We start from the raw sequence: 57671 nt of genomic DNA, 5'->3' as shown, positions 1-57671 counted from the left end.
CTTTCTGGAATGCGGCCCATAAGCGACGCCCTATCGAGTTCGCTCAGGATGCCGCAGCGTGCGCGGCCTTGGGGGTGTGACACCAACCTGGTTGGCACGCAGAGTCGGCACGTTGCCTACCTGCAAGGGATGGGCTTTTGGTGGACAATGGAAAGGACGGCGTAGTGCCGGACGGCTCCCGCCCGACACATGTCTCTCGCCGGATTCGCAGACGATTTCCAGGAAAGCCCGTATGACGCTCTCGATAGGAATAACGGCAATCCTCGTAGGTATCATCGCCTACGGCATGGGCAAGCTCAGCGTTTACGTCCAACAGGACAACGAGCGCGATCCGGCGCTGCCCGACGACCCTGCGCTGGGCTGGGGGCAGCGTCAGTTCGAGCTATGGAGCCAGGCTCAGGAAAATGCTGTGGCGTGGGAACGGGAATTGGCAAAACTGATCTCGACGCTGTCATTGGCCGGTATCGCCGGGGTGGTTGCATTGGGCGAACTGAAAATCATCGGCACTACGGGTATCCGTGTGTTGATTTCGGGCTTTCTGCTGCCGGTGTTTTGCTGCGTTGCCAATTTGCAAATGCGCCAATCCTGGTTCCACAAACGCGCACGCCGGATCCAGGAGGCCCTCGATCAGGGGCAACCGGCACATCGTTTGCTGCGTGATAGAGTGGGGCATCGTATCGCTTCTGCGATGTCGACGATTGGAGCGCTCCTGTTCGCTATTGCGTTGGTGTCGATTGCACTGATCGTGGCCGCTGGCAGCACTGATTGTGCGGGTCCAATCGCCAAGTACAGCCTGGAGCCGCTGTATTGCAGCGTTCCCATTCAGGAATTGGTGCACAAGGACTGATGGCACTTTGCTGGTGGCGTTGGCGCGTGCCTTGACTGTGTTGGGGACGCGGATGGAATTTATGTTGGCTCGCCGAGCAGGTCAAGACCGACTCGGACGAGACCGCATCGCGTCAGCCGCCGCTACTCAAGCTTGATTCCCGCATCCTTCACCACCTTCAGCCATTTCTCAATCTCCGCTTGCAGCGAGCGATTGAATTCCTCTGGTGTACTACCCACGGTTTCGATGCCGTCCTGAGCCAGCCGTTCCTTTAATGCCGGATCGGCCAGGACCTTGACGATAGCGGCTTGCAGCGTCTGTATGACTGGCTCGGGCGTGCCGCGTGGCGCCAGTACGCCATGCCAGGCAGAGGCCTCGTAGCCGGGAACGCCTGCCTCGGCCACCGTAGGCACATCAGGCAGCAGTGGCGAGCGGCGCGCGCCCGTGACTGCCACGGCTTTTACGTTACCCGCCTGCGCCTGTTTCGACGCCGAAGCGGCGTCGCCGAAAGTCATGTCCACGACACCGCCTACGACATCGAGCAGGGCAGGGCCTGCGCCTTTGTAAGGCACGGGAATCAGCGAAATGTCAGCTTGACGCATAAAGAGCTCGACTGCCAGATGTGCAGAGCTGCCTTGGCCTGCTGTAGACAGGGTCAGCGTACGAGGCTCACGTTTGGCGAGTTCGATCAGTTCTGCCAAGTTGTTGACGGGCAATTGTTTCTTCACCGCCACGACATAGGGATAGCTGGTCAATTGCGTGATGGTCGCAAAATCCCGGCGTGCGTCATAGGGCAGTTTGCTGTAGACCGAGGGGTTGATCGCATTGGGGCCGCTTTGCCCCAGCAGCAGGGTGTAGCCGTCGGGGGCGGCTTTGGCGACGGCATCGGTGCCGATGATGCCGCCGGCGCCGCCGCGGTTGTCGATGATGAAGGGCTGGCCCAGCTGCTCGCTGACGCCTTTGAATACCAGGCGCGCCACGATGTCTGCACCACCGCCGGCGGCGAAGGGTACGATGACCCTGACTGGGCGGTCAGGGTAGGCAGCCTCGGCGTGGGTAGCGCCGAGTGCAGCGAAACATATAGCCAGCGTTGGCACGAATGCCTTGAGAATGCTGCGCATGAGGAGTCTCCTGTGTTGTTCTTGTAATGTGATGGCTTATGGCCTGCTGGTAGCAGGAACGCCGCCAGCATAGGTGCGATAGCTGACACCGCTGTTCCAGCCGGCATCCACTGGCAAGAGCACGCCGGTGATCAGGCTGGCCTGTTCCGAGCACAGAAACGCGACGGCGTTGGCGACGTCGTCTGGCACGGGTAATGCCGCTAATGCATGCACGGACATCATCTGTGCCAGGTCGCGCTGGCCGCCGTCTATTCTGGCCTGCAGGGCAGGTGTCATGACATAGGTGGGGGCAACGCTATTGACGCGTACGCCGTGCGGCCCGAGCTCTTGTGCCAGGATTTGCGTCAGGCGGGCGATCGCTGCCTTGCCTGGGTTGTAGGCGGGCAGGGGCAATGGATGCAGGCTGTTGATGGAGCCGATGGTCACGATGTTGCCATGTCCCTGCGCACGCATGCGTACGCCGAAACTGCGGCATGCGTGTACGGTGCCGTGGTAGTTCACGCGCCACATGCGGTCGTGCGCCGACAGATCCATGTCCAGCACGGATTCAGTGTTGGGGATCAACGCGGCGGAGGTAACCAGTACTGTCGGTTCACCCAGGTCCGCGCTGATGGTATCGGCGCAGGACTGCACCACACCGGCGTCGGCGACGTCGCAGGGATAAAAGCGGGAGCGGGCGCCCTGGCCGCGCAGTTCGGCGGCGAGTGTTTCGCCAGTCTCGTGCGTGACGTCCAGGATGGCTACCGCGAGCCCCTGGGCGGCAAAGCGTCGTGCGCATGCGGCGCCGATACCGCTGGCGCCTCCCGTGATGACGGCAACGCCGGTCGCTGTGCTCATGCCTGGCCCGTCGCCGCTTTGCCGCGGACTTGTACGCCTGCGCTGTCTTCGACGTAGCGAATGATTTCGGTCAGGTCTGCGTCGCTGCCCAGTTTGTCGCGTGCGTCGTTGAGCAGTTTGCGCGCCGCGTCGCCGACTCGCAGGGGTACGCCGAGTTGCTCGCTTTCTTCGAGGCAGAGGCGTACGTCTTTGGTGGACAGGCCTATTGCAAAACCGAAGTCAAAGCTGCGCGTCAGCACAAATCGTGGGATTTTGTCCTCAGAAGCGTTGGTGCGGCCCGAACCAGAGTTGATGATTTGCACCATGACGTCTGGATCCAGACCGGCCTTGACGCCCATCACCATCAGTTCGGAGGTGATGCTCAGCGCGGTCACGGAGATGAGGTTGTTGATGACCTTCATGGTCTGGGCCATGCCAGGTTTTTCACCAACGTAAACGGGCTTGCCCAGCACGTTGAAGACGTCCTGCAACTGCTCGAAACGCTCGTGCGGACCGGAGATCATGAGCGCCAGGGTGCCGCGTGTGGCGCCTGTGACGCCGCCGCTGACAGGGCAGTCGATGCTCTGGATATTGGCTGCGGCCAGGCCATCGGCCAGGGTACGTGCAGCCGCCGATCCGCTGGTGGATAGATCGATCACGGTACGTACGGCTTTGCCGCGCGCCAGGCCCTGTTCGCCCAATGCCACGACAATGACGATATCGGGGGTGGGCAGCGATACCAATACGGTGGTGGCGCTATCGGCCACGGCTTTGGGAGACTCCGCGATGATCGCGCCTTTGTCTTTCAGGGCCTGCAAGGCTTCGGGCTGGGTGTCGTAGATGGTCAGGGTGTAGCCGGCATTCAGCAGCCGTTCTGCCATCGGGGTGCCCATGCGGCCGATGCCGACAAAGCCTAGATGTTTTTCCGTCGTCATGATGTCTGTCACTCGTACAAAAGGGGGGAAAGGGTTCAGGCGGCTGTCCAGCCGCCATCGATGGGTAACGTCGCGCCGGTGATATCGCTGCCGGTATCAGCGCAGAGAAAACAAATCAGGGCAGCCACGTTTTCCAGGGCCACAAAACGGCCGGTGGGCTGGCGTGCGGCGAGATAGTCGCGCTCGGCGTCCTCGACGCTTTGGCCGGACTGTTTGGCGATGGCGGCGATCTTGCTGACGATGGCTGGAGTGGGGGCGGTGCCGGGCGCGACGGCGTTGCAGGTGATGCCGCTGCCGGCCGTCTCGATGGCCAGGGCGCGGGTCATGCCCAGCAGTGCCGTCTTGGTGGTGATGTAGCCGACACGATTGGGCGCCGCGCCGCTGCCATAGACCGAGGATAGATTGATGATGCGGCCCCACTGCTGGGCGAGCATGCCGGGCAGGGTGAGGCGTGCCAGGTGAAAGGGGGCAGAGAGATTGACGGCCAACCCTTCGTCCCAGTGGTCACGAGGCAGTTGATGGGCCGGCTCGAAATGCCGGATCACGGCGTTGTTGACCAGGATGTCGATGCGGGGAAATCGTGCCAATGCCTGGGCTGCCATGGCCTCGATCTGGTCTACGTCGCGCAGGTCGGCTTGCAAGAGCTCGACGTGGGCGCCATGGCGGTCTGCGATGGTGTCGCGGGCCTGGCGCGCTTGGTCGTTGGCTGCGAGGCTATGCATCACGACGGATGCGCCGGCGGCTGCCAATTGATCGGCAATGGCGTATCCCAGGCCGGCCTCTGCGCCTGTCACGAGTGCGTGGCGGCCCTTCAGCGGCAGGCTCATGCGGCGTCCCCGGCAGCCTTGGCCGGCATGACGTCGAGCTGTGCGATCTGGCCTGCCAGCTCAGGCGAGGGCGCGGGGTAGCGCTGCATGACCTGCGGATCGTGTCCGGGAATGATGTGGTCTTCGGAATCCGCGAGGCTGCGCACGATGCGATAGCCCTCGAGCATGTCGCCTACGTTAAAGACGATGGGAAAGGGGGCGTTGTTGCCGATGTTTCCGTATAGGTGGGTGGCATCCGAGGCCAGCACGACCCATCCGCGCTTGGTCCACACGCGCACGATCTGCAGGCCGGCAGTGTGTCCGCCTACCAGGTGCACGGATAAACCAGGGGCGAGTTCGCTGCTGCCTTGGTGAAAGGTCACACGGCCTGCATAGAGCCGCCGCACGTACTCGACGATGTCCTCGACGTAGTAGGGGTGGCGCAGTGCGCCATGGCACATGCAGCGCCCGGTGGCATAGGTGGGCTCTGCGTCTTGGACGTGAAAGGTCGCGTTGGGGAAGTCGGTCAGTGTCCCCGCGTGGTCGTAGTGCAGATGGGTGAGGATGATGTTGCGGACTTGATCGGCATTTATGCCGAGCAGCTTTAGCCCTTGGGCCGGACGCATGAAGAGTTCGCGTCCACGTTGCTGTGCGGCTGTTTCGCCAAAGCCGGTGTCGACCAGGTAGATCTCGTCGTCACGGCGCAGCACCCAGACGTAATAGTCCAGATCGGACTCTGCATCGTGAAAATCCACGGGGCCTAGATAGTTGTCGGCTGAAGTCCGGCCGGAATGGTGCGCGTAGCGAATCGCGTACACGCTGAAAGGGGCGTAATCCATGGTCTGTCTCCTCCTGATCGAGGTGTTGGTCTTGTTCAAATACAATAGGATTGTATTATAGTAATACATCGTGCGGTGGCAAGAGGATGGTCCGGCGCCGCATTTAATCCCTGGAGAAAAAATATCATGGCATTGAGGCCCGAATTCCAATCCGAGCAGTTCCAAAAGGGGCTGGAGGTGCGTCGAGCTGTTGTGGGTGACGCCTATGTCGAAAAGTCGCTGAATGGGGCTGACGACATGAGCGCCCCGCTGCAGAAGCTGGTGACGGAGTACTGCTGGGGGGATGTGTGGACCCGGCCCGGGCTGGAGCGCAAGACCCGTAGTTTTCTCAATCTGGCGATGCTGATCGCATTGAATCGGCCGAACGAGTTGCGGCTGCATATGCGTGGCGCGGTCAATAACGGCGTGACGAAGGAAGAGATCGTCGAGGTGATTCTGCAGGCCGCTATTTATTGCGGTGTGCCGGCTTCGTTGGACGCGATGAAGGCGGCGCGTGAGGTGATCGCCGAGATGGAAAAGGAAGGCGCATTACGGTGAAGCATAGTCGCTGATGCAGATTGCCAGATGCGTGCCGATGGCGACGGACTATCGGCATGCCATAACGAGGAGACGTGGATATGAAGAATGAATCGATTGCGTTTATCGGTCTAGGGGCGATGGGCCTGCCGATGGCGCGTAATCTCGTCAAGAACGGGTTTGCGGTGACGGGATATGACTTGAATCCGCAGGCGCTGGATGCGCTGGTGCAGGCGGGCGGCAAGCGCGCGGCGAGTGCGAGGGAGGCTGCGGCCGGTGCAGGGTTGGTGATCACGATGTTGCCGACGGCGGCTCACATTCGTGCCGCGCTGGAGGGCCCCGATGGCGCGTTGCAATCGCTCTCGGAGGCGTCGTTGCTGATCAATATGTCGACCATCTTGCCGCATGAGACGGATGGCATTGCTGCGCTGTTGGCGGCGCGTGGCCTGAGGATGCTGGATTCCCCGGTGGGACGCTCTGCGATGGAAGCAGAGCGAGGGACTCTGCTGATTCTGGCCAGTGGCGCAGCCAACGACAAAGCCCGGGCAGAGGAGGCATTACTCTGCATGGGCAATCAGATCATTGATTGCGGCGAGGTAGGGGGCGGCTCCCGAGTGAAGGTGATCAACAATTTCATGGGGATCTCACTCAATGCCTTGACGGCGGAGGCGTTGACGCTGGCCGAAGCCTGCGGGCTGAGCGTGGAGCTGGCGTTGCAAGTGATGCGCGGGACCATCGCGGGCCAGGGCCACATGAATATCACGTATCCGAACAAGGTGTTGCGTGGCGATTTGTCGGCGGGTTTTCAGGTCGATCTCGCGCATAAAGACCTGGGCCTGGCCCTGGAGCTGGCGTCGCGCAGCCGTGCGTGTGTGCCGATGGGTAGTGCCGCGTATCAGTCGTATACCGCGGCGCGGGCGCAGGGCAGGGGCGCGCAGGATTACAGCGCTATTTATCCCTTGATGCGCAGCCTGGCTGGACTGCCTGAGGCCTTGCCGTATACCGTGGATACCCCGGTGAATGCCGATCCCTTTGGAAAGTCGGCGGCGTGCTGAGTGGCGCCGACGGTTTTTAGGGCGATCATCGTCCGTGGGCTCTGATCGTTATCGGCTCTGTTAATCCGCTTGGTTAGTCCGCGCTCTCGGACTGTAGCGATTCCTGCAGGATTTTGATCGCGACGTCGGCGGCATTGCGTACGTGACGTCGCGCCGCNGNGNGTGCGGCCTTGCCGTCACGCGCCTCTAGTGCCTGCAGCAGCTCGGTGAGCTCGGCGATGCTGTGCTTGGATCGTCCAGGAGCCTGGATCGAGGTCGAGCGCAGCAGCATGACGCGGGAGTTCAGCAGGTGCAGGCTGTTGGTCAATGCCTCGTTGCCCGCCCCATCCAGCAATTGCTGATAAAAGGCGTTTTTCGCGGCCAGCTGCTGCAGAGCGGTGCCACGGGGCAGGGTGCGTTTCATCGCCTCCAGCGCCTTGCGCAGTGCGGTGAGCTGCGCCTGCGTGGCGTGCTCGGCGAAAAGCTCACAGGCCAGGCCTTCGAGTTCTTCGCGTACTTGGTAGATGCCGCGCGCTTGTTCAGGCGAGAGCCGGGCGACGACGGGGCCGCGGTGGGGAATGACGAGGATCAGGCCTTCGGATTCCAGCTGGCGCAAGGCCTCGCGGACCAAGGTCCGGCTCACGCCGGTCATCTCGCACAGGTCGCGCTCGGGCAGTCGTTCACCGGGCCGGAACCGCCCGACCAGGATGGCGTTGCGAATGTTCTCTGTCACGCTGTGCCTCAGTACTGAAGCGACGCGTTGGACCTTGAAATCGTCTTGTGGCTCTACGTGGGCAGTCATGGGCGTAATGCAAAAGGTATCCAGGGTATGTCGAGCGCCCCGGATACCGTTGGGTGCGCCCGTCGATTATTGCGTTTTGCCTAATACCTTTCGTACACGATCAAGGTAGGCAGGGCCATCGAATCCAACTTGCTGGGCACGTTTGTTCCAAGCATCGTACGCGGATCCTATGTATTGCGGCTGCATTAGTTTAGCCCTTTCTTCATCCGGTGCGACCCAGAAGGTCACGCCGTTCTTTTCCATCGCCTGGCGTGCATTGGTGACAAACTGGTCGTATTGGGTAAAGGCGTCGTGTTGTACGCCGTCCATGGCGCTTTGGACCTGCTTCTGGACGTCGGGTGGCAGTTTTTCCCAGCTGTCGGGGTTGACGAGTATGGCCCAGCCGTTGATTGGGCCCAGGCTCCAGTTCTGGACGTTCTTGGCGATGCGCCAGAATTCCAGCGATCCGCCTACGCACATCGAGATGAACAGGCCGTCGATGACGCCACGCTCCAGCGCGGGGAAGATCTCGGTGGTGGGCATGGCGACCGGCTTACCGCCCAGTGCGTTGACGACTTCGGCGGTCTGGGGGTTGTGCACGCGCAGGCGTTTGCCCTTGAAGTCCTCGATTTTGTGGATGGGATCCTTGGAAAACAGCTGTTGTGTGCACCAGGTGCCCTCGGCGAGCACGATGGCATTCCATTTGTCTTTCCAGATCTTGCGGGTGTCTTCGCACCAGAAGGCGTCGCAGACCTGTTTGTACTCTTTGATGTCGTTGATGAGGCCCGGCAGGTTAAAGATGCCCATGCGCGGCTCGTCGGCCGCCAGGTAGGTGTGCAGGGCTGCGCTCATGTCCACGCGGCCTTCGCGCACGGCAGTCGCCATTTGGGCGGGCGGCACCAGTGAGTCGCTGACGGTGACTTTGACTTTGCCGTCGGTGGCTTTGGCGACGCGATCTGGCACTGACGCCGTGAGAATGGAATAGCCGTCGCCGGGCGAGGTGATGACGGCCATGGTCAGGTCATAGGTCTGTGCCTGCGCTGCGCCGGCCCATAGGGTGACACCGATGGCGGCCGAGAGCGCCAATGACCGTAGCCGCGAGGGCGGGCGAGTGGGGTAATGCATGTTGTGCTCCTCCTGGATGGTGCGCGGTGCGCTGTGTGAAATTATGATCATTCGATCATACAATATGCCTATAATATCGTCATAGCATTTCTCTGGCGTTAGCTCTCGATCAGGGAAAACACCATCGCGCGCACAGCGCCGAGGAGACAAGAATGAGCAGCATTGATATGCCGATGCAGGCGCCGGCAGAGGCCGCCATATCGCCAGGCGCATCGCCTTATCCATTGGGCGGCAGCGCAGACTTCAGCCTGATTCGGGGGATGGTTGGTATCACCCGGTGTTCCGGAGCGCTCGCGACGGCGGCGTTGCTGTTGATGGCGTTGTCGATGTGCTACGAGATTTTTTCGCGCTACGTCTTTAACTCGCCGACGTCGTGGGCTACGGAAATCTCGGGTTATCTGTTGGTGGCGACGGTGTTTTTCGGATTGGCCGCGGCGCAGTCGGCGAATGCGCATGTCCAGGTGGAACTGTGGATCGACCGGGTGTCGTCATCGACGCGGGTGCAACTGGAACTGTTGGGCCAATGGTTGGCGTTGCTGTTCAGTGTGGTGCTGGGATGGCAGATGGCCAGCTTTAATTTTCGCGAGTATGTGAACGACACGCGGGATTGGGGTTTGCTGTCGACGCCGCAATGGATACCGCAGTTGTCTGTGTCGCTGGGCATGCTGACTTTCTGCCTGTCGATTCTGGTCGATATCTATCGGTTGCGTCCGCCCGCAGAGCATTGGCGTCGTTGGTTGGCGCCCGTTGTGTTGGCCGTCATGGCGCTCGCGCTCGTGGCTTTGGGACCCAACTCTGTTTCTATTGCCGGCAGCCGGATCGACTGGGGAATGGCGGTGATCGCCGTGGCGTTCATCATCGCGATTGGGGCGTGGAGCGGCAAGGCTACGCTGGTGCAGTCGCTGATTCTCGTCGGCGGATGCGCTGCCTTGTATGCCTTGGCACGCGGACAGTCGTTGGGTTGGGTGGCCGCGCTGTTGGTCGCCAGCATGATGCTGTTGTTATTTCTTGGTGTGCGTATCGGTGTGGCGTTGGGGATGGTGGGGTTGCTGGGCGTGTACTTTCTATTGTCGCGTCCACAGCTTTCATTGCTGGCCGAGCGAGCCTGGAGCAGTACGAATACGTTTACGTTGACGGCTGTTCCCATGTTTATTTTCATGGGCGGGCTGTTGCTGCGTAGTGGGATTACGTCCGGCATGTTTGACGCATTGGTGCGCTGGTTCGGCCGTGCGCCGGGTGGCCTGGCGCATGCCTCCGCGGGGGCTTCGGCGATCTTTGCGGCGGTGTCGGGATCCAGTCTGGCTACGGCTGCGACGTTGGGGAAAGTCGCTTGCCCGGACATGATCGAGCGTGGCTACAGCCCGCGATTGACGTATGGCGTCGCGGCGGCGGGCGCTACGCTGGGCATTCTGATTCCACCTAGCATTCCGATGATCATCTATGGGACGACGGTGGGGGCTTCGGTGACTCATCTGTTTCTCGCGGGGATGATTCCGGGCCTGTTGCTGATGGGCGTCTTTATGCTGGGAGCCCTGGTATGGGCGCTGACGGTGCCGGGGTCGGCTCCGCCTGCACGTGCCTACACCATGCGCGAAAAGCTCTCGGCCTCGCGCGGCATGGTGCCGTTTGTCGTGATCATCGGTGCGGTGCTGGGCTCTATGTATGCGGGGATCGCCACGCCGACCGAGGCTGCCGCTATTGGCGCCGTCAGCGCGTTCGTGCTGTGCTTGTTGCGCGGCAAACTCACTTGGCGCGCGCTGATGGAGATCGCCTATGACTCGGCCAAGGTCACCGCCTTGTTGTTGCTGATCGTGGTGGGGGCGGGCATCTTCAGTTGGGTGTTCGACTATCTGAGGTTGCCGCGCGAAGTCGTCAACCTCATTCAGGGAGCGGATTTCTCGCCCGTCGTCGTGATGGGAGCGATGGTGTTGATTTATCTGGTCCTGGGCATGTTCGTAGAGTCGATCGCGATGATGCTGATGACGCTGCCGGTGACCTATCCGATCGCCATGGCTCTCGGGCTGGATCCCATCTGGTTCGGGGTTTTTCTGGTGTTGATGATCGAGGTGGGCCTGATTACACCGCCTGTCGGCATGGTGCTGTTCGTGTTGCGCAGCATGAATGATAAGGCCCGGTTTGGTGACATCCTGCGCGGCGCGCTGCCGTTTGTGGTGATTATCCTGCTCTTTTTGTGCCTGATTTACGCTTTCCCGCAGATCGTAATGTGGCTTCCTCAACAAGTGAAATGACATGAATCAAACTGCTGTTTCCGACGCAATTTCTCCGTCTATTCAACTGTCGCGTTTCGTCGCCGAGTCGCGGTGGGAGGATGTGCCGGCAGAGGTACGGCATGCCGCACGCCGGGCTATTTTGAATTTTTTCGCCGTGGCGATCTCTGCGGCACGTACGCCGTCGCTGGATATTGCGGTGCGCACGTATGCGCGGTTTTCGGCGGGACCGCAGGCGAGCCTGGCGGGCCGGCCGGATCGTGTGGATGTGTTGAGCGCTGCCGCATTGAACGCGATGGCGGCGAATGTGTTCGACTTTGACGATACGCATCATCCGACCATTATCCATCCCTCGTCGCCGATTGCGCCGGTCTTGTTCGCCCTGGCCGAGACCCGGCCCATGAGCGGGCAGGAATTGCTGCATGCCTTTGTGCTGGGTGTTGAGGTGGCCTGCCGTATCGGCAACGCGATCTCGCCGGAACACTATGCACGCGGCTGGCATATCACTTCGACGTGCGGGGTGTTTGGTGCAGGGCTGGCGGCGGCGAAGACGCTGGGCTTGGATGCGCGGCAGAACGTTCATGCGTTGGGTATCGCTGCCGTGCAGGCGGGTGGCCTGGTGGAGGCGCTGGGCACCGGCGCCAAGAGCGTCAGCGTGGGCAATGCCGCGCGAAATGGACTGCTGTCGGCCTTTCTGGCTGCAGATGGTTTTGATGGACCGGCGCTGCCGTTGGAAGGAGAGCGCGGGTTCTTGAGAGTCGTCGGCGACAGTCCGCGGCTGACTGCGATGACAGAACGGCTCGGGGATAGTTGGGAACTGTTGAATAACGCCTACAAGCCGTATCCCTGCGGCGTGGTGTTGAATCCGGTCATCGATGCCTGCCTGGAGCTGTCGTCGGATCCTCGTATTCAGGACGGGGGATGGGGCAGTATTTCCCGTATCGAGCTGACGGGGCATCCCTTGTTGCGCCAACGGACAGATCGTCCCGATATCAACAGCGGGCGTCAGTCTCAGGTGTGCGCGCAACACGCTGTGGCAGTGGCATTGGTACGCGGCCGCGCCGGACTTGCTGAGTTTTCTGATGAGGCAGTGGCGGATCCTGTTCTACGCACGCTCGGTGCACGGCTGGTGTTCACCGACGATGCGGCCATGTCAGTTGACGCGGTCAAGGTGCACGTCGAGTTCAACGACGGCGCAACGTTGCAGCGTGAAGTCACCGCGCCGCGCGGCTCGTTGGCCCGTCCGCTGGAGGACGACGCTATCGAACAGAAACTGCGTGACCTCGTGCGTTATGCCGGCGTGGACGTCGATGCCGGTCGTTTGATTGATTCGGTCTGGTCATTGGAGACAGCTGGCGATGCCGCGCTGCCTATGCGCCTGGCTGCTACTCGTAAATAGGAGACATTGCGTGAAAAAGAAAATCATCGGGGCCATGATGGCTGCATTGTTGATGGGCAGCGCCGCTCAAGCGGAATTTCCCGACAAGGCGATACGCATCGTTGTTCCGTTCGCGGCTGGTGGCGGTGTGGATACGCTGGCCCGGCCGTTCGCAAAGGAACTGGGTGAGATTCTCGGTCAGAGTATCGTGGTCGAAAACAAGGCCAGCAATACCGGCCAGATCGGTGCCATCGATGTTGCTCGATCGGCTGCTGATGGCTATACGTTGCTGTTGAGTTCGGCGGCTTTCGGTACGACACCCGCGTTTTATCCGCAGGTCCCGTATGATCCGATCAAGGATTTCAGTCCAGTGATGATCATGGCGGCTGCACCGCAGGTGCTGGTGGCCAGCAACAAGTTCAAGGCAGAGTCCCTGCAGGATGTGTTGGCTCAGGCCAAGCAGTCTGACAAGATCAATTTTGCCTTGTCCGCGAGCACAGGGATTCAGGCGTTGGCCACGGCAATGCTGGCCAAGCAGGGTGGTGTGGATTTCACGAAAATCCCGTACAAAGGGGCTGGCGCTGCCTTCGTCGACCTGATCAGCGGCGAGGTGGATCTGATGATCGATAATCCCGCGTCGTCATTGGTGCATGTGCGTTCGGGAAAGCTGCGGTTGTTGGCCACCACGGGCGCACAACGGATGAGCATTTTGCCGGATGTACCGACTGTGGCGGAAACCCTGCCGGGCTTTGAGGCCCGCAATTGGTTCGTGCTCGCGGCCCCGGCGGGAACGCCACCAGCTGTCATCGACAAGCTGAACGCAGCCTCGCGCACGGCGTTGAATACGCCGGCGATGAAAGAGCTATTGGCGCGTGACGGGGTAGACCTGGTCGCGAACAGCCCAACGCAGGCATCAGAGTTCCTGCAGGCGGAAGCCAAAAAGTGGGGCGACCTAGTCAAGGAGTCGAATCTGCAGGTGCAATAGGCGTGACGGTCTATTCACGATGCGGCAATTGGGTCTCGCCGTCCGGCCGGGCCCACGGCTGACTGGCGTAGCATTGCGCGAGATAGTCGATGAAAGCTTGCACGCGGGCAGGGCGCTTGCGTCCGGGCGGGGTCAGGATATGCAATGCAATGGGTTCGACCTCCCATTCGTCCATCACGGTTTCCAGCCGGCCTGCCTCGATATCCTGCCAGACCAGAAATTCCGGCTGTAGTGCCAGGCCGAGGCCGGCTGTCAGCGCGTGCGTCAGGGCTTCGGCGTTGTTGACGCGCAAGGGTATGTGCATGGTTTGGCTGAATTCGCCGTCGCGCTCATGCCGAAATCGCCAGCTTGGTCCTCTGGGGGAATAGGCATACTGCAAGGCACGGTGCTCGACGAGTTCGCTCGGGTGCTGTGGCCGGCCATGACGCTCGAAATAGCCGGGCGAGCCCACCAGCAGGATGCGTACGTTGCATAGACGTTTGGCCAATAGGCTGGAATCAGACGGATTGGAAATGCGCACGGCGACATCGAATCGGTTCGCAACGAGGTCCTTTTGTTCGTCGCTGAATTCGATGTCCAGACTCACATCGGGGTGGGCTTGCATGAATGGAGGCAGGATCGGCGCCAGATGCGAGAGCCCGAAGGACATCGGGGCGGTAACGCGCACGAGACCGCGCAGGGCGGTGGCCTGTTCGGCGAGGTCTGCCTCGACGGCTTCGCCTTCCTCGAGAATGCGGGTGGCGCGCTCCAGCGCGGCCAGCCCGCTTTCGGTCAAGGTCACGCGGCGAGAGGTGCGGTGAAACAGCATGGTTTTCATGCGTGCTTCTAGGCGCGTGATGGCTTTGGACACCGTGGCCTGCGACAAGGCGAATTCGCTGGCGGCGCGGGCAAAGGATCCTGTTTCGGCGACCTTGGCAAAGATGGCCCAGGCTTCGAGGTCTGGCAGTCTATTCATGTGACAGGCGAATGAGTATGTTGTGCTTGATTCTACTGACCACATGGAGGTGGGGGCAATGCGTCGCAGCCCGTTTGCCCGGCTGACAGGTATCTACTGATTGCTCAGCAAAGAGGCTGTTCCAGACGCGTGTGAGGAACGTGGCCTCGGTGTAGTGACTCGTCCATATCAATTTTGGAAAGGATGCTTTTCCAGTTTGCCCCTTCTGATGACATCGTTGGAGTCCTACACTGCTGCGCTGCGGCACTTTATTCGATCATCAATGAAGGGAGCAATGCGATGTCCAAGTATCTCGAAGTCCTGACCCCCCAGAATAGCCAGATCATTTTCATCGACCAGCAGCCGCAGATGGCCTTCGGTGTCCAGTCGATCGATCGCCAGGTGCTAAAGAACAATGTAGTCGGCTTGGCTAAAGCTGCGAAAGTATTCGATATCCCCGCTACCATCACCACGGTCGAAACGGAAAGCTTCTCCGGCTTTACGTATCCGGAGCTGTTGGCCGTTTTCCCGGATCACTCGATTCTCGAGCGCACGTCGATGAACTCGTGGGATGATCAGAATGTGCGTGATGCGCTGGCCGCGCATGCTGCGCAAGGCCGCAAGAAAATCGTGGTTTCTGGCTTGTGGACCGAGGTCTGCAATACGACTTTCGCATTGTCATGCCTGCATGACACGGATTATGAGATTTACATGGTGACCGATGCGTCGGGAGGCACCTCGGCCGATGCGCATAAGTACGCGATAGACCGCATGGTACAGGCCGGTATTGTGCCGGTGACGTGGCAACAGGTGTTGCTGGAATGGCAGCGTGACTGGGCCCGCCGTGATACGTACGACGCGGTGATGGAAATTGTCAAAGAGCATTCCGGCGCTTATGGTATGGGTGTGGACTACGCCTACACGATGGTGCACAAGGCTTCCGAACGTGTGAAGCACGGCGAGCGCATTGGTCCGAATCCGGCCAAATAACTCGACGCCGGCCGAGAGTAGCCCCAGGCCTGTGCGTCTGGGGCGCCGCTTATGCCTGCCGTCGCTCATCGGCGGCCTCAAGAAAAGCTCCACAACGAGGAGAAAAGCGTGACAATGACAACTCGTCGAAAGATTCTCGGCGCGGCCACCACGCTGGCTGCCACGGCAGCGTTCAATGGCGCATTGGGCCGCAATGCAGCGGCCGAGGCACTCCGGAAAGGAACGTCAACCGTGTCCGATGCTAGTCCCGACATCATTTTCCATAACGGCCAGATCACGACGCTGGATCGTGCCAAGCCGGTGGTCAACGCCGTCGCGATCAAGTCCGGCCGTTTTGTCGCCGTGGGCACCAACGAAGAGGTCACACGGCTGGCGGGATCGAATACCCGCCTGGTGGACTTGAAGCGCCGGCATGTACTGCCCGGGCTGTTCGACAACCACACGCATGTGGTGCGTGGCGGTTTGAACTACAACATGGAGCTGCGCTGGGATGGCGTACGTTCGCTGGCCGACGCGCTGGAAATGCTAAAACGCCAGGTCGCCATCACGCCCGCACCGCAATGGGTGCGTGTGGTGGGCGGGTTTACCGAGCAGCAATTCGTCGAGAAACGCCTGCCGACGATCGAGGAGATCAACGCGATCGCGCCCGATACGCCGGTCTTTCTGTTGCATTTGTATGACCGTGCGCTGCTCAACGCAGCGGCGTTGCGTGCGGTGGGCTACACCAAAGATACGCCGGATCCGTTGGGCGGGCAGATCGTGCGCGATGCCAATGGGAACCCCACGGGTTTGCTGCTGGCAAAACCCAACGCCACGATTCTCTATTCCACCCTGGCCAAAGGCCCGAAACTGCCGCTGGACTATCAGATCAATTCGACGCGCCATTTCATGCGCGAACTGAATCGCCTGGGCGTCACGGGGGTGATCGATGCGGGGGGCGGTTTCCAGAACTATCCCGAGGACTACGAGGTCATCCAGAAACTGGCCGATGCCAACCAGATCACGGTGCGGCTGGCCTATAACCTGTTTACGCAAAAGCCCAAGCAGGAAAAGGAAGATTTTCTGAACTGGACCAAGTCCGTCAAGTACAAGCAAGGCGATGACTATTTCCGTCACAATGGGGCGGGGGAAATGCTGGTGTATTCGGCCGCGGATTTCGAGGATTTCCGTGTCGAGCGCCCGGATATGCCGCCGCAGATGGAAAGCGAACTCGAAGAAGTCGTACGCGTATTGGTGCAGAACAAGTGGCCATGGCGTTTGCACGCGACGTATGATGAAACGATTTCACGTGCGCTGGACGTGTTTGAAAAGGTCAACCGGGATACGCCGCTGGAGGGAATCAACTGGTTCTTTGACCATGCGGAGACGATTTCCGACAAGTCCATCGATCGTATTGCGGCGCTGGGCGGTGGTATTGCCGTGCAGCATCGTATGGCCTACCAGGGTGAGTATTTCATCGAACGCTATGGCGCAAAGGCCGCCGAAGCCTCGCCGCCGGTCAAGCGTATTCTGGAAAAGGGCGTCAAGGTGTCGGCTGGCACTGACGCTACGCGGGTCGCTTCCTACAACCCCTGGGTGTCGCTGTCGTGGATGATCACGGGCAAGACCTTGGGCGGTACGCAGATGTATCCGCAACGCAATTTGCTCGATCGTGAGACGGCATTGCGCATGTGGACAGAGAATGTTGCGTGGTTTTCCAACGAGGAAGGCAAGCGTGGCCGGATTTCTGTCGGTCAGCTGGCGGACTTTATGGTGCCGAGCAAGGATTTTTTCAGCGTGTCGGAAGACGAGATCTCGTTTTTGACGTCGCACCTGACGGTCGTGGGCGGACGGGTGGTTTATGGCGAGGGCGAGTTTGCCCAGCACGACGATAATCCGCTGCCGCCGGCGATGCCCGACTGGTCGCCCATGCGCTTGTTTGGCGGCTATGCGGCCTGGGGAGATCCGGAGGGTGCAGGCAAAAATTCGCTGTCGTCCTCGTCGTATCGGCGTTATCAGGCGGTGGCTGGTTGCGGTTGCGCCAGTGCGTGCGGGATGCATGGGCATGACCATGCAAATGCCTGGGCATCGAACGCGCCTGTGTCGGATTTGAAAGGCTTTTTCGGCGCGCTGGGTTGTTCGTGCTGGGCCGTCTGATCGTCGATATGAGAGCACCCATGCCTACGCCTGATGTTGTGACGGGTCACGGTGTGACTGCCGCGGTGCGGCCGGTGTTTGCGAGCCGCGCCGCGCGTTTTCTTGCTTATCTGGCCTTGTGTTCGGCCTATCTGCAAGGCGGGCTCGTGAAGCTCACCGATTTTTCCGGTGCTATCGCCGAGATGAACCATTTTGGCCTATCGCCGGCTCCGCTGTTCGCGGGGGCGGTGATTGTGCTTGAATTGGGGGCTTCCATGATGATTCTCACGGGCCGGTTACGGTGGCTGGGAGCGCTCGCCCTGGCAGGGTTTACCTTGCTGGCGACCGGTATGGCCCTGCGGTTTTGGGAGTTGCCGGCCGGACCAGCGCGTTTCATGGCCGCTAATTCGTTTTTTGAACATCTGGGTTTGGTCGGCGGCTTTTTGCTGGTGGCCTGGCTGGATTTGAGGGAGCGGCGGGCATGACGCATACAGACGAACCCCCATCAGGCAGTTTTGCGCCGCTACGGCAGACGCTGTTTGCGGTGTTGTGGGTGGCAACGGTCATTGGCAACACCGGCAGTTTCGTGCGCGATGTCGCCAGCGCGTGGCTGATGACTGACCTGTCTTCATCGCCCACTGCGGTGGCGATGGTGCAGGCTGCGGCGACGTTGCCTGTGTTCTTGCTGGCGATTCCTGCGGGTGTGTTGGCCGACGTGCTGGATCGACGCAAGTTTCTGGTTGGTATTCAGTTCCTGTTGGCAGGCGTCAGTGTCACGCTGATGCTACTGTCGGCTGCGGGTCTGCAATCGGTGGCATCGCTGGTGGCCTTGACGTTTTTGGGCGGTATCGGCGCGGCGCTGATGGGGCCGACCTGGCAGGCCATTGTTCCTGAGCTGGTTCAAAAGAAAGATCTCAAAAGCGCGGTGGCGCTCAATTCGCTGGGCATCAATATCGCGCGTGCCGTGGGCCCCGCGTTGGGCGGTTTGATTCTGGCCAGTTTCGGCGCAGCCTTCACGTATGGCGTGGATGTCATCAGCTATGTGTTTGTGGTTGCCGCGCTGTTGTGGTGGCCGCGGCCGCAGGCGGCGGACGATGAGCTGTCCGAGCGCTTCGTCGGCGCTTTTCGTGCCGGACTGCGCTACGTTCGCGCCAGCCGCGAGTTGCATGTGGTGTTGCTTCGGGCGTTTTTGTTTTTCGCGCTCGCCAGCTCGATCTGGGCTTTACTGCCTTTGGTCGCACGCCAGTTGTTGGGCGGCGGCGCGGGTTTTTATGGCATTTTGCTCGGGGCGGTCGGCTTGGGCGCGATTGGCGGTGCAGTCGTCATGCCGAGCTTGCGTGCGCGCCTGGATGCGGATGGATTGCTGCTGGTGGCGGCGTTGGTCACAGCGGCGGTGATGACGTTCCTGTCTTTCGCGCCGCCACAATGGGCTGCGGTGACTGCGTTGCTGGTGCTGGGAATGGCTTGGATCACCGCGTTGACGACGCTCAATGGGGTGGCTCAGGCAATCTTGCCTAATTGGGTGCGTGGACGGTCGTTGGCGGTGTATCTGACCGTGTTCAACGGTGCGATGACGGTGGGTAGCCTGAGCTGGGGCGCGGTCGCGCAATGGACCTCGGTACCGGTAGCGCTGTTGGCCGGCGCGGCAGGACTCGTGTTGGTTGGCCTAATCGCGCACCGTATCAAGCTGCCTGCCGGTGAGGCTGACTTGGTGCCGTCGAATCATTGGCCCGAGCCGCTGACCGCGGCACCCATTGAACATGATCGCGGGCCGGTGCTGATCCAGATCGAGTACCGCATTGCTGCGGCCGATCGTGCTGACTTTCTCAAGGCGCTGGCGCGGCTCTCGGCAGAACGCCGGCGCGATGGCGCCTATGCATGGGGCGTGGCAGAAGACTCCGCCAATCCCGAACTGATGCTCGAATGGTTCCACGTCGAGTCGTGGGCCGAGCATCTGCGCCAGCACAAGCGGGTGTCCAAGGCGGACGCCGACGTTCAAGGGGAGGTCCTGCGTTTCCATCAAGGAGACCAGCCGCCTGTCGTGCGCCATTTCCTGGCGTTTAATCGTCCGCATCAAGGGCGGGCGTAGGCCGGGGCGGCGAGCGTCAAAACTCGGATATACGTCATTGACGTATATAATCGAGCATTCCATGTATCGAAAGCGCAGTGTTGCGTCGATTGGCAAAGGAACTGCGACGATGAAGAAGGACAACGCTGTATTTGACGAGTTGCAAACCAGTCTGAAGCAGGCGGCTGCCATTCGTAAAGGCGCGATGAAGCCGTCGCGCGTGTTCAAGGTCGATGTGATCGATGTCAAGGCGACACGTGAGAAAACCCATTTGTCTCAGGCCGAGTTCGCCAAGGCGATTCAGGTCAGCGTTCGTACACTGCAAAATTGGGAACAAGGCCATCGCAATCCGACGGGCCCCGCTGTTGCGCTTTTGAAGATCGTAGCGAGTGTTCCTGATGTGGCCGTGCAGGCACTGCTGCGGGCGTGACAGAAGATTTGGCCATGCAGCGAGCCATTGATGACGCTCGTAGTCAGGGAAACGCCGCGATCCGATAGCCGTATCCTGTGCGGACTGGGGATGTCCTGAGCGTTTCCATGATGGTGTTGCCCGTCTACCGATTCTTACGTTTCGCGTAGGAATCCATCTCGGAAATTGGTGTTTCGTCGCGCTCCGCGCGATGAGACACTCTTACGCACAACGAGAACGACGGAGACAACGATGAGGAATGCTGCTTTATGCGTGCTACCTCGTGCCGCTCGCGCCTTTGTGCGCTCTGTGGGTATCCTGGCCGTGGCTCTGGGCGTGACAACGCCTGCCCAGGCCCAGGACTACCCGGCGGGACGACCAATCAAGCTGGTGGTGCCTTGGCCTGTGGGCGGTGTGACAGATGCGGCCAGCCGTATTCTGGCCACACGGCTCGGAGAGCAACTAGGGACCACGATCATTGTCGAGAATCGCAGCGGTGCGAATGGCCGCGTCGGGACGGACTATGCGGCGTCTGCGCCTGCAGATGGCTACACGCTGTTCGTTGCCAGTGCCGAGACGCATGCTATCAATCCGCACGTCTATTCGACCTTGTCTTACGATCCGATCAAGGCGTTTACGGGGGTGGCGCCGTTTGCTCTCAATCCGTTTGCGTTGGTCTCGCGCGCTGATTTAAAGGCCGGGACGCTGCAGGAGGTGATCGCGTTGGCCAAGGCTCGTCCCGGTGAGTTGACCTTTGCGTCATGGGGCGTGGGCAGTACTTCGCAGATCGGTATGGAGATGCTTAAAGGCCAGTACCAGTTGCAGATGCTGCATGTTCCGTTTCAAGGCGAGGCGCCTGCGGTGAACGCGTTGATGGCCGGGCAGGTGGACTTGATGGTGTTGCCCGCGGCGCGCGCCAAGGCGCTGAGTGCGGATGGCAAGATCAAGGTCTATTCGATGATGACCCACGATCGTTTTTTCGTGTTGCCCGATACGCCTGGGATGGATGAGTTGGGGATCAAGGGCATTAATGTGGTGAATTGGTTTGCTGTGGTGGCGCCTGCCAATACACCGGAGCCGATTGTGCAGCGCGTGGCGGGGGCCATCAATTCCATCATTCAATCGCCTGACGCCATCGCGAATTTCCGGGCGCTGGGGGTGGACGTGCACCCTGTGATGAGCCCCGGCGATCTGCAGCATTTCATTGAATCAGAGACGCAGCGTTGGGGGGACGTGATTTCCAACGCCAATATCAAGCTGGACGGCTGAGCGCGTCTGTATTCCTGTGCGTGGTTGCGAGCCAGGCGTGTTCGATATTTCAGGCGCGCTGGGCGTAGCCGTGGGAAGCGTCTGCGCTTCTGGTTCACCTTCAACATCAAACAAGAGAGGATTCGTTTTGAACGCTATTTATCTGGTCCTGGACATGCAGAACGACCTGGTCAACCCGGAGGCGGGAGCCATGCCCAGTCCGTTGGTGCAAGAGGCTCGCGACAGGGATATCGTCGCCCGGACAGCTCGTGCGATAGAGGCCGCTCGTCGAGCCGGCGTGGCTATTGGATTTGTACGTGTGGGTTTCTCCAGTGACTATCATGAGTGTCCAAAGGGCTCGCCGATTTTTGGCGGCGCGCCTGACGCGGGATTGTTCCGTTTGGGTACCCGAGGGACGGAGATCCATCCTGATCTGGGGGCACGTGATACGGACGTGCACGTCGTTAAACACCGTGTCAGTCCGTTTTATGCGACGACGCTGATGGCGCAACTGAGAGCGATGCGGATCGAGCGTATCTATTGCTCGGGCGTGTCCACGCAAGCCGTGGTGCAGGCTACTGTGCGCGACGCACATGACCGCGATTTTGATGTGGTCCTGCTCGAGGATTGCTGCGCCGCGCATTCTGCCGAGGAACACGCTCACTCTGTCCAATCGCTGGGCCGGTTTTGTCGAGTTGTGAACTCCAGCGATGATGTCTTTGGAGCCGGAGCATGATCTTGTCGGCGGAAGTGGCATTGATCACTGGGGCGGCACAAGGATTGGGACGGGCGATTGCGCTGGCCTATGCACACGCGGGTTGTCAGGTGGTGGTCGCGGATATCAATGAGACTGGGGCACGAGAAGTGGCCGTGGAAATCCAGGCCAACGGCGGGCAGGCCGAGGCGGTATGCCTCGATGTGGCGGATGTGCATAGTGGCCAGGCGGCTGTGCAAGCGGCGCTGCGGCGGTTCGGCAGACTCAGTGTGCTGGTCAACTGTGCGGTCTTTGCCAAATATGGTCCGTTGGCTGAGGTGGAGAGTGCGGTTATCGATCGCATGCTCGCGGTGGGCCTGAAAGGGCCGCTGTTGCTGAGTCAGAGCGTGGCCGAGCCAATGCGGCAGGCTGGGCGCGGCGTCATTATCAACATCTCGTCTGTTGTCGCGCTGACCGGAGTGGCATATAGCAGCGCCTATGCCTCGCTAAAAGGCGGGTTGGACGCGATGTCCCGCGCGCTGGCGGTGGAGTTGGGCCCGATGGGTATCAGGGTGAATTCCCTGGCGCCGTCGGCCATCCCTTCAGCGATGTCGAATGCCAATCTCGATGCCGCTGGATGGGAGGAGCGGCGGCGCCGTACTGCGCTGGGACGTATCGGCACCCAGGACGATGTGGCCGCCGCCGCAGTGTTTTTGGCGTCTCCTGCCGCGGCGTTCATGACTGGCGTGGTGTTGCCGATTGATGGCGGTTTCAGCATCGCCGGCATGGTGCCGGGTGTGGATCTGGCGACGGTGGGCCGCACGCGGCGTTGATATGTCGGGGTTAGGTGCAGACCTGTGATTCAGTACCGGGAGAAAGACGAATGATTGAAACTCATGATTTTGATGTGGTCGTTCTGGGGCATGGTATCGCCGGGCTGTCGGCAGCCGTCGCCGCCATGGAGGCGGGCGCGAGGGTAGCTGTACTCGAACGTGCCAGCGAAAGCGAAAGCGGCGGCTGCACGCGGTACACGGAAGCCTTTCTGCGGCTCAAAAGCGAAACCGAGCTGTCGGACGATTTTGATGAGGCGATGGCAGAGGTGGCCAGCGCCAATCCTGATCCTGGGTTGGTCGCCGAGATGGATAGCGCCTCGGAGTCGTGGGGCAATGTCGTGCGTTCGATGCCTGTGACGGATACGGATTACTTGGCGGCGTTGTCGCGCGAGGCTGTTCCGACGATTCAGTGGATCAAGGGGCATGGGGTGCGGTTCATTCCCACGATGCTGCCGCAGATCACGTTGGCGCCTATGACCATGATCACGCCCAGCGGGGGTGGTGCGGCGATGCTCGAGGCGTTGGGCAATGCGGCGCGCAAGGGTGGCGTCCAATTCTTTTACGAAACAACGGGACGCCGTCTGATCGAATCCGAGGGTGTTATCTCCGGTTTGCATGCGGTTGCTCGGGGGAACCGCCCCGTTGATTTTTTGGCAAAGGCAGTGGTGTTGGCCAGCGGTGGATTTGAAGGATCGCCGGAAATGCTGGCTCGTTATGTAGGCCCTGGATCTGCGGGTATTCGTCCCGTTGCGCGCGGCGCGCATTACAACCGCGGCGAAGGCATACGCATGGCGTTTGACGTGGGCGCTGCACCCGCTGGCGATTTTGGCGCCTATCACTCTACGCCTGTGGATGAGAGATCTGCACGGGCAGAGGCCAAGGTGCTGATTTTTCCTTTCGGCATCGTGGTCAATCGACTGGGTATGCGTTTCTGCGACGAAGGCAGCGGCGCCGATTACAACAATTATGACCGGATCTGCTGGGCGATACAGAAACAACCCAATAACGTCGGGTATGCCGTTCTGGATGCCAAGATCAATGATGTACCGAACTACGTCAGAGCCGTGTTGAGTGATTTGCCGCCCATAAAGGCCGACAGCCTGCCGGATTTGGCCCGCAAGCTCGATGTGCCGCTGGGTGCATTGGAGGAAACTGTAGCGGCATTTAATGCGGGATGCCGGGCAGGGCGATTCGTGCCTTCTGAGGCCGATGGTTTATCGACGGTCGGTGTTGTGCCTGCCAAGAGTAACTGGGCCCGTCCCATCGATACACCGCCGTTCATTGCGTATCCCCTTATTCCCTCCGGCATTATTACGTTCGGAGGGGTGAAAACCAACGCCAGTGCACAGGTGCTCAACAGTGACGGCGATGTGATTCCGAATCTGTACGCCGCGGGCGCGATGACTGGCATCTACTATCGGCGTTATCCGGCTGCGACCTCGGTATTGCGTGGCGCTACCTTCGGCCGGATCGCGGGGGTACACGCTGCGGGATTGCGCGGATCGGAGGGGTAGGGGGAAGCAAGGAGAAAGATGTCTTTCAACGGATAGTGGCGTTATCATGCCCGGCATGGACCTCTTTGGCGCGATTCGCACCTTTGTCACGATAGTGGAAGCCGGCGGGCTCGCCCCGGCGGCGGAGCGATTGCAGATCTCTGCTGCTGCGGTCAGCCGCCATTTGGCATTGCTCGAGAATCATCTCGAGGCGCGCTTGCTGGACCGCACGACGCGCCGCCATCGGTTGACCGAGATTGGCGAAACCTGTTTTGAACGGTTCTCGCGTATCCTCGCCGAGCTCGAGCACACCGAGCAACTGGCAACCGCCGGCACGATCGAGGCAAAGGGTGTGTTGCGCGTGGCGTCGACCATGCATTTCTGGACGTGGCGGGTTGCTCAGGTGTTGCCGGATTTCATGCGCCAACATCCCAAACTGGATGTGCAAGTCAACTTGAGCGAACGATTGGTGGATCTGGTCGAGGAGAACTACGACGTCGCACTGCAGTTTCATCCGCCGGTCAGTCAGTCGGTAGTGGGGCGCAAAATCACGACGTTGCATCGCGTGGTGTGCGCGTCGCCAGAGTATTTGCGTCTGCAAGGCGTGCCGCAAACGATAGACGAACTAGCCACCCGTGAATGTCTGTTGTATGCCAGCCGGGACGAACTGGTCGAATGGCGTTTCCGTACCGCTGAAGGCGAGCGTACAGTACGGGTGTCAGGGCGTTTACGATCCACGGACGCAAACACGCTGCGCTTGGCTGGGATGGCTGGCATCGGCATTATCCGATCGCCGTTGTTTGTCGTGGAGAAAGACCTCGCCGCCGGTCGTTTGCAGAGGATTCTGCTGCATGCGGAGTCGGTCGATCCTGACCTGTTGGCCGTCTATCCGAGCCGTCGTCACTTGCCGGCAAAGGTACGAGTGTTTGTTGATTTTCTCTGTGATCGGTTTGGACGGCCTGCGCATGCTGATCACGTAAAAGCCGCGATCCGATAGCCGATATCCTGCGCAGCCTGGCGTATGGTGCGGGCGATTTCGATTGAATCCGGTGTGTCGCTGTGCACCAGGATGGAGTCCACCGGCATGTCGAGATCCGTTCCGTCGATGGCGCGGACTTTGCCTTCTTGCAGTACGCGTTGCACGCGTTCGCGTATGAGGGCGGGATCGTGAATGACGGAGCCTGGTGTTTTGCGGCTGACCAATACGCCGTCAGGCGTGTAGGCACGGTCGGCCAGGAATGACGCGACAATATCCACGCCCAGTTTCTGCGCCACGCGGTATGCGGCGGTATGGGGCAGGGCCACGAATTTGAGCGTCGAGTCAAAGGCCTTTACCGCGCTTAATGTGGCGAGGGAAACGTCCTCGTCGATAAAAGACAGATTGCCCAGTGCACCGTGAAAATTCGCATGGGTGAGCCGGGATCCTGCGTGCTCCGCGATGGCGCTCAGCGCGCCGAGCTGATATATCGTCATCAGCTCCAGTTCCTTGGCGGTATAGGCAATATGGCGGCGTCCAAATCCCTGGATATCTGGATAGCCGACGTGGGCGCCGATACTGACGCCGTTCTTGTTTGCCAGCACTGCCGTCTGATGCATCGTCATGTAGTCGCCGGCATGAAAGCCGCAGGCGACGTTAGCCGATGTGATGAGGCCCAGAATCGCAGCGTCGTCGGCCTTGGCATAGTCGCCATAGCCTTCGCCCAGGTCGGAATTGATGTCGATGGTTTTCATAGTGGATGTTCAGTGAAAGCGTCGGCGCGTCAGCTCGCAACGCAACGCGATGTCGTCCAGGAATTTCTGATGGCGTGTGGTGATCGCTGCAGCATAGGCGATATCGCAAACGGCAAACCGCACGGGCGTGCCGGGTCGCAGTTGGGCGAACATGTGCAAGTCCGCCTCGATCACCGTGGCGATGACGGGATAGCCGCCGCTGGTGTTGCCATCGCAGAGCTGGACGATGGGCAGGCCCGAGGGGGGCAATTGCACGACACCAGGCATGATGCCGTGCGAGCGCATTTCGTGCCGTCTCTCCATTGGCAGCGTGGGGCCTTCCAGCCGGCAGCCGACGCGGTTGCTTTGGGGAGAGACTTGCCAGGTGGCGTTCACTAATTGCTGCTGTGCGGCTGCGGTCAGGTCTGGCCATTGCGCTGCCGGCAGAATATGCACCAACGGAACGACGCTATCGCCGTCTGGGGGACTGTGATCCAGACGGTCTCCCTGATGCGCGTAGGGAGCGCGTTGCATGACGGGCAAACCAAAACCGGTATTGCGGTTGCTCAAAGGAGGCGTGGGGCACAGGTCCAGTGTGTCGCCGTTTTTGAGGGGACGGCCTTGGATACCGCCAAATCCGCCTTTCAGGTCTGTAGAGGTGGATCCCAGTACCGAGGGCACTGCCAGGCCGCCGCGAACGGCCAGATAGCTGCGCACGCCGGCGCTGACTGCACCCAGTTTCAATTGCTGGCCGGCTCGTACGCTCAGCGCCCACCAGTTGGGTAATGGCCGCCCGTCGAGGGTGGCATCGACGGTGGCGCCTGATAACGCGATTTCAGTGTCGGTGTGAAACGTCAAGCATGCATGGCCCATGGTGATCTCCAGGCCGGCTGCGTCAATGGCGTTGCCCAGCATCAGATTCGCGACTGACAGCGCGACGGGATCCATGGCGCCGCTCAAGCCGACGCCGAGATGGCGCCACGATTTGCGCCCGAGGTCTTGTACCGAGGTATAGAAGCCAGCCTGATTGATTTCAATCATGGCAGGACCTCCTGGATTTCGAAGCGCACGGTATCGCCGGGCGTGAACAGGGCGGGACGGTCCTGAGTGTGGTCAAAGCAGTTGAGTGTGGTCTTGCCGATGATGTGCCAACCACACGGTGTGGTGCGGGAAAGGATGGCGGCTTGGCTGCCGCCTACGATGACGGATCCGGCTTGCACACGGGGCCTGGGTACATCGCGTCGTGGCACGGCCAGGCGGGGATCCAGTCCGCCTAGATAGGCGAATCCCGGTTGGCTGCCCAAGGCATAGACCACATAGGTGCCCTGCGCATGCAGGTCGATATAGTCTCGGGTCGTCAATCCAGCGTGACGCGCCACGAGACCGAGGTCTTCTCCATCCTGTCCGCCGTACACCACCGGCACGATAATCTGGCGGCCAGGGGATGCGCTGGCCCCGGCGGTTTCCCACGCGTCGTGGATGAAAGCCTGGCAGGCATCGAAGTCGTGCTGGATGTTGCGAAAAATCACCAGCAGGTTGTTCATGCCGGGCACGACTTCGAGCACGTCTTCGCGAGCCGACAGGCAGGCGGACATGCCCCAGACTTTCTGCTGCACGGTGAGGTCTGCGGTAGACGCGGTGGGCATGCCGAGGTCGCACAGGATGGCGTATTCGCCTTGCCTGGAGCAGATCGGTTTAGCGGCAGGACGGGTCATGTGGGCAGCGTTGGCGTGCGCAGATGCCACTGTGTACGCGATTGATAGATTTCGCCGATGTCGAGGATGCTTTCTTCGCTGTAAGGACGGCCGATGATCTGCAGTGACAGCGGCAGACCGTGCTGTGTGACGCCGTTCGGCACCGCGAGGGCCGCTAAATTGAAGAAGTTGGCAAACCGCGTGTAATAGGCGGGGGTGGAGTTCTGGTCGACTTCCGTCAGCGGCAGTGGTGCGGTGGCGGTGGTGGGTGTCAGCAGGGCATCGACCTGTTCGAAAATGGATTCGAGCTCGCGCTGCATGGCTTGCCGGCGCCGTAGTGCGTTCAGGTAATCTGCCGCCCGCACGGTGCGGCCTTTTAGCAGACGGGGACGCACGTCTTCGTCCAGGGGTTGAGAGGGATCGTCGACGAGTTCGGCGTAGAAACTATAGCCCTCGGCATTCATGATCAGGCTATTGAATTCGGCAACCTCGGCAAAGCCATAGGGCAGCGTGATGTCCACGATGTCGGCACCGGCTGCACGCAACACCTCGAGAGAGGCGTCGTAGGCGGCCAGGACTTCTGCCGTCGCAACGGCGCGCTCGTTATCTGGCAGGCGGGCCAGGCGCAGTCCTTTCAGGTCGTTGTGCCGGCGTGCCTGCACGATCCGTTGTGCATGGTGGGTGGTGTTGGCGCGGCCGCAATCGTCGTGCTCTCGTAATGCGTGATAGAGCAGGCGGGCATCGCTCACGGTACGAGTCATCGGGCCTGGGGTGTCCAGTGTGGTGCTCAGCGGCAGTATGCCCTCGGTACTGATTCGTCCTGTGCAGACTTTCAGGGCGGTCAGGTTGCACCATGAGGCGGGCAGCCGCACGGATCCCCCTGTATCGGTGCCGATGGCCCACGGTGCGAGGCCCGCCGCGACGGCCACACCCGAGCCGCTGCTCGATCCGCCGGGCGTGCGCGGGACGTCCAGATCCCAGGGATTCAGTGGTGTCCCCAGGCGAGTGTTGGTACCCCATCCGCCGGTGGCAAACTCGACGGTGTGCGTTTTGCCCAGGATGATCATCCCTTGTTGCCGAAGGCGGTGCACGAGGGCCGCCGTGACAGTGCTGCGACGGTTCTGGTTGGCGGCGCAGCCTCCCATGGTGATACGCCCTTCGATCTCGATCAGGTCTTTGAGGGCGATGGGAATGCCGTGCAATGGACCGAGGGAGCTGCCCGCTTGGCGGGCGAGGTCGGCGCTTTGTGCGAGCTGACGGGCTTCCGGCGCGTAGGTGTCGATAAACGCGTGCAGGCGGTCGTCCTGGTCTGAGATGCGTTGCAGATAGTGCTCTACCAGGGTTGCGGATGATAGCGTGCCTGCCTCGAGCTGGGCAGAGAGTTCAGTGACTGTCGCGAATGGGTTGGATAATGACATTGCACGGTTTCCCTGTTCAATGTTGCGCCAAGTGCTGTGCGATGATTGCCGAGGTACCGAGGATATCAGGGTATTTCTCGCCGGCATCGACACGTTGCAGGGTTTGTTTTTCCCCGGTTTGCAGGCCGACGGCTTTGTTGGCAGCAAATTCGATGAGTTCGGGCCGCAGGACGAGGACACCGTTTTCATCCGCCAGTATGGCATCTCCGGGGGATACCGCTACGCCGCCGCAGGACACGGGGATGCAGAATTCCCCACCTATGCCCAATGTTTTTACGGTAATGGTGGTGAGTCCTCGCGACCAGACTGGCAAGCCATAGCGTCGCAGTTCTTCGATATCGGTGACGACGCCGTCCACGATGATGCCTACGACCCCGGCCGCACGCGCGGCGTAGGCTAGCGCGCCGCCGAGGCTGGCGTGACGCTGGTCGCCGCAACGGTCGATGACCAGGATATCGCCCGGACGGGCCTGGCCCACGGCGTAATGCGCCATCGCGCCATCGGGGCCGGGGTAGCGCACGGTCACTGCGGTGCCTGCTATACGTTTGGGCGGCAACATTGCGCGGATGCCGCTATCCATGAAACCTGTGTGCAGAAAATGGCCGATCGTGGCAGGCTCCGCGCGACTGAGCAGGTCAATACGTTCGGGGGCGATGGGTTCGGGAAGCGATTTCAACAGGTACATGAGAACTGTCTCCAGATTCAGGTATGGGAAAGCCGATGAGCAGGTTGGTCGAGCTTTGAGAAAGCGAGGGTCTATCGATACCAGAGGACGACTTCGGGCCAGACGATGATGATCCCGACCAAAGTCAGCAGTGCGAGCAAATAGGGCGACACGCCAATGAAAACGTCCATGAGCGAGCCGCGTCCGCGTGTGGCTTGGACGACGTAGCAGTTCATGCCGACAGGTGGTGTGATGAGGCCGGCCTCGGTGACGAGGATCACCATGATGCCGAACCAGACGGGATCAAAGCCCAGTTTGGCCATGATGGGGGCGAGTACGGGTACGGTCAGGACTGTCAGTGATAACCCCTCCAGAAAGCAGCCCAGGATCAGGTAGATGAGCACGACCAGCAGGACTAGCGCGTATGTGCTGAGATTCAGGTCGAGCACAAAGCTCTCGAGCAGGCGGGAAAAGCCGATCATGCCCAGCGCAAAATTCAGCAATGCGGCAAAGATGATGATGATCATCAGAATGGCATTGGTCTTTGCCGTGGCAAATAGCGCTGAGTTCAGAATGCCGAAAGACATCCGGCCTCTGACGAGTGCCAGGACGACGGTCGCAATGACCCCCAGCGCTGCGGCCTCGGTTGGCGTGGCAATGCCAGCATAAATGGAACCCACTACCACCAGGAACAGCCCCAGGGGCGGCAGCAGCTTGGGCAGCGTGGCAATCCGCATGCTCCAGTCGGTCTCGATCGGCTTGCCGCTCCATTCGGGCCGCAGGATGCACAGTATGGTCGTCACCAGCATGAACAGCGCGGTCAGAATCAAGCCTGGCACAATGCCGGCCAAATAGAGCTCGGGAATGGATGTGTTGGTGATGCTGCCGTAGACGATCAGATTAATAGAAGGCGGAATCAGGATCCCCAGCGTGCCGCCTGCGGCAATGCTGCCCAGAAATAGCCGTTCGTTATAGCTGTGCAATTTGATTTGGGGAATGGCGATCGAGCCGATGGTGGCAGCGGTGGCGAGGCTGGATCCCGATGTGGCGGCAAAGATGGCACTGGTGGCCACATTGGTTTGCATCAATCGACCAGGCATTTTGTTGAGCCATGGCGCGACGGCATCGTACATTTCGCCGGCAATGCCGCTGCGCACGAAGATCTCGCCGAGCATGATGAACAACGGCACCGAGATCAGCACATAGTTTTGCGACTGGGCCCAGGCCGTCATCCCGAGCGAATCTACGATAGGGGCTGGAGAGATCAGCCCGACAGCGAGAGCGCCCAGGCCGATGACTGAAAAAATGGGCAGGCCTGCAAAGAAAAGAATGAATGCGCCCAGGATGAAGGCAATGCCGATGGTCATAGCGTGTACTCCCCGGACTGTTCGTCTTCTTCGATGAGGCTGATCGTTTCTTCATACTTGCCTCGCAGGGCAAGACCCAGGCTTTCCAGCAATACCAGCAAGGCGGAAATCAGAAAGAGGAGAACGCCGGCCAGGAAAATGAATTGAGGTATCCACATAGGCACGCGCAACGGTGTGTTTGATACCGCATCAAACGTCCATGAGTCGAAAGCAAGAATCCATATTTGCCACGCCAGGATGCCGATCAAGACGACTGTCGTCAGCACGGCCAATACGTCGAGCCAGGCTTTGGTGCGTGGCTGCAGTGTCATGTGCAGAACGTTCACCCGTATATGACTGCCTTGGAAAAACGCGTACGACAAGGCCCAGCTTGTAGCCAGGGCAAGTGCATAGCCACCGAGCTCGTCGGCGCCGACGAAGGCGACGCCAAATACTTTGCGAACCACGACGTCGGTGCTGACTAACAGCGTCGTGGCAAACAGGACGTAGAGTCCAGCCAAGGCTGCCATGCGAGACAGGCGCTCGAACAGAATTCGGGCACTGGTGAGATAAGACATGTTCTCTCCCGTGCTGGCCGCCTGTCCCGCGTACCTCAGGGACAGGCGGGCAGCGTGTAGGGTTGGGTTATTGTGCTGGAATCGTCATGTCGACGGCTTTGCCGACGGTGTCGTTCCACGCTGTGGCGCAGTCTTTGCCGCATGCCTTGCCATATTGGGGCAGCACTTTTTGCTGAACAACTTCGCGCACTTTGGCCAGGTCTTCTTTGCTGGGCTCGACCAGTTTCATATTGCCCGGCGTGACGCCGGCTTTGCCGATCATCGTGCAACGCTTGTCGGCGGTGTTGCACCAGATGCCTTCCTGGACATTCTTGGTCTGAATGGCGTCGCTGATATTGCGGTAGTAATAATCTATCGCTTTGGTCAGCCATGCGCGTTGGGTCTCGTCCAGCTTGGCCAGGCTCTTGGTGTTGATGACCTGAATGGTGGGCGCCCAGCCTGCGATCAGTGTGAACATGGTGTCGGAGACTTCATAGAGCTTTGCGGTATTGCCGGACATGGTGCCCGTGATCACGCAATCGATCACACCGCGCTGCAGCGCAGGGACCAGTTCGCCGAAAGCCATGGTGACGGGGGCGGCGCCCAGGCCTTGTACCAACTCGGACAGCGTGCTCGAGCTGACACGTACTTTTTTGCCTTTCAGGTCATCGACGGTTTTGATGTCACCCCTGCAGAAAAAGGTTTGTGCGCCCGACATGCCGGCGCCCAGCAGATTGACGCGGTAGCGCTTTTGCAGCGCGGTCTCGGCTGCCGGCTCGTAGGCGGCCAGCACTTTCTTGATGGAGTCTACTGAGGTGGCTACACCGGCCAGATCGAAACCGTCCAGGGTCGGAACATCGCCCGAACCATAGTTGGCGACCATGTTGGCCATGTCGAAAGTGCCCTGAGAAATGAGTTGCAGCGCATCTGACGGTTGGGCGTTGATGTCGGTGACGCTATTGAGCGTCGCAGTGACCTTGCCGGCGCCGAGTTCCTTGACGGTTTCGCTCCAGAAGGGTTTTACGACGAACGACCATTCCGACGTGCCCACTGGTGGCCCCAGCACGCGCATGGAAAACGGTTTCATTTCCTGTGCGAGAGAAAGCAGCTCGGCTTTGGTATCCGTTTGTGCGCGCACGGTTGTGGCAGCCAACGCGGTGACCATCACTGCTACGGCGGAAAGAAGTTGTTTGTGGATCTGCTTCATGTCAACCCTCTGTTGTGTAGCCGCGTGCGCGAGGCGACGCGGCGGAGCCAAGTGAATAACAGCAGGAGCCAAGTGGCTCTTATGCAATCTAGATCAAACGCAATTGTTCGACCGGGACATCGCCGATCAGCATGTGGCCTGGGGCGTGAGTAATCAGGATCGGGGGTTTGGCGAGGAGTGCCGCAGCCTGTGGCGTGACACCACAGCCCCAGAATACGGGGACTTCGCCAGGCAGGATGTCGGTGGGCTCGCCTTCGTCGGGGTGATGGACATCGGCGATGCCGATCTCGGCGGGGTTGCCCATATGGATGGGCGCGCCGTGTGCGCCGGGCAGGCGAGCACAGACTTCGTAAGCGATTCGGGCCTGTTCAGGCGTATAGGGCCGCATCGATACCACCATCGGTCCATGAAATGCGCCGACGCGTTTGGTCTGAATCGAGCTGTGATACATCGGGACGATTTTTCCTTCGTCCACATGCCTGACGCGCAGGCCTGCTTGTTCGAGAGCATATTCGAACGACAAGGAGCATCCCAACACAAAGCCTACGAAATCGTCCTGCCAGAGGCGGGAAACGTCATCGACTTCATCCACGAGCTGTCCATCGCGCCAGACGCGGTAGCGTGGCAGATCGGTTCTGAGGTCGATGTCAGTGCCTAGCATGGGCACTGCAGGATCACCGGGTTGGGTCATCCCGATCAAGGGGCAGGGCGTGGGGTTGGCCTGGCAGTAACCATAGAAATCCTCGGCCCAGCTTCTGGGCAGGATCACCAGATTGCCTTGGCCATAGCCCGGCGCCATGCCGCTGGTGTTGCCGTTGAACAAGCCCTGGCGCGCTTGCGCGCGAACACCCGCTGGTGTGGCGGCCCATGGCGGTAGTTGAGTTTGCGTATCGATGGATGTCATTGGGCGAGGTCCTCCGAGAATAAACGGCCGGTCGGCGTTGCCTGTTCGAGGCTGTCGATGGCATGTAAAGATGCCCATATCGTGGCCTGGTTTGACGTGACGACTGGCACGTTCAACGAGGCCTCCAGCGTCTGTACGCACTCCAGCGAGCGCCAGGCGGTACACGAGCAGAACAGCGCCTGTGCGCTGCCGTCGAAATGTTCGAGGGCAAACTGCGCGATTTCTGCAGGGTCCTGATCATTGATGGCCCGATGGCCGTTTGCGGCAGCCCGTACATCACCGTGCACGCCTTTGACGTCCATGCCTTGTGCGGTGTAGTACTCGGCGAGTTTTCGGTTCGTCCAGTCGGGATAGGGGGTCATGACGGAGATGGCGCGCACGTTCAATGACTGGAACGCTTTTGATACCGCGGTACTGGTGGTCACGCACGGAATGCCGGTGCGCTGCTCGATGGTGCTCCTGACCTGTTCGTCCCAATCTGCTCCGCGGTAAAAGCTGCCCGAGGTGCAAGCGTAGGCAATGACGTCTATCTTTGCGGTGGCCAGCAGCGCGGCTTTTTCCTGCAGATCCCGATTCATCAGGTCTAACGACGCCTCAGTCATCGTGCCATCAGGAATGTACAAGCGTTCGCTGTGCACGGTCACCGCGTCAGATAGCAGCCGCTGAAAATCGGCTTCGACGGATGTGTTGGTCGATGGAATGAGAATACCGATACGCTTTGGAATCATGCCGTTCCTTTCCCCGGATCTGTGTTGTGACCGCTTTGGTACACTTTTATGTCACTGCCACTCCCATCCTATATGGCATGTCAGGGGTGAGGGTAATCAAAATTCCTAAAGGGGCTGCGGTCAATTTCTATCATGGTGATATCCCTTACCCAGATAGAGACTTTTTACTGGGTTGCCCGGCTAAAAAGTTTCCATGCGGCCTCCCGGCATCTGCATTTGACGCAGCCGACGGTGTCTACGCGCATCCACGAACTCGAAGGCGTAGTGGGCTACCGGCTTTTCGAGCGCGACGCAAAGGGCGCGGCTCTGACGCCTAAAGGCGCATCGTTTCTGAACAAGGCGACGCAGTTGCTCAAGCTCGCCGACGATGTGTTGACCGAGGATGTGGTGCCGATGCGCGGTCTGCTGCGATTGGGCACTAATGAGTCCGCTGCGCTATCTGGATTAGGGGCGTTTCTTGCCGGCCTCAGCGAACGCTATCCCTCGTTGCAAGTGGAACTAAGCGTAGACGTCGGCTCTATTTTGCGCGGCAGATTGTGTGCGGGGGGATTGGATTTCGCCATTTCCACCGATCCTGGCGCTCATCCGCATATTCGCGACGTGTTGTTGGGTGATTCTGAAATGTGCTGGGTCGGTGCAAAGGGAAAGGTCAAACAGACTGCGCCCCTGACAGCGGCCGATATTGCGCGCATGCCTGTGCTGACGGTGCCGGCGCCGTCTGCGTTGCATGCGCTGAATATGTCGTGGTTCGCTGGCGCACGCGTTTCGCCTCCACGAGTTAATTCGTGCAATTCATTGGCAGTCATGGTGCGCCTGGTCGTGTCTGGCACGGCAGTGGCGATCTTGCCGCGCGCCATTCTGGAGCGCGAGTTGGCCGATGACAGTATCGATATCCTGACGGTTGACCGGCCAGTGCCGCCGCTGGCTATTTATGCGTCGTTCCCGCTCATCGGCGACATACGTATATCGGAAAGCATCGCAGACATGGCGCGCGAGGCGTTGTTGGATTCGCAGTTGATTCAGAGGGTAGGCTGATTTGCTGCTGTTGCATTATTAAATGTTTGTGGTGCGCGATGAAATTCAGTGCCCGCATATCAGCTGAACTGCCTCTGTCAAAGTCATATCTAGCGAGTCTGACTGCCTAGTCGTTTTGAGACTTCCAGGCTACATGCGCGCACGGCCTTTGCCTGCGGTCCGTTCCAATCCGGGTTAAAGGACTGGGATCGTCCCATGAGGGTGATTCCCAGGACGATGTTACCGGAATAGTCGAATACGGGTGCGGCAAACGAACAGACACCTGGCGTGGGGTTGTTGACCGCACGAGATACGCCATATTTGCGTACGTCTTTCATCATGTCGTGCAGTTCGTCGGGATCGGTTGGTTTGGCAATGTCCGGCCCGAGACGCCGGGCGTCTTCGAGGAGAGATTCCTCTATCAGCTTGGCTGGCAAATAGGCCGCGAACACCCGGCCCGTGGCCGTGCCAGCCAGGGACATGACCGTTCCTGTACGGATATTCGTGTGCAGAGGATAGATGGCGTCAAACAGGAACACCACCGTCGGGCCATGATTGCCCCAGACGGACAACGCGACGCTGTGTCCTGTGTCTCTGGCCAGGGCCTCTGCGAAGGGCGTTGCTTCACGCACGGGATTGAGCATACGCAGTGTCACCAAGCCGAGTTGCATGGCGGTGGGGCCGAGCCAGTAAAAGCCCGTAGAAGCCTCCTGCGTCACCAGCCCCAGTTTGGAAAAGCTCACTAAGTAGGGGTGTGCCTTGCCCGGCGCCATGTTGGCAGCTTTGGCGAGCTCGCGCAGCGGCATTGGACGGCCTTGTGTTCCCAGTGCCAGCAGTAATTGGCCACCCGTTTCTATGGATTGAATGCCGCGGCGTTCTTTTTCCAAGTTCGTGTCGTTGTTGTCTTCATGGGGTGCCTTCATAGGGGTCTCCTGGTCGGCAGATTCTAGCAACTTCGCTATTAGCCAACGTCCTATGAAATTAATCAATATCGATCGAATAATATTAGGGTAAATCATTAGATAATAAATAAAACGTTATCCATATACTAACGTCACAGCGAGACGAGAAATTACAAAGGAGCGTGGGCATGAGTGAGCAGGAGACGGAGTACGACGTTCTGGTGATCGGCACGGGAGCGTCGGGCATGTCGGCAGCCGTGACAGCCGCATATCAAGGGCTGAACGTGTTGGTCATCGACAAGGCTCCGCTTTTTGGGGGCACAACTGCTCGATCAGGAGGGTGGCTGTGGATCCCTGGGACCAAGCTCGCCAAGGAGCAGGGAATCAACGAACCTCCTGGCGCGGCTCGAGCCTATTTGCAGCATGAGGCAACGACGCATTTCGATAGCGCGCGGGTAGATGCCTTTATCGAAAACGGGCCTAAAGCCATCGATTTTTTTACGGAGAAGACCTGCGTGCAGTTTGATATGCCGCCGGTGTTCCCTGACTATCATGCCGAAGCGCCAGGTGGTCAGCCTGGCGGACGTTCGATGGTGACTCGGCCTTTTGACGCCAGGGAGCTGGGAGCGCGAGTCGCGCAATTAGCGCCTCCTGTTCCGGAGTTGACGGTATTCGGGATGATGCTCGGCTCTGGCAAGGAGCTCTGGCATTTCCTGCGCGCGTTCAAGTCGTTCGAATCGTTCTGGTATGTGGTCAAGCGCTTCGGCGGTCACCTCGTGGATGTGATGAAGTATGGACGCGGGATGACGCTGACCAACGGTAATGCGTTGGCAGGCCGGCTTTTTAAAGCGGGCATGGACCTGAATATTCCAGTGTGGCTGAGTTGTCCCGCCAGCCGCCTGATCGTCGAAGGCAATGCGGTCGTCGGCGCATCGGTCATGCGTGAGGGCAAGCCGATCGATATTCGCGTGCGCCGAGGCGTGGTGTTGGCGTGCGGGGGATTCCCCCACGATATCGAGCGTCGCAAGCAACTGTTTCCCCATGCACCTACCGGCCAGGAACATTTCACGCCTTCGCCTGCGTTGAATACGGGTGATGGGTTGCGTTTGGGCGAGTCGGTCGGAGGATGGGTGGATCCCAGTATTCCGAATGCGGCGGCATGGTGCCCGACCTCCGTGACAAGGCGCAAGGACGGTTCTCAAGGGGTCATGCCCCATTTCATAGACCGGGCAAAGCCCGGTGTCATTGCGGTGACGGCAAAGGGGAAGCGGTTTACCAACGAGGCGCTGTCGTATCACGATTTCGTTCAAGAGCTCGTGAAAGCGTGCAAGGACGATGCCGAGGTGGCCTGCTGGCTTATTTGTGATCATGAGCATTTGCGGGAGTACGGATTGGGGGCGGTAGCTCCGTTTCCCTTGCCTATCGGCAAACACCTGAAAAACGGTTATTTGAAGCGGGGAAGCAGCCTTCAGGAGCTGGCCCAAGTCATTGGCGTGCCTGTCACTGCCTTGCAAGAGGAGGTCGAAACATTCAATCGGGATGCTTCGTCGGGTGTCGATACGCAATTCGCCAAAGGCAGCACCGCCTACAACCGTTACCAAGGCGACTCACTGGTCCAGCCCAATCCTTGCATGGCGCCGATTCGCAAGGGACCTTTCTATGCGATCAAGGTTGTGGTCGGCGAAATCGGTACATTCGCCGGTCTCGCGACGAATGCTTCTTGCCAGGTGTTGACGAAGGATGGCCAAGTAGTCAGAGGTCTTTATGCCGTGGGCAATGATGCAGCCAGCGTCATGGGTGGCAATTATCCGGGCGCGGGTATTACGCTCGGGCCGGCAGTCACCTTTGGCTATGTCGCAGGCCAGACTTTGACCAGGCAAGCCGATTTGCAGATCGCTGAACCGCAGCGTGTATCTGCCTGAGCATTGAATGGAAAGGACCGAAGAATGAACATTTCTGAATGCATGGCACCGCAGATTTTGCGTGGACGAATTGCACTGGTGACGGGAGCGGGGCAGGGTAATGGCAAGGCCATCGCCAAGGGCTTGGCAAAGGCTGGGGCTCGCGTGATCGTGACAGACCTGAATGAGACCAATGCCAAGGCCGTTGCCACCGAAATTGGCGTGAGCGCAGTGGCCTATCAATTAGACGTGACATCGCGCGAGGCTTGCCTGGCATTGGCGCAGACGGTGGCGGTTGACATAGGTCCTATCGATATTTTGGTCAACAATGCAGGCATCATCATCCGTGAGGGATTAGACAGTCCTGAAGTGGCGTCAAACCTCGAACGCACACTGAAGGTGAATGTGATGGGGAGTTTCCTCCCCACGCAGGCCTGGCTGGGCGCGCTCAAGGCGACCAAAGGCGTGATCATCAATGTGGGTTCGATCGCATCGAGCGCCGGCATTCCCAATGTGGTTGGCTATTCGCCGTCCAAAGGCGCGGTCAAGCTGATGACACAGGCCCTGGCCGTGGAGCTGGCAAAGGACGGAATCCGTGTCAACGCGATCGCGCCGGGTGTGATCGAGACACCGATGACGTCATACACGCGACAGGCGCCTGAGCGGCTCGAAAAATTCATGCTGCGCACCCCCATGGCCCGTGTCGGCCAGCCTGAGGAACTGGCAGGACCCGTGGTGTTTCTGGCATCGGATATGGCCAGCTATGTGACAGGCGTGACGCTGCCTGTCGATGGCGGTTTCCTGGCGGCCTGATTTCTGGGTCGCCCAGTGGTAGTTCCACATATTGAATGCGTCGAGTTCAACAAAAAATACGAGGAGACATCTATGAGCATTCCCAAGCTCTTCAAGCAGGCGATTCTGATCACTAGTCTTGCCGTTGCCGCCTCGGCGGGCGCACAAGACATCAAGCTGGGATATAACGGCGACTTGTCCGCTTCCCCCTCTGCGCAGAGTGGCCAGGCGGCCGTATTGGGTATGGCTGCTGCGATCGAGGATATCAATGCCGCAGGTGGTGTGTTGGGCAAGAAGCTGGTGTTGATTACCCGTGACGACGTCTCTTCGCCGCCGAAGTCAATCCAGAATATGAGCGAGCTGATCGATAACGAAAAGGTCGCCGTGGTCTTCGGCCCTACGAATTCCGGCAATGCGATGGCGTGGAAGCACATCGCCAATCAAAAGAAGATCCCGGTCATCGGCAACGTGGCATCGGGTTCTGACATCACCAAGCCGATGCGCCCTGGCGCCGATAACTATATGTTTCGTGTCTCGATGCAAGATCGAGAACAGGTTGCGGCATTGATGGGCTATGTGAAGAAAAATGCCGAGGCTTCAAAGGTCATCGGCTTGATGGCCGAGACCACGGGTTATGGTCAAGGCGGCTTGAAGGATATGCAGGAAATCGCCAAGCTGCAGGGTATCGACATTGCCGAGACAGAGCGGTTCGGCGTTGCCGATACGGATATGACGTCTCAACTGAACAAGATGAAGTCGGCCGGTGTGGACACGATTGTGGTCTGGGCACAAGGCACACCGATCGCGCAGTTGGTTCGCAGCATGGAAAAAATCAACTATTTTCCATTGGTGCTGTCGTCTTGGGCGGCCGACAACATCACGTTCTATGATGCGGCCGGAAAGACATTGGCCGAAAAGCCAATTTTCATGCGCACGGTTTCCGATACGTTTACCCCTGCGCAGCAAAAGCTGTTTGATCGTATTGGTTCCAAACTGAAAGCGCCTGGCTCTTTTTCGTTCGCACTGCATGGTTACGACTCGACCATGCTCTATGCTGCCGCTGCAAAGCAGGCTGGCAGCATCGACGGCCCGGCCATTCGTGCGGCGCTTGAGGACCTGACGACTCCCGTGCAAGGTTTGCTCAAGACTTATGACAAGCCGTTCAGCAAGACGGATCACGAAGCATTGCGTGCCAAAGATTTTGTCTGGATCCGCTGGAAAGACGGCAAACTCATGCCCTACACGGATGCGGTGATCGGTTCGCTGGGTGACGCGGATATCAAGAAATAAAGAATGACGCATGGCTTTGACCTGGGATGCTGACGGCGGCCAGGTAAAGCATCTCGGAGGCAATGATGGCAGAGGCGCTTTTGCAGGCGATTCTCAGTGGCCTGGCCGTGGGCGGTGCCTACGCGTTGGTCGCACTGGGGTTCAGTATCACCTTTACGACGACTAAGACCTTGAATTTCTCGCACGGTGAGTTTGTTTCTGCGGGGGCATTCATCGGCATGAGCGTGCTCTTCCTGGCGCTTGGCTTGCCGGTAACGTCGACTTCGTTCGGGCAAGCATTGCCGGGGACGGGAGCCCAACTGTTGGCGCTTGCCGCGGCGCTAGGGGTCATGGGGATATTGGGATGGGTGCTTTACTCGATTGGCGTTCGTCCATTCGCGGGGCGCCCAGGTATGGCCTGGGTGATGAGTACGCTGGGCTTTGGGGTGATTTTGCAAAGCGTTGGCTTGGCCATATGGGGGCCAAAACCGGTTGTGGTCCCCGCGCCTGTCGGCGATGCTGTTATCCGAGTGTTCGGCATCGGTGTTCGCCCGCAAGAGCTCTTGATGTTGGGGGTGGCCGTCGTGGTCATGATCGGATTCGATTTTGTCATGAACCGCACGATGGTGGGCAAGGCCATGCGCGCAGTGGCGGCTAATGGCAGCATCGCCAGCCTGATGGGCATAAATACTAATACAGTCATGATTGGCGCATTTGTAGTGAGTTCCGCACTGGCAGGGCTGTCGGGATTCTTATTGGCCCCGATTGCCCAAGCCTCTATTTTTATGGGGCTGACGGTGGGGTTGAAGGGTTTCTCCGGAGCCATGATCGGCGGGCTCAGTAATCCTCGAGGTTGCGTCATCGGCGGGTTTGTACTGGGCGTTCTCGAATCACTGGTGAATCTATGGCAGGCGCAATGGCGCGAGGTTGCCGTGTTCGTCTTGGTGATTCTGGTTCTGGCCGTACGCCCAACGGGCTTGTTCGGAAAGAAAATGGTGGAGAAGGTATGAAAGACCGCCTACATTTCCCGCTAGTCGTGCTGGCCGCAGCGATCTTGGCTGGTGCGATGTCATTCGTCGGCAACGATTACTACCTGCGCATTGTTTTCATGATGTGTGTCTACTATCTCTGCGCTGCTGGCATGAATGTGTTGGTAGGGTACGCGGGGCAAAAATCTCTCGGCCAGGCAGGGCTGTTCGCCGCCGGCGCCTATGCTGTGGCGCTGATCACCACGGGGACTGAGGTCAACCCTTGGCTCGCGCTGGTGATCGCTGCAGGTATTTCAGGCTTGTGTGGCGTTTTGATTGCCTTGCCATCGTTGAGAGTCAAGGGTCCCTATCTCGCAATGGTGACCTTGGCTTTCGGTATTGTGGTTGAGAAAATCGTCGGCGAATGGACCGAAGTATTTGGCGGAGCCACGGGCATTTACGGCATCAGACCGCTGACGTGGGATGATGAGCCCTTGACGTCGCAGCAGTGGGTGGGATTTGGAATTGTTCTCTGTGCTGTTACGCACTTGTTGTTGCGTAATCTGCTGCGAGGCCGTTTTGGCCGTGCGTTTCTGTCGTTGCAGGCTGATGAGATCGCGTCCTCGTCGGTAGGAGTACGGGTCTATCGCGCCAAGGTGATCGCATTTGTGGTGGCAGCGGTCACCTGCGGGATCGCGGGAGCGCTGGTCGCGCAGCAGAATCAATACATTAATTCTGACTTCATCACATTCCACTTATCGATTTTTATCCTGTTGTTGGTCCTGTTTGGTGGCGCGGGGTCGCAATATGGGCCCTTGGTGGGTGCAGTCATTTTGACGTTGATTGATGCTCTCCTGGCACGTTGGCCTTCGGTACAGCATTTTCTGTACGGCTTCTTGTTGCTCTTTGCGCTCTATGTGATGCCGGGAGGCGTAACGGGATTATTTGCGAAGTGGTTTCGCCGGCCGGCACAGGCACTGCAGACCGGCAGCGCCGGTAGTGAGTCGACGCGAATCGGTCCCAAAGGAGAGGGCGAACTACTGATCGCGCAAGGTGTTACTAAGCACTTTGGGGGAGTGAAGCCCGCACAGAATGTGTCGTTTCAGTTGCAGCGCGGGCATATCCACGCCTTGATCGGGCCAAATGGCGCGGGCAAGAGCACCATGATTAATATGCTCACGGGCTTGATCCCTCCTAGTGAAGGCTCCATTCGGTTTCTTGGCCAGGAAATTTCGGGACGTCCGGTGTATTCGATCTGCTGCATGGGCATGGGGCGGACGTTCCAGAACCTGCGATTGTTCGCAGAGCTTTCTGTGCTGGATAACGTCATGCTCGGCCGGCATAGCAGGATGACGAACGGCTTTTTCGCATCTATGTTGATGCTGCCAAATGCCAGGAAGCAAGAAGTCGCCACACGTGACCGGGCGCTGCAGTTGCTGGATCTGGTGGGATTGTCGCATTTGGCGCATCAACCGGCCGGCAGTTTGCCATATGGGTTGCAGCGTAGAGTGGAGCTCGCGCGAGCATTGGCGACTGAGCCACAACTGCTGTTGCTGGATGAGCCGGCTGCAGGTTTGAACCCGCAGGAGACTGCCGAGCTAGGGCAATTGCTGGTGCGTGTCGGGAAATGCGGCGTGAGCATTCTGATGGTCGAGCATCACATGGATCTGGTCATGTCGATCTCTGATCATGTGATTGTGCTGGACTACGGGGTCAAGATCGCCGAGGGCAAGCCCTCGGAAGTGCAGAGTAACCCTCGCGTGGTGGAGGCTTACCTGGGTGTCGACGAGCCCGAGGGCGCAACTGCTACCGCTTAGCCTGGGAGGCCTAAATATGTTGAAACTCGATTCAGTCAAGATCGCCTATGGTGCGATCCAGGCCGTCAAAGGTGTGTGCCTGGAGGTCCGTGCGGGAGAGGTGGTGACGATCATCGGCGCAAACGGCGCGGGCAAGAGCACGTTGCTGAAGAGTATTTGCGGCCTGGAGCCTGTCGCCGAAGGCAGTATCAAATTTAACGGAGCTGATGTGACAACCGTAAAGGCTCATGAACGCGTGTCGCTGGGCGTGGCAATGTCTCCAGAGGGGCGCGGGATATTTGCGGATCAGACCGTACGCGAGAACTTGACCCTCGGCGGGTATTGCCGGCGCAAGGATCCCGCTGCGGTGGAGGCGGCTATCGAACGGGAGTTCAAACGATTCCCGCGCCTGCGCGAACGTCAGGATCAGCTTGCTGGAACGATGTCTGGCGGCGAACAGCAGATGCTGGCGATTTCTCGCGCGTTAATGAGTGAGCCTCGGTTGTTGTTGCTGGATGAACCCTCGCTCGGTTTGGCCCCGTTGATTATTAAGGACATCTTTAATGCGATTCGTCAGTTGCGTGAATCGGGGTTGACCATTTTGTTGGTCGAGCAAATGGCCAAGCAGGCGCTGGGTGTGGCCGATCGCGCCTACGTGCTGGAAACCGGCTGCATTACGTTAGAGGGCACGGGGCGAGAGCTGCTGAACGATCCGAAAGTCAAAGCGGCGTATCTCGGTACGCATTGACGAATTGATGTGCACGAAGGTGCCGCAATGTATGGTCTTTTGATCCAGGAGCTTGAGTTTTGACTTCTACTGAACCTCTGCTTTTTCAACCGATCAAGCTTCGCTCTCTGGAGTTGAAGAATCGAGTGGTGATTTCGCCTATGTGCCAACATGCGGCGGAGGCAGGCCACGCGACACCTTGGCATTTGGTGCACTTGGGAAAGTTCGCGTTGGGCGGCGCCGGTTTGATTTTGACTGAGAGTACGGCGGTCGACCCTCGTGGGCGCATTGGGACGGCCGATCTGGGGCTGTGGAGAGACAGCCAGATCGCGCCGCTGAAGTCCGTGGTTGAATTTGTCCACGCGAATGGTGCGGCCATAGGGGTCCAGTTGGCGCACGCTGGTCGAAAGGCGGGCAGCGAGCCGTTATGGGAGGGCGGTGCCGCGTTATCGGAATCCCGCCTGGCTGGGGATGCCGAGCCATGGGAGCGGCTCGGACCAAGCGCACTGGCGGCCGGGCCGGGATGGTCGGCTCCGCAGGTGCTCACTGCAGACGGGATCGCCGGGGTAATACAGCAGTTTGTCGAGGCTGCTGTACGCGCGGACCAGGCAGGTTTTGATGTGGTGGAGTTGCATTTTGGCCATGGCTATCTGGTCGCAAGTTTTTTATCACCGCATTCGAATCATCGAGATGACGAATGGGGCGGAGATCTGGCAAGGCGGATGCGGCTGGCACTCGAGATTGCTCGTGCCGTCCGCACGGTATGGCCGCCAAACAAACCTCTTTTCTGCCGGCTGTCGGCCGTTGATGGCAGTGTGGACGGTTGGAGCTTGGACGATTCGATTGCGTTATCTCGAGAGCTCGCAGCCTGCGGCGTCGATGTGATTGACTGTTCGTCGGGCGGCTTGACAGAAGAGACGCGTGCGCTGCCTGTGCCTCGTGGCTTGGGATTTCAAGTGCCGTTTTCAGAGCGAATTCGCAACGAGGCCAACGTGATAACGCAGGCCGTCGGCATGATCGTTGATGCAGATCAGGCCGAAGCCATACTTGCTGAAGGCAGGGCTGATCTGATCGCACTGGGACGCGAGGCACTATTCGATCCGTACTGGGCGCACCACGCGGCATTGACGCTAGGCGTAGATCCTCGTTATGAGCGTTGGCCAGTCAGGCATGGCGTTTGGCTGGCCAAACGTGCACCAGGGCTGGCTCGTGCGCGAGCGGCCGAAACATGAGGTGATCGTTTGCGAAATTACTGTTGCCAGCCTTCTTGAGCAGACGGCAGAGGTTATTTTTGCTCGTTGAATAAAGCTAGGAGTCGCGATGAATGTCAGGATTGGATTAATTCGCAAGAAAACGGATTGGGCTTTTGACGCGTTTGACGCCTATTGGCGCGATAGTCACGGAGCACTTGCGGCACGCGCGCCCGGTCTGCGTGAATATTGGCAGAACCTGGTGGTAGACCGCGAGCAGCGAGGCATTGATTTTGAGCGGGGACCATGGGACTTTGATGGTTTCTCGCAACTCTGGTTTGATGACGTACAACAATCAGCGTTCGCGTTTGGCAACAGTGCTATAGCAGAGGATCTGGTCAGGGATGAACACCATTTCCTAGGGGATCTGCATATCGTTACGGCGCAGCAGTCTGTCGTGATTCCGTTGACCGATCATGAGCGCGCAAGAAACCTGAAACGTATCTCTCTCCTGCGCCGGCTGCCGACGTTGAGCGAAGAGGACTTTAAACGCGAGTGGCGTATTCATGGTGAACTCGTGAAAAAAATGCCCGGCGTGAGTGGCTATCGCCAGAATGTGGTGATAGCGCGAGAGCGCGACAAAGGCACGCCGTGCGATCATGACGCGTTGCCGATCGATGGCATTGTCGAGTTGTGGTTCAAGGACGAACAAACACTGCAGGATGCTTTTGCCTCATCTGCAGGGCAGACCACTATGGCCCATGCGAAAACATTTCTGGGGGACATCACGGCGTTCTTGGTTGCTGAGCGCCGGATTATTTGAGACGCAGCAGGATAGGGTGGTCCGACTGCGAGGCTGGCAGTTCGACGTTAATGCCCGTTTTGCAACAACGCACTCAATGCCGCAACTGTACGCGTGAGTTGTGCTTCGGTATGCAGGCACGAAATAAAGAACCGCAATCGCGCGGATTTTTCCGGCACGGCTGGGTACAGGATGGGCTGTACGTTGATGCCTTGTTCGAACAACGAGGCCGACAGGCGCGCGGCTTTTAATGAACTGGCGGTGATGGCAGGCACGACCGCATAACCCGTACTGCTGCCGGTGTCGATGCCGGCGGCCTGTGCGGTTTCCAGGAAATAACGGCCACGTGCCTGCATTGTGGCAACGCGTTCTGGCAGGTCCTGCATGCGGCGCAACGCGGCCAGCGACGCGGCGGCGACGCTGGGGGGCATGCCCACGCTGTATAGAAAGCCCGGCGCCAGGAACTTCAGGTGCTCGATCAGAGCATGTTCACCGGCAATGTATCCTCCGCAGCCCGCCAGCGTTTTGCTGAGCGTGCCCATCCAGATGTCTACGTCTTTACCGGCCAGGCCAAAATGCTCGCGAATGCCATAGCCGCGTTTGCCCATGACACCGAGCGAATGCGCCTCGTCCACCATCAAGAAGGCTTTGTGGCGGCGTTTGATCTCGACGAAGCGGGGCAGGTCGGGGTAGTCGCCATCCATGCTGTAGATGCCTTCGAGCACAATGAGGACGCGTTCGAATTGGTGGCGTTGCTCGGTCAGAATGTCGTCCAGGGCCGCCCAGTCGTTATGGGGAAAGGACAGGCGGCGGGCGCCGGATAGCTGTGCACCCTGCAGGATGCTGTTGTGGATGAACTCGTCGTGCAGGATCAGGTCGCGCGGGCCGAACAGGTAGCCGATGGTGGATACGTTGGTCGCATGGCCGCTGACGAATGCGATGGCCTCGTCGACTTCGTAGATATTGGCGAGGGCGCGCTCGAGCTCGCGATGGATGGGGCGTTCGCCCGACACTAGCCGGCTGGCGGATACGGAAGTGCCATAGCGCTCCATGGCCTGGCGTGCGGCGGCCTGGACCACAGGGTCGCCGGACATGCCCAGATAGTTGTAGCTGGCGTAGTTGATGTAGGACTTGCCGCCAATCTGGGTGTCGGCACCGGCGGTGCCTTCGTGCAGCTTGAAAAATGGGCTGCGCACGCCCATGCGGGCGGCGCCTTCGTTCATGATTTGCAGCTGACGGTATCCCGGATGCAGATCGAATCGATAGAACTCTTCGGGAATGGCATTTTTGCGCGCGGACGATTGGAATAGCGTCCGCGACGGCGGCTCTTGCCCGGCTTGGCGCAGCTTGCGTTCCAGGGCTTGCTGGATCAGCTTGTCTTTGATGCTGGCTGAGAGGCCGGGCAGGCCTTTTTTAGTGAGGCTCACGGTCAGTGGATCATGCGTTTGCTGTTGATGTTCCCTGATTTTAGTTCATCGGCGAATTTGGCCATGGCTTCGGCCGGGACTTCGTCGGTGTGTTGTGAGACAACTTGCTCGACTTGGGCCAATACCGTGTCCTGTTCGGCATGGTCGCCCTCGCCGCGCAGCAGTTGGATCAAGCGGTCAGCCAGCTTGGACAAGGTGGGGCTTTCGTTGAGCGCCATGACCGGCAGACGGATGCCAAACCGGTTTTCCAGGGCGACGACCAGCTCGACGCCCATGAGGGAATCGAGACCCATGTCGTAGACCGAGACGTCGGGATTGATCTTGTCGGCAGATACACGCAGGATTTCGCTGACTTCGGTCTTGAGCATCTCGACGAATACGGGATGCAAGGCTGCATCGTCCATGGTCGCCAATAGATGCGAGATATCGCGGGCGTCGCCGTCGTCGTCGCCGCTGTCGCTGCTGCGTCGGGCCAGGACGCTGAATTTAGGTGTGTTGGCGCTGGGCAGGAAACGGCGCAGGGCGCGCCAGTCCAGTTCCAGCACGCCCAGGCCGCTGGCGTTGGCCAGCAGCATGTCTTCGAGGGCGTGCAGGGCTGCGTCAGAGGCCAGCGCTGCGCCACCCATGCGGCTTTGCAGGGCGTCCTTGATTTTCTTGTTGCGCGCCAGGTAGCCGACGTCGTCGATCGCGCCCCAGCGTACGCAGGTGGCCGGACGGCCTTGGGCGCGGCGCTGGCGGGCCAGGCCCTCCAGCCACATGTTGGCAGCAACGTAGTTGGCTTGGCCGGGGTTGCCGAACAGCGTGGTGCCGGACGAGAACATGACAAAGAAATCCAGCGCCAGGTCTTGCGTGGCGGCGTCCAGATGCTGTCCGCCCAGGACTTTGGGGGCGAGCACACGCTGGATCTGTTCGGCAGTGGCGTTGCGGATCAGGCCGTCGTCGATGACCATGGCGGCGTGCACGATGCCTTTTAACGGCGGCATGGCGCTTTGGATATGCGTGACCAGGTCGTTGACGGCCTGTGCATCGGTGACGTCGCAGGGCGCGGCGTGGACGGTGACGCCGCGGGCTTGCAGCTCGGCGATGGCCTCTTGTGCCGTCTCGGACGCAGGGCCGCTGCGGCTGACCAGCGCCAGATGGCGGGCGCCTTTGTCGGCCAGCCATTGAGCGGTGCGCAGGCCAAAGCCGCTGAGGCCACCGGTGACCAGGTAGGTGGCCTGCTCGGGCAGTGTCAGTGTGGCGGCATCGGCGGTCGCGGCGGCGGCGTGCGTGTGACGGATGCCGTTGCGATAGGTGATGACGATTTTGCCGATCTGGCGCGCCTGCTGCATATACCGGAAGGCATCGACGATGTCGTTGGCGTCGAATTCCTGATAGGGCAAGGGATGCAGCACGCCCTGGGCAAAGAGCGCCATCATTTCGCCGAACAAGCGGCGGGTCAGGGCGGGGCGCTCGTGCATCAGTTGGTCGGCATCGATGCCAAAGTAGCTGATGTTGTTGCGGAACGGGCGCAGGCCGATGCGGGTGTTTTCGTAGAAATCGCGTTTGCCCAGTTCGAGGAACCGGCCAAAGGGTTTCAGGACACGCAGGTTGCGGTTGACGGCTTCGCCGGCCAGGGAGTTCAGGACCACGTCTACGCCTTGGCCTTGGGTGTCGGCCAGGATGTCGTCGGCATAGGCCAGCGAACGCGAGTCGTAGATGTGCTGCACGCCCATCAGGCGCAGGAAGTCGCGTTTTTCTTCAGAGCCTGCGGTGGCATAGATCTCGGCGCCGCGGGCTTGTGCAAACTGGATGGCGGCAATGCCGACGCCGCCTGCCGCGCCATGGATCAGGACTTTTTCGCCTTCTTCGAGCTGAGCCAGGTGGTGCAGCGCGTAGTAGACGGTAAAGAAGGTGCTGGGGATCGTCGCCGCTGCCTCGAAGGAGATGCCTTCGGGGATGTGGGCGATGGCGCTGGCTTTGGTAAAGACGCGGTTGGAGAAGCTGGCCGGGCCAAAGCCCACGACCGAGTCACCGGGCTGGTAGTCGCCTTCGGCCTGCGGGCCGACGCGCCGCACGGTGCCTGCGAATTCCAGGCCCAGCGTGGGGCCGGCAAAGCCGTTTTCGATGGCTTCGTCCGACAGCAGGCCCAGGGCGTACATCACGTCGCGGAAATTCAGGCCGGTGGCGTGGACGTCGATTTCCAGTTGATCCTCGGCCAGTTCGGCCGCCGGACCGGCTTGCCAGCGCAGATTGCGCAGCTGCCCCGGGAATTCAAAGCCCAGGCTGATCTGGTCTGCCGTGTGATCCTCTGCAGCAGCGTTGGACGGACGCGGCAGGCCGTGCAGGCGGGGCGCGTAGCGCTCGCCATTGGCCGTCAGCGCCGCCTCTTGTTCGGCGTCAGGGTGGCACAGCTCGCGCACCAGGGCGTTGATCAATACGTCGGTGGGCTCGGCATGGGGCAGATCCAGCAGGCGCACGCCGTAGTTGGCGGCCTCGTTCATCATCGTGCGGCCAAAGCCCCACAGCGGCGTATCGTTCAGGCCGGCGGACAGGGCATCGGGCGCGGCCAGATGCTGCGCAGCGCCTGCAGTGATGAGCCAGAGGGTGGCTTTGCTATTGCTGCGTTCGAGCGTCTGAGCGGCGGAGGCGGCCAGGGCGCAACGGCGGACTTGCGTCTGCAGTTCGGTGGTGTGGCTGGCCGCACTCGGAATCAGACCGTCCAGGTGGATGACGCCATGAATGGCGCCCAACTGGCTGGCGGCTTGAGCCAGCAGTACATCCAGATTGGCGCAATCGACGTCGCGTTGGATCAGTGTGCGATGGCCTGCTGCGTTCAGGGCCGTGGTGATGGCCCGGGCCAACGCCATGTTGGTGTCTTGAGATCCCGCGAGCAGCAGCCAGCCCGGCTGTTCGGGCTGTGAAGCCGCTTGCGTTGCGGCAGCCGGAGCAGGGACCACAGGCTGTACGGTGGCAGACGCCGCGGTGGCGACCGCGCTCAGCAGATAGGGGCCCGACAACGACTCGGGAACGAACTCCAGGACCGGGCCGCAGGTATAGCCTTGTTGTGTCAGCATGTCCTGCCACAGGCGGGCAGGATACTGGCATGAGGCACGCAGTCCGTCGGCGTCGGCCGGAGTCCACCAGGTGGCTTGCGCACCAGCCACGAAATCCAGCCACGCGACGGGATGATGGCCGAGCAGCAGCAAGGTGCCGCCGGTCTTCAGATGCACTCGGGCATACTCCAGCGAGCGCAAAGCGTCGTCGGGGCTGGTGGTGTCGGCATGCAGGACGATCAGGTCGTAGTATCCGGATTCATCGGGTTGCGAGGAGCCGTCGATGAGGCCGCACGAGGCATCGGGATACGCATCGAGCAGGCGCTGCGCGTGTTCGATGGCGGATTGCTGCGTGGAAACGTAGCGGTAGTCGGCCAGATCGAAATCCAGCGCTGTGCAGCAATGCACCGCAAAGGCCGGTGCGTAGGCGCTGATTTCCAGTACGTTCAACCGTGTACCGGCAGGCAATTGGTTTTGTGCCTGCGTCAGCAGGGTTTGCAAGCTGGCACCGATGCGCTCGCGAGCCTCGGTGCCCAGGATCTGGTGCGTCAGCGCGCTGGGGGAGGCGTCAGCAGGGCAGACACTATCCAATGTGACCTGGCCCTGCAGGAGTCGGCCCAGATGCAGGCCAACGCGGCCGACGGCATGCACGATGTGCGCATAGTCGGGATATTCGCGCAGCAGGCTGTTCCAGATGTCGATGACATCGGGCGCGTTGTCTTCCTGGACAGGGATGCCCCAGCCCGAGGGCGAGCGTTCCAACAGGCCTGTGTCGGTGGCGCGCGCCAACAAGTGGTCCAGCAAGGCAGCGGCATCGGGCGACGCTTGGCGGCAGCGCTCGACAGCGTCGTTGTACAGATGGTGGCCGTTAGGCGCCAACGAGGTCAGCGCCCGGACAAAGAAATGGTCGCACAGGCTGTCCAGCAAGGGCTCGATTTCGTGGGCGTAACGTATATGCGTCTGGTCCTGCGCGGCGCTGGCGGCCAGGGCAGCCCAGGCCTCCGAAGCCGCGTCGGCATCCAGCGCACTGATTCGGCTGCGCGGATCCAGGGCATGTGGGCGAGGCACGCCTGCGTCGTCGACAAAGTCCAGCGTGTCGCCAGCCGTTTTGGACAGACGGATGCTCTTGAAGCGGGCTTCGCGCACAGCGGCGATTTGTTCGCCCGCGGCGTTGTAAATGTCGAATTCGGCCGTCAGCGAATGCGGTGCACGGCGCAACAGGCGTGCGCGCACGAAATGCGGCACATCGGTCTCTGAGCGCACGGCCAGTCGCCCGATCTTTGCGGGCACGAAGGCGACGCCTTGACCCATGGCGGGGTCGTCGCGCAACAGTTGGATGATCAGCTGGAACGTGCAGTCCAGCAGCGCCGGATGCAACAGGCTGCGTGGTAACTGGTCTTGCAGGACCGCCGCAGGCTGCAGGACAGCCAGCACGGTATCGTCGGATTCTTTCCAGCCATGATGGACGGCACGGAACGCATCACCGTAATCCAGGCCCACCGCGCGAGTCAGCAAGGCATGACTGTCGGTCGTGAAGTCGTAGGGACGCTCGAGTGCTCGCACAGGGGCGCCTGTAATCAGGGCGTCGCTGGCCTCGCGCAGAATGCGGGCCGAGGCGTGCAGGGTCCATGGCTCGGGGCTGCCTACGTCTTTGGCTTGAATCCGCATGCCGCCGTCAGAGGTATCGACCGTCACGCGGGTGCGTTTGGACGGTGAGGCGGCCAATAGCAGCGGGGCGCGGATCTCGAGCTCTTCGATTTCCAGCCATTGGGCCGGCTGCCATTGCTGTGCCGCGGCCAAGGCGATCTCGGCGAATCCGCTGCCAGGAAATACGGTAGCGTCGCCCACGATGTGGTCGGCCAGCCAGGGATATAGCTTGGTATCGAGCTGGTTTTCCCAGATGCCTTCGTGCTGGCTGAGCGGGTATCCCAGCAGGGGGTGGACCTTGGCGCGCTGCAACTGGCCCAGCGAGTCGGCGCTGGTCGGGTGCCAATAGCGCTCGCGTTGCCAGGGGTAGGCGGGCATGATGACGTGGCGGCCTTCCCAGGGGAACAGGTCTTGCCAGTCGATTTGCGCGCCGCTCAGGATGGCCTGGCCAGCGGTGTCATGAATGCGGGCGGGATCGTCGTTGCCGCGGCTGGCGGTCAACAGGACACGGCCCTTGCGTTCGATGCTGTTCAGGGCGTCGTTGACGTACGAGCGCAGCACCGGATGCGGGCCGACTTCGATGTAGACGTTGTCGCCTCGCTCGACCAGAGCGTCGATGGCCTGGTGAAAACGTACCGGTTCACGGACGTTGCGCCACCAATAGTCTGCGCCGAGTTTTTTGCCGTCCAGCAGTTTGCCGTCTACTGACGAATAGAACGGCGTGTGGCCTGCCTTGGGTGCCAGGCCGGCCAGGGCTTGTTGCAGGTCTGCCTGGATGGGGTCCATGGCAGCACTGTGAAAGGCATAGTCCAGATCCAGGCGCTTGTAGAAGATCTGGCGTTCGGCCAGGACAGCCTCTACGGTGCCCAGCGCGGCTGGGTCGCCCGCCAGGGTGGCGCCGCGCACACTGTTGTAGCCGGCGACGCACACGGCGTTCGTGAGCTGCAGTTCGGTCAACAGGGCGAGGGCAGCGCCGCCGTCTATCCCGACGGCAGTCATGCAGCCATGGCCCTTGGTGCTGCCTTGCAGGCGGCTGCGATGGAATATGACCTGAACTGCGTCGGCCAGGGTCAACGCGCCGCATGCCCAGGCGGCGGCGACTTCGCCGACGCTGTGGCCGATAACGCCGGTTGGCAAGATGCCGCGCTGCGCGAGCATGCGGGTGATGCCCACCTGAATCGCGAACAAGGCCGGTTGCGCGACTTCGGTGCGTGCGTATTGGTTGGCGCTGTCGGTGCGTGCGAGTTCGTCGCCCAGGCGATAACCGGACAGGGGAGCAAACAACGTATCGATTTCGTGGACAGCTTCGGCAAAAACCGGATCGGCCAGCAATTGGCGGCCCATGCCGTCCCACTGTGAGCCGTTCCCCGAATAGACGAATACCGCGCCTTGTGCGTCGGGCACGGCGCTGCCGGACGCCACGCTGTAGCGGGGAGCGTCGCCATCGGCGAATTGGGTCAGGGCCTGTGCGACTTGTTCGCTGTCGGTGCCGTAGACGACGGCGCGTTCGGCGTGCCATTCGCGGCGCATGGCGGCGTGGTAGGCGACGTCGTACAGGGCGCGTCCGGGCTGACTTTGCAGGACGCCCGCCAAGTCACGGGCGGCGGCCTTCAGTGCCTCCGGCGTTTTGCCGGACACGATCACGGGCACCGCTGCGGTGTTGGCCAGCTTGTCGGCGGGATCGTTGTCGGCTTCGGGGGCGCTTTGCAGAATGACGTGGGCGTTTGCGCCGCCAAACCCGAACGAGTTGACGCCGATGGTCAGCGTGCCGCTGGCGGGCAGGGCATAGTTCTCGGTGGCAACGGAGATATTCCAGCTGTCGAACTCGATGGCCGGGTTCAACGTCTTGATGCCGATGGTGGCGGGCACGACGCGGTGTTGCAGGCTGTAGATGGCCTTGACCAGGCCGGCGACGCCAGAGGCCGCCTCCAGGTGACCCAGGTTGCTCTTGACCGAGCCGATGGTCAGGGGCTTGCCCGCGCCGCGGGGTTGGCCCAGTGCCGCGCCGATGGCACGTGTCTCGATAGGATCGCCGACGGCGGTGCCGGTACCGTGGGCCTCCAGGTAATCGATGTCGGTGATGTCGATTCCGGCGCGTTCGTACACCTGCTGCATCAGCGAAATCTGTGCATTGGCGTTGGGTACGGTCAGGCCGGATTTGCGGCCGTCGGTGTTGACGGCGCTGCCCGCGATGACGGCCAGGATGTGATTGCGGTCGGCGACTGCCTGGTCGTAGTCTTTCAGCAGCAACAGGCCGCCACCCTCGGAACGGACGTAGCCGTCACCCGCGGCGTCGAAAACCTTGCAGCGCCCTTCGGGCGACAGCATCGAGGCTTTGGAAAACGTGATGAAGCCATAGGGGTGCAAGTGCAAGCTGATGCCGCCTGCGATGGCCTGCGTGGTTTCGCCCGTCATGATGGCGCGGCAGGCCTGGTGCACAGCGACCAGTGCCGACGAGCACGCCGTGTCCACGGCCATGCTCGGGCCGTGCAGATCGAACAGGTAAGACAGGCGGTTGGCCGCGATACTGGACGTATTGCCCGTCGCCATCGAGGCGTCGACAGCGCCCATATCGTCAGACAGGCGATAGGAATAGTCGGCGCTGGCGATGCCGATATAGACGCCGCAGTCGCTGCCGCGCATGCGCGAGGGCGCTATGCCGGCGTTTTCGATGGCTTCCCAGCACAATTCCAGCAGCATGCGCTGCTGCGGGTCCATCAGAGAAGCTTCGCGCGGCGAGATGCCAAAAAAATGTGCGTCGAAACCGGAAATATCCCCCAAGGATCCAGCAGAGAAGGTATAGGCAGTGCCGGGGTGGTCTTTGGCAGGGTGCAGATAGGCGTCTTGCTGCCAACGGCTGGCGTCGACTTGGGTGACCAGATCGCGTCCGGCCATCAGGTCATTCCAATATCGCTCGGTATCCGTTTGCGGAAACCGGAACGAGAGCCCTACGACGGCAACACGTTTTGCCATGAATGAAATTCCTTCAACAACAGCTCTTGAGAGCCTTTTGATTTTGTTTTGCTGGCAGCCAGTAGCCGCACAACTGATACACCAGCCCACGAGGCGCTGGACATACTGGCTGCGCCTGCCAGTAATCGCCCAAGCCGCGCCGATTATCCGACGGGTAAAGCCAGACTATCTGCGATGAAGTGGAAGACGGTGTGCCCGCTGCTTCTCAAGGCAGGGCAAACCGCTAACATACTGATACCTATGCCATAAAAAAGAGGCTCGGCCATTATGAAGGGAGTATCCGTAGAGTTCGAGTTCGCAAATTTTACTGTTTATATTGTGTCTGCAAGATCGTAAGGCGATATGTAGAAAAATATAGATACAATTCGCCCTGTTATCGCCGCTAATGCGGACAAGAAAACAGCTATTTCTCGGGAAATACGGGAAATCCTCTTTGTTATCTAGCCGGTAATTGCTGCATTTGTTATTAAATAAATGAAAATTATGTAACTAAAACAGCGGTTAATTATAATTCACGGCCGATTAGACATTTCTTGTTTCGTGATGTGGTTTCTATACGAAACTTTGAAAATAATTGTCAAGACTGGGGAAATTGTACGGAAATAAAGCAAAACGGGGCTCCGAGAGCCCCGTTTATGTGACCCGGATATCCGGGTTTTTGATACTAATGAGCGCTTGAGTTACCTGATGGCGATCAGGCGATATTACTTATAGGCCGTCTTGCTGCCGTCTTTGTGCCAGGTAAAGACCTGGAATTCGAATTCGTTCAGATCGCCTTGTTTGTTCCATGACGTTTTGCCGATGGGAGTCTGGAAGGTATTGGCGTGCAGGTATTGAGCGACCTTGGTCGGATCGGTGCTGCCCGCGCCCTTGATGCCGTCGGCAATGACCTGAGTGGCCGCATAGGCGGTCAACTGGAACGCGCCGCTGGCGTTGCGCTTTTTGCTTTCGAATGCTTTGACGATATCGGCGTTGGCCGGATTTTGTGTGAAATCGGCGGGCAAAGTCAGCAACATGCCTTCGGCGGCAGGACCGGCGATGGCGTTGATGTCCGGGTTGCCGACACCCTCGGGGCCCATGAATTTGGCCTTGACGCCTTGTTCGGCGGCCTGGCGCAGCAACAAGCCCATTTCGGGGTGATAACCACCGTAATAGACGAAATCCACATTATTGGATTTCAGTTTGGTGATGACGGCGGAATAGTCGCTGTCGCCTGCGTTAATACCCTCGAAGACCGCGACTTTGGTGCCGGCCTTTTCCAGATCGTTTTTAACGGCGGTGGCGATACCCTGACCGTAGGATTGTTTGTCGTGCAAAATCGCGACGGTTTTGGGCTTGAGCGTATTCAGAATGAATTTCGCGGCGGCGGGGCCTTGTTGGTCATCACGGCCTATGGTGCGGAAAATAAACTCGTAGTTTTTGCCGTCGGTCAGGGCAGGAGAGGTGGCCGAGGGCGTCACCATCACCACACCCTCATTGTTGTAGACGTCGGCAGCCGCGATCGTGGCGCCCGAGCAGACGTGGCCGACGACAAAACCGATTTCGTCATTGACAATGCGGTTGGCCGCGACCGGCCCTTGTTTGGGCTCGCATCCATCGTCGATGATGACGGTTTCCAGTTTTTTGCCATCCACGCCGCCGGCAGCGTTGATCATCTCGACGGCTGTATCGACCCCCTCGCGCACCATGGCGCCGTATTGAGTCACCGGACCTGTAGTCGGGCCGACGACGCCAATTTTGATGCTCTCTGCCTGCACGCCTGCAGAGACCGTGAGGCCTGCCGCGAGGCTCAGCGCAGCCAGTACCGGGCTGAGGCGAAATGTTTGTTTCATGAGGGATCTCCTTGGCTTCATATTTCGTATTCAGGCGGGGCAGACCCTGGTCTGTGCACCCGCTCAGTGCACGGCAAGCATACCTGAAACAAGCCCCGCTTTGAGGCGCAAACGGGGGCGTAAGCCCCCTCGCAAAGGGGAGGGAAATCCCGTATCAAAGCACAGGGCCCCGCTGTTTCCGCGCTGCGCCGGGGCAATCGCGTCAACAGAAAACGCGGAACCCAAGGGGCGGATGACGGCCGTTTCTATATGCAAATCCGTATATATACAAAAGACGATTTATTCGTTTGCCATCATAAGACTGCGCGGCATCATATCCGCCATGAGATTCCAACCGATTATCGTTCCGGGCTGGAAGGATTCCGGCCCCGGCCATTGGCAAACGCGCTGGGCGCACTGTCTACCGCATGCGCAGCGTGTGCAGCAGCCTGATTGGGACAATCCCGATCCGGCGGTCTGGCATGCGACGGTGGCGGCCTATGTCGACCGCGCGGCGTGTCCTGTGCTGTTGATCGCCCATAGCCTGGGGTGCCTGGCATCCGTAAGCCTGCCGGTTCCACTGCGAGCCAAGGTCGCGGGCGCGCTGCTGGTGGCGCCGCCTGATGTTGAACGCCACAGTGCGCCGGATGGCATACGCGCATTCGGCCCGGTCCCATTGCATTCGCTGCCATTCCAGTCCGTCGTTGTTGCGAGCGACGATGATCCGTATTGCCGGCTGGATCGTGCCCATCAGTTTGCGTCGGCGTGGGGAAGCCGTATCGAGGTGCTCTCTGGCGCCGGGCATATCAACACGGAAAGCGGCTTTGGCGATTGGCCCTACGGTCTGAAACTGCTCACAGCCCTGCGCCGTCGAGCTATCTGGCGTGTCGCTGCGCCGTTACCCCGGGTATCGCCTGTGCAGGAGTCTGTGGCGTTGCCTTGATGCTGGGATTGAGTGCTATTGGACGTCGAAGCGGGGCAGTGACCGTGTTGGCGCTTCACGGAGTCGGTCGGC

General features: G+C 60.0%; 48 protein-coding genes and 1 pseudogene. 26 read left to right on the top strand and 23 right to left on the bottom strand.

Going from position 1 to position 57671, the window contains the following annotated elements:
- Positions 1–232: 232 nt before the first annotated feature.
- Positions 233–847: a hypothetical protein gene (locus ACNA0J_RS23030; protein WP_415821199.1), complete on the top strand. Its 615-nt coding sequence runs from the start codon at positions 233–235 to the stop codon at positions 845–847.
- Positions 848–969: 122 nt separating this feature from the next.
- Here the strand turns inward: ACNA0J_RS23030 and ACNA0J_RS23025 are convergent, their stop codons facing one another.
- The 5 genes from ACNA0J_RS23025 to ACNA0J_RS23005 are packed head-to-tail and all read right to left on the bottom strand — an operon-like array spanning position 970 to position 5343.
- Complete coding sequence (locus ACNA0J_RS23025; RefSeq protein ID WP_415821198.1) at positions 970–1947, bottom strand: Bug family tripartite tricarboxylate transporter substrate binding protein; 978 nt, start codon at positions 1945–1947, stop codon at positions 970–972.
- 36 nt (positions 1948–1983) lie between these two features.
- Positions 1984–2784 (bottom strand): SDR family NAD(P)-dependent oxidoreductase, encoded by an 801-nt coding sequence (locus ACNA0J_RS23020; RefSeq protein ID WP_415821197.1) that lies wholly within the window; start codon positions 2782–2784, stop codon positions 1984–1986.
- Complete coding sequence (locus ACNA0J_RS23015) at positions 2781–3698, bottom strand: NAD(P)-dependent oxidoreductase (protein ID WP_415821196.1); 918 nt, start codon at positions 3696–3698, stop codon at positions 2781–2783. Before ACNA0J_RS23015 ends, ACNA0J_RS23020 begins: the two co-directional genes overlap by 4 nt.
- A 35-nt stretch (positions 3699–3733) precedes the next feature.
- A complete protein-coding gene (locus ACNA0J_RS23010; protein WP_415821195.1) occupies positions 3734–4525 on the bottom strand; it encodes an SDR family oxidoreductase in 792 nt (263 codons plus the stop codon).
- Entirely contained in the window at positions 4522–5343 is an 822-nt protein-coding gene (locus ACNA0J_RS23005; protein WP_415821194.1) for an N-acyl homoserine lactonase family protein, read from the bottom strand. Before ACNA0J_RS23005 ends, ACNA0J_RS23010 begins: the two co-directional genes overlap by 4 nt.
- A 126-nt stretch (positions 5344–5469) precedes the next feature.
- Between ACNA0J_RS23005 and pcaC the strand changes: the two genes are divergently transcribed.
- Both pcaC and yihU read left to right on the top strand, forming a co-directional pair.
- Positions 5470–5880, top strand: a complete 411-nt coding sequence (gene pcaC / locus ACNA0J_RS23000) for a 4-carboxymuconolactone decarboxylase (protein WP_415821193.1) — start codon at positions 5470–5472, stop codon at positions 5878–5880.
- 80 nt (positions 5881–5960) lie between these two features.
- On the top strand, positions 5961–6914 hold the full coding sequence (gene yihU / locus ACNA0J_RS22995) for a sulfolactaldehyde 3-reductase (RefSeq protein WP_415821192.1): 954 nt from the start codon (positions 5961–5963) through the stop codon (positions 6912–6914).
- A gap of 73 nt (positions 6915–6987) precedes the next feature.
- On the opposite strand, the pseudogene ACNA0J_RS29705 reads toward yihU, so the two are convergent.
- From ACNA0J_RS29705 to ACNA0J_RS22985, 3 genes and pseudogenes are all read right to left on the bottom strand, one after another.
- Positions 6988–7071: pseudogene (locus ACNA0J_RS29705) on the bottom strand (hypothetical protein); the annotation flags it as partial.
- 3 nt (positions 7072–7074) lie between these two features.
- Positions 7075–7695 (bottom strand): GntR family transcriptional regulator (locus tag ACNA0J_RS22990; RefSeq protein ID WP_415821191.1); only part of this gene is annotated, 621 nt, incomplete at its 3' end.
- A gap of 66 nt (positions 7696–7761) precedes the next feature.
- Positions 7762–8799 carry a TRAP transporter substrate-binding protein gene (locus tag ACNA0J_RS22985; protein ID WP_415821190.1) on the bottom strand — a complete coding sequence of 346 codons (1038 nt, stop codon included), beginning with the start codon at positions 8797–8799 and terminating at the stop codon, positions 7762–7764.
- Positions 8800–8951: 152 nt separating this feature from the next.
- Here ACNA0J_RS22985 and ACNA0J_RS22980 point away from each other — a divergent pair, with 152 nt between their 5' ends.
- The 3 genes from ACNA0J_RS22980 to ACNA0J_RS22970 are packed head-to-tail and all read left to right on the top strand — an operon-like array spanning position 8952 to position 13390.
- Entirely contained in the window at positions 8952–11048 is a 2097-nt protein-coding gene (locus ACNA0J_RS22980) for a TRAP transporter large permease subunit (protein WP_415821189.1), read from the top strand.
- 1 nt (position 11049) lies between these two features.
- Complete coding sequence (locus ACNA0J_RS22975) at positions 11050–12426, top strand: MmgE/PrpD family protein (RefSeq protein ID WP_415821188.1); 1377 nt, start codon at positions 11050–11052, stop codon at positions 12424–12426.
- A gap of 10 nt (positions 12427–12436) precedes the next feature.
- Complete coding sequence (locus tag ACNA0J_RS22970) at positions 12437–13390, top strand: tripartite tricarboxylate transporter substrate binding protein (protein ID WP_415821187.1); 954 nt, start codon at positions 12437–12439, stop codon at positions 13388–13390.
- Between the two features lie 10 nt (positions 13391–13400).
- Here the strand turns inward: ACNA0J_RS22970 and ACNA0J_RS22965 are convergent, their stop codons facing one another.
- Positions 13401–14345 (bottom strand): LysR family transcriptional regulator, encoded by a 945-nt coding sequence (locus ACNA0J_RS22965; RefSeq protein WP_415821186.1) that lies wholly within the window; start codon positions 14343–14345, stop codon positions 13401–13403.
- A gap of 279 nt (positions 14346–14624) precedes the next feature.
- Here ACNA0J_RS22965 and ACNA0J_RS22960 point away from each other — a divergent pair, with 279 nt between their 5' ends.
- From ACNA0J_RS22960 to ACNA0J_RS22915, 10 genes are all read left to right on the top strand, one after another.
- A complete protein-coding gene (locus tag ACNA0J_RS22960; protein WP_415821185.1) occupies positions 14625–15314 on the top strand; it encodes a hydrolase in 690 nt (229 codons plus the stop codon).
- A gap of 231 nt (positions 15315–15545) precedes the next feature.
- On the top strand, positions 15546–17450 hold the full coding sequence (locus ACNA0J_RS22955) for an amidohydrolase (protein ID WP_415821210.1): 1905 nt from the start codon (positions 15546–15548) through the stop codon (positions 17448–17450).
- Positions 17451–17470: 20 nt separating this feature from the next.
- Positions 17471–17914: a DoxX family protein gene (locus ACNA0J_RS22950; RefSeq protein ID WP_415821184.1), complete on the top strand. Its 444-nt coding sequence runs from the start codon at positions 17471–17473 to the stop codon at positions 17912–17914.
- The gene (locus ACNA0J_RS22945; protein ID WP_415821183.1) at positions 17911–19518 is read left to right on the top strand and encodes an MFS transporter; all 1608 of its coding nucleotides are present in this window, start codon (positions 17911–17913) and stop codon (positions 19516–19518) included. The genes ACNA0J_RS22950 and ACNA0J_RS22945 overlap by 4 nt, the downstream gene beginning before the upstream one ends.
- Before the next feature lie 109 nt (positions 19519–19627).
- Positions 19628–19927, top strand: coding sequence for a NadS family protein (nadS, locus tag ACNA0J_RS22940; RefSeq protein WP_415821182.1), 300 nt, complete (start codon positions 19628–19630; stop codon positions 19925–19927).
- A 231-nt stretch (positions 19928–20158) separates the two neighbouring features.
- Complete coding sequence (locus tag ACNA0J_RS22935; RefSeq protein ID WP_415821181.1) at positions 20159–21175, top strand: Bug family tripartite tricarboxylate transporter substrate binding protein; 1017 nt, start codon at positions 20159–20161, stop codon at positions 21173–21175.
- 127 nt (positions 21176–21302) lie between these two features.
- The gene (locus ACNA0J_RS22930) at positions 21303–21890 is read left to right on the top strand and encodes a cysteine hydrolase family protein (protein WP_415821180.1); all 588 of its coding nucleotides are present in this window, start codon (positions 21303–21305) and stop codon (positions 21888–21890) included.
- Positions 21887–22681, top strand: coding sequence for an SDR family NAD(P)-dependent oxidoreductase (locus ACNA0J_RS22925; RefSeq protein ID WP_415821179.1), 795 nt, complete (start codon positions 21887–21889; stop codon positions 22679–22681). The genes ACNA0J_RS22930 and ACNA0J_RS22925 overlap by 4 nt, the downstream gene beginning before the upstream one ends.
- 50 nt (positions 22682–22731) lie before the next feature.
- Entirely contained in the window at positions 22732–24195 is a 1464-nt protein-coding gene (locus tag ACNA0J_RS22920) for an FAD-dependent oxidoreductase (protein WP_415821178.1), read from the top strand.
- 46 nt (positions 24196–24241) lie between these two features.
- Positions 24242–25171 (top strand): LysR family transcriptional regulator, encoded by a 930-nt coding sequence (locus ACNA0J_RS22915; RefSeq protein WP_415821177.1) that lies wholly within the window; start codon positions 24242–24244, stop codon positions 25169–25171.
- Here the strand turns inward: ACNA0J_RS22915 and ACNA0J_RS22910 are convergent.
- From ACNA0J_RS22910 to ACNA0J_RS22865, 10 genes are all read right to left on the bottom strand, one after another.
- Positions 25147–25905 (bottom strand): LamB/YcsF family protein, encoded by a 759-nt coding sequence (locus ACNA0J_RS22910; RefSeq protein WP_415821176.1) that lies wholly within the window; start codon positions 25903–25905, stop codon positions 25147–25149. The genes ACNA0J_RS22915 and ACNA0J_RS22910 overlap by 25 nt on opposite strands.
- Positions 25906–25914: 9 nt before the next feature.
- A complete protein-coding gene (locus tag ACNA0J_RS22905) occupies positions 25915–26925 on the bottom strand; it encodes a 5-oxoprolinase subunit C family protein (protein ID WP_415821174.1) in 1011 nt (336 codons plus the stop codon).
- Complete coding sequence (pxpB, locus tag ACNA0J_RS22900; RefSeq protein WP_415821173.1) at positions 26922–27599, bottom strand: 5-oxoprolinase subunit PxpB; 678 nt, start codon at positions 27597–27599, stop codon at positions 26922–26924. The genes ACNA0J_RS22905 and pxpB overlap by 4 nt, the downstream gene beginning before the upstream one ends.
- The gene (locus ACNA0J_RS22895) at positions 27596–28996 is read right to left on the bottom strand and encodes an amidase (RefSeq protein ID WP_415821172.1); all 1401 of its coding nucleotides are present in this window, start codon (positions 28994–28996) and stop codon (positions 27596–27598) included. The genes pxpB and ACNA0J_RS22895 overlap by 4 nt, the downstream gene beginning before the upstream one ends.
- 16 nt (positions 28997–29012) lie before the next feature.
- Positions 29013–29681 (bottom strand): RraA family protein, encoded by a 669-nt coding sequence (locus ACNA0J_RS22890; RefSeq protein ID WP_415821171.1) that lies wholly within the window; start codon positions 29679–29681, stop codon positions 29013–29015.
- A gap of 71 nt (positions 29682–29752) precedes the next feature.
- Positions 29753–31027 carry a TRAP transporter large permease gene (locus ACNA0J_RS22885; protein ID WP_415821170.1) on the bottom strand — a complete coding sequence of 425 codons (1275 nt, stop codon included), beginning with the start codon at positions 31025–31027 and terminating at the stop codon, positions 29753–29755.
- On the bottom strand, positions 31024–31584 hold the full coding sequence (locus ACNA0J_RS22880) for a TRAP transporter small permease subunit (protein ID WP_415821169.1): 561 nt from the start codon (positions 31582–31584) through the stop codon (positions 31024–31026). The genes ACNA0J_RS22885 and ACNA0J_RS22880 overlap by 4 nt, the downstream gene beginning before the upstream one ends.
- A 67-nt stretch (positions 31585–31651) precedes the next feature.
- Positions 31652–32770 carry a TRAP transporter substrate-binding protein DctP gene (gene dctP / locus ACNA0J_RS22875; RefSeq protein ID WP_415821168.1) on the bottom strand — a complete coding sequence of 373 codons (1119 nt, stop codon included), beginning with the start codon at positions 32768–32770 and terminating at the stop codon, positions 31652–31654.
- A gap of 88 nt (positions 32771–32858) precedes the next feature.
- Positions 32859–33674: a putative hydro-lyase gene (locus ACNA0J_RS22870; RefSeq protein ID WP_415821167.1), complete on the bottom strand. Its 816-nt coding sequence runs from the start codon at positions 33672–33674 to the stop codon at positions 32859–32861.
- Positions 33671–34402 carry a maleate cis-trans isomerase family protein gene (locus ACNA0J_RS22865; RefSeq protein WP_415821166.1) on the bottom strand — a complete coding sequence of 244 codons (732 nt, stop codon included), beginning with the start codon at positions 34400–34402 and terminating at the stop codon, positions 33671–33673. Before ACNA0J_RS22865 ends, ACNA0J_RS22870 begins: the two co-directional genes overlap by 4 nt.
- Positions 34403–34534: 132 nt before the next feature.
- Here ACNA0J_RS22865 and ACNA0J_RS22860 point away from each other — a divergent pair, with 132 nt between their 5' ends.
- On the top strand, positions 34535–35437 hold the full coding sequence (locus ACNA0J_RS22860) for a LysR family transcriptional regulator (protein WP_415821165.1): 903 nt from the start codon (positions 34535–34537) through the stop codon (positions 35435–35437).
- Positions 35438–35526: 89 nt separating this feature from the next.
- On the opposite strand, the gene ACNA0J_RS22855 is transcribed toward ACNA0J_RS22860, so the two are convergent.
- Entirely contained in the window at positions 35527–36339 is an 813-nt protein-coding gene (locus tag ACNA0J_RS22855) for an IclR family transcriptional regulator (protein WP_415821164.1), read from the bottom strand.
- A gap of 167 nt (positions 36340–36506) precedes the next feature.
- Here ACNA0J_RS22855 and ACNA0J_RS22850 point away from each other — a divergent pair, with 167 nt between their 5' ends.
- The 8 genes from ACNA0J_RS22850 (at position 36507) to ACNA0J_RS22815 (ending at position 45784) form a co-directional block, all read left to right on the top strand.
- On the top strand, positions 36507–38240 hold the full coding sequence (locus ACNA0J_RS22850) for an FAD-dependent oxidoreductase (RefSeq protein WP_415821163.1): 1734 nt from the start codon (positions 36507–36509) through the stop codon (positions 38238–38240).
- 24 nt (positions 38241–38264) lie between these two features.
- Positions 38265–39032 carry an SDR family NAD(P)-dependent oxidoreductase gene (locus ACNA0J_RS22845; RefSeq protein ID WP_415821162.1) on the top strand — a complete coding sequence of 256 codons (768 nt, stop codon included), beginning with the start codon at positions 38265–38267 and terminating at the stop codon, positions 39030–39032.
- Between the two features lie 72 nt (positions 39033–39104).
- Positions 39105–40301: an ABC transporter substrate-binding protein gene (locus tag ACNA0J_RS22840; RefSeq protein ID WP_415821161.1), complete on the top strand. Its 1197-nt coding sequence runs from the start codon at positions 39105–39107 to the stop codon at positions 40299–40301.
- A gap of 65 nt (positions 40302–40366) precedes the next feature.
- Positions 40367–41290 carry a branched-chain amino acid ABC transporter permease gene (locus ACNA0J_RS22835; RefSeq protein ID WP_415821160.1) on the top strand — a complete coding sequence of 308 codons (924 nt, stop codon included), beginning with the start codon at positions 40367–40369 and terminating at the stop codon, positions 41288–41290.
- Complete coding sequence (locus tag ACNA0J_RS22830) at positions 41287–43065, top strand: branched-chain amino acid ABC transporter ATP-binding protein/permease (protein ID WP_415821159.1); 1779 nt, start codon at positions 41287–41289, stop codon at positions 43063–43065. Before ACNA0J_RS22835 ends, ACNA0J_RS22830 begins: the two co-directional genes overlap by 4 nt.
- A gap of 16 nt (positions 43066–43081) precedes the next feature.
- The gene (locus ACNA0J_RS22825; protein ID WP_415821158.1) at positions 43082–43792 is read left to right on the top strand and encodes an ABC transporter ATP-binding protein; all 711 of its coding nucleotides are present in this window, start codon (positions 43082–43084) and stop codon (positions 43790–43792) included.
- A gap of 59 nt (positions 43793–43851) precedes the next feature.
- On the top strand, positions 43852–45003 hold the full coding sequence (locus ACNA0J_RS22820; protein WP_415821157.1) for an NADH:flavin oxidoreductase/NADH oxidase: 1152 nt from the start codon (positions 43852–43854) through the stop codon (positions 45001–45003).
- A gap of 88 nt (positions 45004–45091) precedes the next feature.
- On the top strand, positions 45092–45784 hold the full coding sequence (locus ACNA0J_RS22815; protein WP_415821156.1) for an EthD domain-containing protein: 693 nt from the start codon (positions 45092–45094) through the stop codon (positions 45782–45784).
- Between the two features lie 47 nt (positions 45785–45831).
- Here ACNA0J_RS22815 and ACNA0J_RS22810 read toward each other — a convergent pair whose 3' ends face one another.
- The 3 genes from ACNA0J_RS22810 to ACNA0J_RS22800 all read right to left on the bottom strand — a co-directional run bounded on the left by ACNA0J_RS22810 (position 45832) and on the right by ACNA0J_RS22800 (position 56677).
- Entirely contained in the window at positions 45832–47190 is a 1359-nt protein-coding gene (locus tag ACNA0J_RS22810) for an aminotransferase class I/II-fold pyridoxal phosphate-dependent enzyme (protein WP_415821155.1), read from the bottom strand.
- A gap of 2 nt (positions 47191–47192) precedes the next feature.
- Positions 47193–54845, bottom strand: coding sequence for an SDR family NAD(P)-dependent oxidoreductase (locus tag ACNA0J_RS22805; RefSeq protein WP_415821154.1), 7653 nt, complete (start codon positions 54843–54845; stop codon positions 47193–47195).
- A 704-nt stretch (positions 54846–55549) separates the two neighbouring features.
- Positions 55550–56677 (bottom strand): branched-chain amino acid ABC transporter substrate-binding protein, encoded by a 1128-nt coding sequence (locus tag ACNA0J_RS22800; RefSeq protein WP_415821153.1) that lies wholly within the window; start codon positions 56675–56677, stop codon positions 55550–55552.
- Positions 56678–56999: 322 nt separating this feature from the next.
- On the opposite strand from ACNA0J_RS22800, the gene ACNA0J_RS22795 reads away from it, so the two are divergent.
- Positions 57000–57599, top strand: a complete 600-nt coding sequence (locus ACNA0J_RS22795) for an RBBP9/YdeN family alpha/beta hydrolase (protein ID WP_415821152.1) — start codon at positions 57000–57002, stop codon at positions 57597–57599.
- Positions 57600–57671 lie beyond the last annotated feature (72 nt).

The sequence above is a fragment of the Bordetella tumbae genome (assembly GCF_965139195.1).
Classification (GTDB): Bacteria; Pseudomonadota; Gammaproteobacteria; order Burkholderiales; family Burkholderiaceae_B; genus Bordetella_A; species Bordetella_A tumbae.
This window is presented reverse-complemented; position numbering and strand designations above follow the sequence as displayed.

What these genes read in the sequence shown, in the direction of transcription:
- ACNA0J_RS22865 (WP_415821166.1), bottom strand. Translation starts at nt 34,402, where the DNA reads ATGATTCCAAAGCGTATCGGTATTCTCATTCCATCGACCAACACATCC.
- ACNA0J_RS22870 (WP_415821167.1), bottom strand. Translation starts at nt 33,674, where the DNA reads ATGACATCCATCGATACGCAAACTCAACTACCGCCATGGGCCGCCACA.
- pxpB (WP_415821173.1), bottom strand. Translation starts at nt 27,599, where the DNA reads ATGACCCGTCCTGCCGCTAAACCGATCTGCTCCAGGCAAGGCGAATAC.
- ACNA0J_RS22980 (WP_415821189.1), top strand. Translation starts at nt 8,952, where the DNA reads ATGAGCAGCATTGATATGCCGATGCAGGCGCCGGCAGAGGCCGCCATA.
- ACNA0J_RS22815 (WP_415821156.1), top strand. Translation starts at nt 45,092, where the DNA reads ATGAATGTCAGGATTGGATTAATTCGCAAGAAAACGGATTGGGCTTTT.
- nadS (WP_415821182.1), top strand. Translation starts at nt 19,628, where the DNA reads ATGAAGAAGGACAACGCTGTATTTGACGAGTTGCAAACCAGTCTGAAG.
- ACNA0J_RS22845 (WP_415821162.1), top strand. Translation starts at nt 38,265, where the DNA reads ATGAACATTTCTGAATGCATGGCACCGCAGATTTTGCGTGGACGAATT.
- ACNA0J_RS22950 (WP_415821184.1), top strand. Translation starts at nt 17,471, where the DNA reads ATGCCTACGCCTGATGTTGTGACGGGTCACGGTGTGACTGCCGCGGTG.
- ACNA0J_RS22860 (WP_415821165.1), top strand. Translation starts at nt 34,535, where the DNA reads ATGGTGATATCCCTTACCCAGATAGAGACTTTTTACTGGGTTGCCCGG.
- ACNA0J_RS22985 (WP_415821190.1), bottom strand. Translation starts at nt 8,799, where the DNA reads ATGCATTACCCCACTCGCCCGCCCTCGCGGCTACGGTCATTGGCGCTC.
- ACNA0J_RS23010 (WP_415821195.1), bottom strand. Translation starts at nt 4,525, where the DNA reads ATGAGCCTGCCGCTGAAGGGCCGCCACGCACTCGTGACAGGCGCAGAG.
- ACNA0J_RS22800 (WP_415821153.1), bottom strand. Translation starts at nt 56,677, where the DNA reads ATGAAACAAACATTTCGCCTCAGCCCGGTACTGGCTGCGCTGAGCCTC.
- ACNA0J_RS22835 (WP_415821160.1), top strand. Translation starts at nt 40,367, where the DNA reads ATGGCAGAGGCGCTTTTGCAGGCGATTCTCAGTGGCCTGGCCGTGGGC.
- ACNA0J_RS22840 (WP_415821161.1), top strand. Translation starts at nt 39,105, where the DNA reads ATGAGCATTCCCAAGCTCTTCAAGCAGGCGATTCTGATCACTAGTCTT.
- ACNA0J_RS22960 (WP_415821185.1), top strand. Translation starts at nt 14,625, where the DNA reads ATGTCCAAGTATCTCGAAGTCCTGACCCCCCAGAATAGCCAGATCATT.
- pcaC (WP_415821193.1), top strand. Translation starts at nt 5,470, where the DNA reads ATGGCATTGAGGCCCGAATTCCAATCCGAGCAGTTCCAAAAGGGGCTG.
- ACNA0J_RS22795 (WP_415821152.1), top strand. Translation starts at nt 57,000, where the DNA reads ATGAGATTCCAACCGATTATCGTTCCGGGCTGGAAGGATTCCGGCCCC.
- ACNA0J_RS22925 (WP_415821179.1), top strand. Translation starts at nt 21,887, where the DNA reads ATGATCTTGTCGGCGGAAGTGGCATTGATCACTGGGGCGGCACAAGGA.
- ACNA0J_RS23030 (WP_415821199.1), top strand. Translation starts at nt 233, where the DNA reads ATGACGCTCTCGATAGGAATAACGGCAATCCTCGTAGGTATCATCGCC.
- ACNA0J_RS23020 (WP_415821197.1), bottom strand. Translation starts at nt 2,784, where the DNA reads ATGAGCACAGCGACCGGCGTTGCCGTCATCACGGGAGGCGCCAGCGGT.
- ACNA0J_RS22890 (WP_415821171.1), bottom strand. Translation starts at nt 29,681, where the DNA reads ATGTACCTGTTGAAATCGCTTCCCGAACCCATCGCCCCCGAACGTATT.
- ACNA0J_RS22935 (WP_415821181.1), top strand. Translation starts at nt 20,159, where the DNA reads ATGAGGAATGCTGCTTTATGCGTGCTACCTCGTGCCGCTCGCGCCTTT.
- ACNA0J_RS22965 (WP_415821186.1), bottom strand. Translation starts at nt 14,345, where the DNA reads ATGAATAGACTGCCAGACCTCGAAGCCTGGGCCATCTTTGCCAAGGTC.
- ACNA0J_RS22885 (WP_415821170.1), bottom strand. Translation starts at nt 31,027, where the DNA reads ATGACCATCGGCATTGCCTTCATCCTGGGCGCATTCATTCTTTTCTTT.
- ACNA0J_RS22945 (WP_415821183.1), top strand. Translation starts at nt 17,911, where the DNA reads ATGACGCATACAGACGAACCCCCATCAGGCAGTTTTGCGCCGCTACGG.
- ACNA0J_RS22895 (WP_415821172.1), bottom strand. Translation starts at nt 28,996, where the DNA reads ATGTCATTATCCAACCCATTCGCGACAGTCACTGAACTCTCTGCCCAG.
- ACNA0J_RS23015 (WP_415821196.1), bottom strand. Translation starts at nt 3,698, where the DNA reads ATGACGACGGAAAAACATCTAGGCTTTGTCGGCATCGGCCGCATGGGC.
- ACNA0J_RS23025 (WP_415821198.1), bottom strand. Translation starts at nt 1,947, where the DNA reads ATGCGCAGCATTCTCAAGGCATTCGTGCCAACGCTGGCTATATGTTTC.
- ACNA0J_RS22915 (WP_415821177.1), top strand. Translation starts at nt 24,242, where the DNA reads ATGCCCGGCATGGACCTCTTTGGCGCGATTCGCACCTTTGTCACGATA.
- ACNA0J_RS22920 (WP_415821178.1), top strand. Translation starts at nt 22,732, where the DNA reads ATGATTGAAACTCATGATTTTGATGTGGTCGTTCTGGGGCATGGTATC.
- yihU (WP_415821192.1), top strand. Translation starts at nt 5,961, where the DNA reads ATGAAGAATGAATCGATTGCGTTTATCGGTCTAGGGGCGATGGGCCTG.
- dctP (WP_415821168.1), bottom strand. Translation starts at nt 32,770, where the DNA reads ATGAAGCAGATCCACAAACAACTTCTTTCCGCCGTAGCAGTGATGGTC.
- ACNA0J_RS22855 (WP_415821164.1), bottom strand. Translation starts at nt 36,339, where the DNA reads ATGAAGGCACCCCATGAAGACAACAACGACACGAACTTGGAAAAAGAA.
- ACNA0J_RS22825 (WP_415821158.1), top strand. Translation starts at nt 43,082, where the DNA reads ATGTTGAAACTCGATTCAGTCAAGATCGCCTATGGTGCGATCCAGGCC.
- ACNA0J_RS22830 (WP_415821159.1), top strand. Translation starts at nt 41,287, where the DNA reads ATGAAAGACCGCCTACATTTCCCGCTAGTCGTGCTGGCCGCAGCGATC.
- ACNA0J_RS22910 (WP_415821176.1), bottom strand. Translation starts at nt 25,905, where the DNA reads ATGAAAACCATCGACATCAATTCCGACCTGGGCGAAGGCTATGGCGAC.
- ACNA0J_RS23005 (WP_415821194.1), bottom strand. Translation starts at nt 5,343, where the DNA reads ATGGATTACGCCCCTTTCAGCGTGTACGCGATTCGCTACGCGCACCAT.
- ACNA0J_RS22975 (WP_415821188.1), top strand. Translation starts at nt 11,050, where the DNA reads ATGAATCAAACTGCTGTTTCCGACGCAATTTCTCCGTCTATTCAACTG.
- ACNA0J_RS22905 (WP_415821174.1), bottom strand. Translation starts at nt 26,925, where the DNA reads ATGATTGAAATCAATCAGGCTGGCTTCTATACCTCGGTACAAGACCTC.
- ACNA0J_RS22805 (WP_415821154.1), bottom strand. Translation starts at nt 54,845, where the DNA reads ATGGCAAAACGTGTTGCCGTCGTAGGGCTCTCGTTCCGGTTTCCGCAA.
- ACNA0J_RS22850 (WP_415821163.1), top strand. Translation starts at nt 36,507, where the DNA reads ATGAGTGAGCAGGAGACGGAGTACGACGTTCTGGTGATCGGCACGGGA.
- ACNA0J_RS22880 (WP_415821169.1), bottom strand. Translation starts at nt 31,584, where the DNA reads ATGTCTTATCTCACCAGTGCCCGAATTCTGTTCGAGCGCCTGTCTCGC.